The 56,895-nt window shown below is 44.0% G+C and carries 54 protein-coding genes and 1 other RNA gene (1 of these 55 running past the window's edge); 48 read left to right on the plus strand and 7 right to left on the minus strand.

What is annotated here, in order from left to right; all coding sequences use genetic code 11:
- A protein-coding gene (locus tag DFP75_RS02295; protein ID WP_110571880.1) for a serine hydrolase domain-containing protein crosses the window boundary here: on the plus strand, positions 1-770 show its 3' portion. Its footprint begins 220 nt before the window's first position; only the last 770 of its 990 coding nucleotides appear in the window; its start codon lies off the left edge, out of view; the stop codon is at positions 768-770.
- Between the two features lie 69 nt (positions 771-839).
- On the opposite strand, the gene asd is transcribed toward DFP75_RS02295, so the two are convergent.
- Together asd and DFP75_RS02305 are read right to left on the minus strand one after the other, a co-directional pair.
- Entirely contained in the window at positions 840-1,703 is an 864-nt protein-coding gene (asd, locus tag DFP75_RS02300) for an archaetidylserine decarboxylase (protein ID WP_110571881.1), read from the minus strand.
- 36 nt (positions 1,704-1,739) lie between these two features.
- A complete protein-coding gene (locus DFP75_RS02305; RefSeq protein ID WP_110571882.1) occupies positions 1,740-3,221 on the minus strand; it encodes an HDOD domain-containing protein in 1,482 nt (493 codons plus the stop codon).
- A gap of 122 nt (positions 3,222-3,343) precedes the next feature.
- Between DFP75_RS02305 and motA the strand changes: the two genes are divergently transcribed.
- Complete coding sequence (gene motA / locus DFP75_RS02310) at positions 3,344-4,198, plus strand: flagellar motor stator protein MotA (protein ID WP_110571883.1); 855 nt, start codon at positions 3,344-3,346, stop codon at positions 4,196-4,198.
- Positions 4,199-4,231: 33 nt separating this feature from the next.
- Positions 4,232-5,137, plus strand: a complete 906-nt coding sequence (locus DFP75_RS02315; RefSeq protein WP_110571884.1) for a flagellar motor protein MotB — start codon at positions 4,232-4,234, stop codon at positions 5,135-5,137.
- On the opposite strand, the gene rsgA is transcribed toward DFP75_RS02315, so the two are convergent.
- Entirely contained in the window at positions 5,134-6,168 is a 1,035-nt protein-coding gene (rsgA, locus tag DFP75_RS02320) for a small ribosomal subunit biogenesis GTPase RsgA (protein ID WP_110571885.1), read from the minus strand. The two genes, DFP75_RS02315 and rsgA, sit on opposite strands and share 4 nt — an antisense overlap.
- Positions 6,169-6,242: 74 nt before the next feature.
- On the opposite strand from rsgA, the gene orn reads away from it, so the two are divergent.
- Complete coding sequence (gene orn / locus DFP75_RS02325; RefSeq protein WP_110571886.1) at positions 6,243-6,800, plus strand: oligoribonuclease; 558 nt, start codon at positions 6,243-6,245, stop codon at positions 6,798-6,800.
- Positions 6,801-6,857: 57 nt separating this feature from the next.
- On the opposite strand, the gene DFP75_RS02330 is transcribed toward orn, so the two are convergent.
- Positions 6,858-7,607, minus strand: a complete 750-nt coding sequence (locus tag DFP75_RS02330) for a sulfite exporter TauE/SafE family protein (RefSeq protein WP_110571887.1) — start codon at positions 7,605-7,607, stop codon at positions 6,858-6,860.
- Between the two features lie 161 nt (positions 7,608-7,768).
- On the opposite strand from DFP75_RS02330, the gene tsaE reads away from it, so the two are divergent.
- The 33 genes from tsaE (at position 7,769) to mutT (ending at position 44,261) form a co-directional block, all read left to right on the plus strand.
- Positions 7,769-8,239: a tRNA (adenosine(37)-N6)-threonylcarbamoyltransferase complex ATPase subunit type 1 TsaE gene (gene tsaE, locus DFP75_RS02335; RefSeq protein WP_110571888.1), complete on the plus strand. Its 471-nt coding sequence runs from the start codon at positions 7,769-7,771 to the stop codon at positions 8,237-8,239.
- 86 nt (positions 8,240-8,325) lie between these two features.
- On the plus strand, positions 8,326-9,654 hold the full coding sequence (locus tag DFP75_RS02340; RefSeq protein ID WP_110571889.1) for an N-acetylmuramoyl-L-alanine amidase: 1,329 nt from the start codon (positions 8,326-8,328) through the stop codon (positions 9,652-9,654).
- A gap of 59 nt (positions 9,655-9,713) precedes the next feature.
- Entirely contained in the window at positions 9,714-11,645 is a 1,932-nt protein-coding gene (gene mutL, locus DFP75_RS02345) for a DNA mismatch repair endonuclease MutL (protein WP_110571890.1), read from the plus strand.
- 1 nt (position 11,646) lies between these two features.
- Positions 11,647-12,579 (plus strand): tRNA (adenosine(37)-N6)-dimethylallyltransferase MiaA, encoded by a 933-nt coding sequence (miaA, locus tag DFP75_RS02350; RefSeq protein WP_110571891.1) that lies wholly within the window; start codon positions 11,647-11,649, stop codon positions 12,577-12,579.
- 89 nt (positions 12,580-12,668) lie between these two features.
- Positions 12,669-12,914, plus strand: coding sequence for an RNA chaperone Hfq (gene hfq, locus DFP75_RS02355; protein WP_110571892.1), 246 nt, complete (start codon positions 12,669-12,671; stop codon positions 12,912-12,914).
- Between the two features lie 35 nt (positions 12,915-12,949).
- Positions 12,950-14,239, plus strand: a complete 1,290-nt coding sequence (hflX, locus tag DFP75_RS02360) for a ribosome rescue GTPase HflX (RefSeq protein ID WP_110571893.1) — start codon at positions 12,950-12,952, stop codon at positions 14,237-14,239.
- Between the two features lie 39 nt (positions 14,240-14,278).
- Positions 14,279-15,523, plus strand: coding sequence for an FtsH protease activity modulator HflK (hflK, locus tag DFP75_RS02365; protein WP_110571894.1), 1,245 nt, complete (start codon positions 14,279-14,281; stop codon positions 15,521-15,523).
- Positions 15,523-16,404, plus strand: a complete 882-nt coding sequence (gene hflC / locus DFP75_RS02370; RefSeq protein WP_110571895.1) for a protease modulator HflC — start codon at positions 15,523-15,525, stop codon at positions 16,402-16,404. Before hflK ends, hflC begins: the two co-directional genes overlap by 1 nt.
- A 115-nt stretch (positions 16,405-16,519) precedes the next feature.
- Entirely contained in the window at positions 16,520-16,717 is a 198-nt protein-coding gene (locus DFP75_RS02375; RefSeq protein WP_110571896.1) for a DUF2065 family protein, read from the plus strand.
- 12 nt (positions 16,718-16,729) lie between these two features.
- On the plus strand, positions 16,730-17,908 hold the full coding sequence (locus DFP75_RS02380; RefSeq protein WP_110571897.1) for an ATP phosphoribosyltransferase regulatory subunit: 1,179 nt from the start codon (positions 16,730-16,732) through the stop codon (positions 17,906-17,908).
- Positions 17,909-17,946: 38 nt separating this feature from the next.
- Positions 17,947-19,245: an adenylosuccinate synthase gene (locus DFP75_RS02385; protein ID WP_110572817.1), complete on the plus strand. Its 1,299-nt coding sequence runs from the start codon at positions 17,947-17,949 to the stop codon at positions 19,243-19,245.
- A gap of 205 nt (positions 19,246-19,450) precedes the next feature.
- Positions 19,451-20,149: a response regulator transcription factor gene (locus tag DFP75_RS02390; protein ID WP_110571898.1), complete on the plus strand. Its 699-nt coding sequence runs from the start codon at positions 19,451-19,453 to the stop codon at positions 20,147-20,149.
- 6 nt (positions 20,150-20,155) lie between these two features.
- Positions 20,156-21,463, plus strand: coding sequence for a sensor histidine kinase (locus DFP75_RS02395; RefSeq protein WP_110571899.1), 1,308 nt, complete (start codon positions 20,156-20,158; stop codon positions 21,461-21,463).
- Between the two features lie 86 nt (positions 21,464-21,549).
- Positions 21,550-21,898: RNase P RNA component class A (rnpB, locus tag DFP75_RS02400), an RNA gene on the plus strand.
- A 267-nt stretch (positions 21,899-22,165) separates the two neighbouring features.
- On the plus strand, positions 22,166-22,621 hold the full coding sequence (gene mraZ / locus DFP75_RS02410) for a division/cell wall cluster transcriptional repressor MraZ (RefSeq protein ID WP_110571900.1): 456 nt from the start codon (positions 22,166-22,168) through the stop codon (positions 22,619-22,621).
- Positions 22,618-23,556: a 16S rRNA (cytosine(1402)-N(4))-methyltransferase RsmH gene (rsmH, locus tag DFP75_RS02415; protein WP_110571901.1), complete on the plus strand. Its 939-nt coding sequence runs from the start codon at positions 22,618-22,620 to the stop codon at positions 23,554-23,556. The genes mraZ and rsmH overlap by 4 nt, the downstream gene beginning before the upstream one ends.
- Complete coding sequence (gene ftsL, locus DFP75_RS02420) at positions 23,549-23,827, plus strand: cell division protein FtsL (RefSeq protein ID WP_110571902.1); 279 nt, start codon at positions 23,549-23,551, stop codon at positions 23,825-23,827. The genes rsmH and ftsL overlap by 8 nt, the downstream gene beginning before the upstream one ends.
- Positions 23,824-25,587 carry a peptidoglycan D,D-transpeptidase FtsI family protein gene (locus DFP75_RS02425; RefSeq protein WP_110571903.1) on the plus strand — a complete coding sequence of 588 codons (1,764 nt, stop codon included), beginning with the start codon at positions 23,824-23,826 and terminating at the stop codon, positions 25,585-25,587. The genes ftsL and DFP75_RS02425 overlap by 4 nt, the downstream gene beginning before the upstream one ends.
- Positions 25,588-27,054, plus strand: coding sequence for a UDP-N-acetylmuramoyl-L-alanyl-D-glutamate--2,6-diaminopimelate ligase (locus DFP75_RS02430; RefSeq protein ID WP_110571904.1), 1,467 nt, complete (start codon positions 25,588-25,590; stop codon positions 27,052-27,054).
- Positions 27,044-28,390 (plus strand): UDP-N-acetylmuramoyl-tripeptide--D-alanyl-D-alanine ligase, encoded by a 1,347-nt coding sequence (locus tag DFP75_RS02435; RefSeq protein WP_110571905.1) that lies wholly within the window; start codon positions 27,044-27,046, stop codon positions 28,388-28,390. Before DFP75_RS02430 ends, DFP75_RS02435 begins: the two co-directional genes overlap by 11 nt.
- Positions 28,391-28,404: 14 nt before the next feature.
- The gene (mraY, locus tag DFP75_RS02440) at positions 28,405-29,487 is read left to right on the plus strand and encodes a phospho-N-acetylmuramoyl-pentapeptide-transferase (RefSeq protein ID WP_110571906.1); all 1,083 of its coding nucleotides are present in this window, start codon (positions 28,405-28,407) and stop codon (positions 29,485-29,487) included.
- 9 nt (positions 29,488-29,496) lie between these two features.
- The gene (murD, locus tag DFP75_RS02445; RefSeq protein WP_110571907.1) at positions 29,497-30,846 is read left to right on the plus strand and encodes a UDP-N-acetylmuramoyl-L-alanine--D-glutamate ligase; all 1,350 of its coding nucleotides are present in this window, start codon (positions 29,497-29,499) and stop codon (positions 30,844-30,846) included.
- Positions 30,843-32,030 (plus strand): putative lipid II flippase FtsW, encoded by a 1,188-nt coding sequence (ftsW, locus tag DFP75_RS02450; RefSeq protein ID WP_110571908.1) that lies wholly within the window; start codon positions 30,843-30,845, stop codon positions 32,028-32,030. The genes murD and ftsW overlap by 4 nt, the downstream gene beginning before the upstream one ends.
- A complete protein-coding gene (murG, locus tag DFP75_RS02455; RefSeq protein ID WP_110571909.1) occupies positions 32,027-33,100 on the plus strand; it encodes an undecaprenyldiphospho-muramoylpentapeptide beta-N-acetylglucosaminyltransferase in 1,074 nt (357 codons plus the stop codon). The genes ftsW and murG overlap by 4 nt, the downstream gene beginning before the upstream one ends.
- On the plus strand, positions 33,097-34,518 hold the full coding sequence (gene murC, locus DFP75_RS02460; protein ID WP_110571910.1) for a UDP-N-acetylmuramate--L-alanine ligase: 1,422 nt from the start codon (positions 33,097-33,099) through the stop codon (positions 34,516-34,518). The genes murG and murC overlap by 4 nt, the downstream gene beginning before the upstream one ends.
- A 1-nt stretch (position 34,519) precedes the next feature.
- Positions 34,520-35,473 carry a D-alanine--D-alanine ligase gene (locus DFP75_RS02465; RefSeq protein WP_110571911.1) on the plus strand — a complete coding sequence of 318 codons (954 nt, stop codon included), beginning with the start codon at positions 34,520-34,522 and terminating at the stop codon, positions 35,471-35,473.
- A gap of 3 nt (positions 35,474-35,476) precedes the next feature.
- Positions 35,477-36,157 (plus strand): cell division protein FtsQ/DivIB, encoded by a 681-nt coding sequence (locus DFP75_RS02470; protein ID WP_110571912.1) that lies wholly within the window; start codon positions 35,477-35,479, stop codon positions 36,155-36,157.
- Between the two features lie 75 nt (positions 36,158-36,232).
- Positions 36,233-37,504 carry a cell division protein FtsA gene (gene ftsA, locus DFP75_RS02475; RefSeq protein WP_110571913.1) on the plus strand — a complete coding sequence of 424 codons (1,272 nt, stop codon included), beginning with the start codon at positions 36,233-36,235 and terminating at the stop codon, positions 37,502-37,504.
- A gap of 39 nt (positions 37,505-37,543) precedes the next feature.
- Positions 37,544-38,776, plus strand: coding sequence for a cell division protein FtsZ (gene ftsZ / locus DFP75_RS02480; RefSeq protein WP_110571914.1), 1,233 nt, complete (start codon positions 37,544-37,546; stop codon positions 38,774-38,776).
- 105 nt (positions 38,777-38,881) lie between these two features.
- Entirely contained in the window at positions 38,882-39,799 is a 918-nt protein-coding gene (gene lpxC / locus DFP75_RS02485) for a UDP-3-O-acyl-N-acetylglucosamine deacetylase (RefSeq protein ID WP_110571915.1), read from the plus strand.
- A 143-nt stretch (positions 39,800-39,942) separates the two neighbouring features.
- A complete protein-coding gene (gene secA / locus DFP75_RS02490; RefSeq protein ID WP_110571916.1) occupies positions 39,943-42,645 on the plus strand; it encodes a preprotein translocase subunit SecA in 2,703 nt (900 codons plus the stop codon).
- 15 nt (positions 42,646-42,660) lie between these two features.
- The gene (argJ, locus tag DFP75_RS02495; protein WP_110571917.1) at positions 42,661-43,881 is read left to right on the plus strand and encodes a bifunctional glutamate N-acetyltransferase/amino-acid acetyltransferase ArgJ; all 1,221 of its coding nucleotides are present in this window, start codon (positions 42,661-42,663) and stop codon (positions 43,879-43,881) included.
- Positions 43,881-44,261 carry an 8-oxo-dGTP diphosphatase MutT gene (gene mutT, locus DFP75_RS02500; protein ID WP_110571918.1) on the plus strand — a complete coding sequence of 127 codons (381 nt, stop codon included), beginning with the start codon at positions 43,881-43,883 and terminating at the stop codon, positions 44,259-44,261. Before argJ ends, mutT begins: the two co-directional genes overlap by 1 nt.
- Before the next feature lie 56 nt (positions 44,262-44,317).
- On the opposite strand, the gene DFP75_RS02505 is transcribed toward mutT, so the two are convergent.
- Positions 44,318-45,121, minus strand: coding sequence for a response regulator (locus DFP75_RS02505; protein ID WP_110571919.1), 804 nt, complete (start codon positions 45,119-45,121; stop codon positions 44,318-44,320).
- Between the two features lie 141 nt (positions 45,122-45,262).
- Between DFP75_RS02505 and ppiC the strand changes: the two genes are divergently transcribed.
- The 4 genes from ppiC to DFP75_RS02525 all read left to right on the plus strand — a co-directional run bounded on the left by ppiC (position 45,263) and on the right by DFP75_RS02525 (position 48,047).
- Positions 45,263-45,541, plus strand: coding sequence for a peptidylprolyl isomerase PpiC (gene ppiC / locus DFP75_RS02510; RefSeq protein WP_110571920.1), 279 nt, complete (start codon positions 45,263-45,265; stop codon positions 45,539-45,541).
- 11 nt (positions 45,542-45,552) lie between these two features.
- Positions 45,553-45,981 carry a protein tyrosine phosphatase family protein gene (locus tag DFP75_RS02515; protein WP_110571921.1) on the plus strand — a complete coding sequence of 143 codons (429 nt, stop codon included), beginning with the start codon at positions 45,553-45,555 and terminating at the stop codon, positions 45,979-45,981.
- Positions 45,982-46,049: 68 nt separating this feature from the next.
- Positions 46,050-46,661, plus strand: coding sequence for a helix-turn-helix domain-containing protein (locus tag DFP75_RS02520; protein ID WP_110571922.1), 612 nt, complete (start codon positions 46,050-46,052; stop codon positions 46,659-46,661).
- A 39-nt stretch (positions 46,662-46,700) separates the two neighbouring features.
- Positions 46,701-48,047: a class II 3-deoxy-7-phosphoheptulonate synthase gene (locus tag DFP75_RS02525; protein ID WP_110571923.1), complete on the plus strand. Its 1,347-nt coding sequence runs from the start codon at positions 46,701-46,703 to the stop codon at positions 48,045-48,047.
- A gap of 103 nt (positions 48,048-48,150) precedes the next feature.
- Here DFP75_RS02525 and DFP75_RS02530 read toward each other — a convergent pair whose 3' ends face one another.
- Both DFP75_RS02530 and DFP75_RS02535 read right to left on the minus strand, forming a co-directional pair.
- On the minus strand, positions 48,151-48,852 hold the full coding sequence (locus DFP75_RS02530) for a GIY-YIG nuclease family protein (protein ID WP_110571925.1): 702 nt from the start codon (positions 48,850-48,852) through the stop codon (positions 48,151-48,153).
- A gap of 95 nt (positions 48,853-48,947) precedes the next feature.
- Positions 48,948-49,574: an O-methyltransferase gene (locus DFP75_RS02535; protein WP_110571927.1), complete on the minus strand. Its 627-nt coding sequence runs from the start codon at positions 49,572-49,574 to the stop codon at positions 48,948-48,950.
- Between the two features lie 239 nt (positions 49,575-49,813).
- Here DFP75_RS02535 and thrS point away from each other — a divergent pair, with 239 nt between their 5' ends.
- The 7 genes from thrS (at position 49,814) to DFP75_RS02570 (ending at position 56,820) form a co-directional block, all read left to right on the plus strand.
- On the plus strand, positions 49,814-51,751 hold the full coding sequence (gene thrS / locus DFP75_RS02540; RefSeq protein WP_110571929.1) for a threonine--tRNA ligase: 1,938 nt from the start codon (positions 49,814-49,816) through the stop codon (positions 51,749-51,751).
- Positions 51,752-51,759: 8 nt separating this feature from the next.
- Complete coding sequence (gene infC / locus DFP75_RS02545; protein ID WP_110571931.1) at positions 51,760-52,293, plus strand: translation initiation factor IF-3; 534 nt, start codon at positions 51,760-51,762, stop codon at positions 52,291-52,293.
- Between the two features lie 96 nt (positions 52,294-52,389).
- Positions 52,390-52,584, plus strand: coding sequence for a 50S ribosomal protein L35 (gene rpmI, locus DFP75_RS02550; RefSeq protein WP_067343164.1), 195 nt, complete (start codon positions 52,390-52,392; stop codon positions 52,582-52,584).
- 47 nt (positions 52,585-52,631) lie between these two features.
- Positions 52,632-52,988: a 50S ribosomal protein L20 gene (gene rplT, locus DFP75_RS02555; protein WP_024023333.1), complete on the plus strand. Its 357-nt coding sequence runs from the start codon at positions 52,632-52,634 to the stop codon at positions 52,986-52,988.
- Between the two features lie 128 nt (positions 52,989-53,116).
- The gene (gene pheS / locus DFP75_RS02560; protein WP_110571933.1) at positions 53,117-54,112 is read left to right on the plus strand and encodes a phenylalanine--tRNA ligase subunit alpha; all 996 of its coding nucleotides are present in this window, start codon (positions 53,117-53,119) and stop codon (positions 54,110-54,112) included.
- A 22-nt stretch (positions 54,113-54,134) separates the two neighbouring features.
- Positions 54,135-56,519, plus strand: coding sequence for a phenylalanine--tRNA ligase subunit beta (gene pheT, locus DFP75_RS02565; RefSeq protein ID WP_110571935.1), 2,385 nt, complete (start codon positions 54,135-54,137; stop codon positions 56,517-56,519).
- A gap of 4 nt (positions 56,520-56,523) precedes the next feature.
- Complete coding sequence (locus tag DFP75_RS02570) at positions 56,524-56,820, plus strand: integration host factor subunit alpha (protein WP_110571937.1); 297 nt, start codon at positions 56,524-56,526, stop codon at positions 56,818-56,820.
- Positions 56,821-56,895 lie beyond the last annotated feature (75 nt).

Raw genomic sequence — 56,895 nt, forward strand, 5'->3', positions numbered from 1 at the left:
TCGTTGGTATGGCGATTGAGCGTGATGTTATTCAGGGTGTCGATCAAACTATTGTGTCGATTCTTGCTGATCAACTGCCAAAAGATCCAGATCCGCGTTTGAAAGAGATTACAGTGTCGCATTTGCTTTCAATGCAGGCGGGACTAGAGCGTACGTCTGGTCGGTATTATGGGCGTTGGGTGGCGAGCAATAATTGGGTTCAGGCGGTGCTGGCGCGACCTTTTGTGTCCGAGATTGGCGGTGACATGCAGTATTCAACAGGAAATACGCATCTTTTGTCTGCGATCATCATGCGTCAGAGTGGTAAGAATACTTATCAGCTCGCCAATAAGTGGTTTAACGGTTCTGGTGTGTGGATTCAGAGTTGGGAGACTGACCCTCAAGGTGTTCCAATGGGAGGTAATCAAGTTGGTATGACGCCAGCTTCACTTTTGGCGTTTGGTGAGTTGTATCGAAGGGGTGGAGTCACCAAAAAAGGTAAGCGGATTCTTTCTAAAAAATGGATAGAGGAAAGTTGGCAGCCAAGGACGCAGTCGCGCTTTCATCGTGGTCTATATGGGTATGGTTGGTTTATTCAAACCTTTGCGGATGTTCAGGGCTACTATGGTTGGGGTTATGGTGGGCAAATGATTTATGTGCTGCCAGATTTGGACTTAACGATCGCTATTACATCCGATGAGTATTTGCCTTCAGGCAAAACAGGCTATCGTGATTCGCTGCATGAGATGGTTAGTCAGGACATTATCCCTGTTATCCAAGCTGCTAGGTAACTCTTTTTAGTTTTGTCTTTCATGTGTAAAAGTCTACTCAATCCAAGAGTAGACTTTCTGCTTTACGGCTTATTCTTTCTCGTTGACTGTACCGAAATGCATACCCATTTTGGTTGGTGTTTCTGCTTGAAGAGACGCTTCCCAATTGACGGCGTTCTTACCGAATAAAACGATGGCGGTTGATCCTAGTTTGAATCGGCCCATTTCTTCGCCTTTCTTGATCTCTATGTTGCTTAGTTCTTTGTAATCCCATGTCACGACATTCTTGTTGAATGGTGTGACTTGTCCTGCCCATACGGTTTCTATGCTGGCTACAATCATGGCGCCAACAAGTATGACGGCCATTGGACCAGCTTCTGTTTCAAATAGGCATACTGTGCGTTCATTACGAGCAAAAACGTTAGGGATTTGTTCTGCCGTGACTTTGTTGACCGAGAAAAGCTTTCCTGGAATGTGGATCATTTTGGTTAACTTGCCAGTGAGTGGCATGTGAACGCGATGATAGTCTTTTGGAGATAGGTATACAGTGGCAAAGGAGCCGCCAAGAAAATCGTTAGACAAGGAGGCATCACCACCAAGAAGGCTTGTTAGGCTGTAATGATGGCCTTTTGCTTGAAATAGTGTGCCGTGTTCAATCTTGCCTAGTTGGCTAATCGCGCCGTCCGCAGGGCAGGCAATGCTATTCTTTTCTTCGCAAATAGGGCGCAGTTCTGGGCGAATAGCGCGTGTAAAAAAATCGTTGAAGTTGCGGTAGGACAGCGCGTCACTGTTAACGGCTTCCGACATGTCGACTTGGTATTTTTTAACAAATTGGTTGATAAAGGTGTTTTTAACCCATGAGTTTTCGCATTCGGCGATCTTACCAATGACTCTTGATAATGTTTTTTGTGGTGTGATGTGTTGCGCAAAGGCGAAAAGTTGGTCTTTAGTCACGTTTATTATCCTAGTAGGTGAAGTTTGAATAAATGTTTAAATTGGATTGTGGCTTACAAGAGACACAATCTGTTTTAGGCTTGTGAAGTCTTTTTCGTTAAATTCGCCGCGAGTTTCTAGCCAAAATATAACCGTTTCTCGCTCTGCTGTTTGTGTAGAGGCGAGCATGAGGTGGCCGTTAGGGTCTATTATTTGGGCTGCTGTGTGCGGCAGGTCTTTTAATATTCTGTCTAGTTTTTTACCGAAAAGATGTGTTGCTGACTTTTTGGTTGATAGCTTGCTAAATAGGGTAGAAGGTGCGTCCCATTTTATGGTTTTCAGAATGTTGATATTGTAGCCATATTGGAAGATCGGCGACACAGTGCTTTTGGATTGTTTGAATAGTATGACGTGCTGTGCGGTTGGTATGGCTTGTTTAATCGTTTTCAAAGCCATATTAGCTTTTTGCTTTGAGTCATAAATATCGTGTTTGCCCAATGCTTTTTTGAGTGTGGCAGTGGGGGATGCTTTGTTGGTATCACTGATGCTGGTCTTATTGCCAGTATATAAATTTGGGTCTAGTAGTTGCAGTGCTAAAGGTGCTCTTCCGCCATTATTAAACAGTTTTGCTGCTTCTGCGCTGGCAAGGTGTGCGGTTTGGATCACTTCTCCTACATGACGATGCATAACGGTTGCGACAACACGATAGAAAAAAGGCAGGTTTTTAGAATCCCAGCCCCTTAAATCTGCTTCATGGGTTAGCTTGGTTGCGCAGTATGAAAAAATCAGTGGGTTGTTTATTAGTATTGTTAGTCTTTTGTCTTCAGAAAAACCAGGTAGTTCTTCTGGGTGGTGGGCTAAGTGTGCCAGGCTTTGCAGTTCTTTTTTATTCGGTATGAACTTGGTAGAGAAGGACTCAATAACCTTGTTTGGTGTGTTCCAATGGGTGCACAAATGCACAGTCAGTTCGTCTATGCGACAGCCTAAAACGTTCAATTCGGCTTGGCTTTGTTTTTCGCCTTGGCTGATCTTGTGCTTAATTTCCATCATGGTTGGATAGGCGTAAAACCACAGTAGCCATCTTGCTGCATCGCGAAATAAGGTGATCCAAAAAATATCATCCTCGTGGCTGGTGAGTTTCTCAATCGACCAATGTCTCGCTATGGTGGCTGCTTCGTAGCTGGTTTGTATTTCACTAAGAAAGGCTTTGATATGTGGTGGATTGTTTTTTGGATAGAATTTGTAAGGTGCAAAAACGGAAAAAATCTTTCCGATACCACTCATGCCAACCATTGATGCTGCGTGGAAAGGATTTTTTATTTCATTGTTTTTATTAGGTATTATTCGGTTTGCTTCGTTTAATATCGCGAAGGCTAATAATGGGTCAGAGGCGATATTGGCTTGCATGCCATCAAGTGTGTCTTCTGTTCTCGCTATTTGGGTTTTTAGACGAGACAAGCTTACCGCTTTCACGGGAAATTGTTTGCTTTTTAGAAAATGTAGCCATTCATTTAGGCCAGAAGGTGACTTGTCTATCATAGCTGGTTACATTGAGAGCTCATGTTGGTGGTTTTTAAAAAGTTGCTCTTATATTTCGGTTCTTATTAATCATACTGTATATTGAGATAAGAGCATACTTTGTCAGTATTAAGGAAGGTAATATGTTTGCATTAGCTGGTTTGCTAGTGGTCATTGTTAGTGTGGTGTTTGGCTATATTGCTTCCCATGGGAATATGTTGGCCCTATGGCAACCTTTTGAGGTTATTATCATCTGTGGTGCAGCGCTTGGTGCTTTCATGGTTGCCAATCCTTTTATTGTGCAGAAAAAAGTAATTACCATGCTGCCGCAGGTGTTTACTGGAAGCCGTCACAATAAGACTTTTTATCTGCAGTTGTTAGGCTTGATGTATTGCCTTTTTCAAAAAAGCCGACAGCAAGGTTTTTTATCGATTGAAGAAGACATTGAGTCGCCTTTTACGAGTGAGTTGTTTGCTCGATTTCCCGATGTCGTTCGGGATCATGAGGTCGTTGATTTTTTAACGGATAACTATCGGATTTTTACCTTAACAGGATTGCCTGCTTATGAGATAGAGGCAATTATGGATAATGAAATTGAACAAATTCAGGAAGAGTTGGTTGCACCAAGTCATGCCTTGACTCGTGTGGCTGAAGGGTTGCCAGGCTTTGGTATTGTGGCGGCTGTGTTGGGTATTGTTATTACCATGGGGTCGATCGGTGGGCCGCTGGAAGAGATCGGTGCTCATGTTGCCGCTGCGCTAGTAGGGACATTTCTAGGGATATTTTTTGGTTATGGTTTTGTGGGGCCTATGGCTTCTCATTTGGAGAATTTGGGTACCCATGAGTTAAAAGCATACCTATGTATTAAAGCGTGTTTGAATTCGATTGTGTCAGGCTATGCTCCGCCAGTCGCGGTAGAAACTGGCCGCAAGTTGCTTCCACCTGAAATGCGTCCGAGTTTTATTGAGCTATCTGATGGCCTTAAGCAGTATCGCTAGTATGCAAGAGCGCAAGAATAAGAGGTGTGAGCAATGGCTATAGGTACTAATGGCTTAGTTATTCGTCGAGTCAAAAAAATCAAAAAGGGCGGTCATCATGGCGGCGCTTGGAAGATAGCCTTGGCGGATTTTGCTTTGGCAATGATGGCGCTGTTTTTGGTTTTATGGATCATGAGCGTGGCCTCTCCAGAGGAGTTAAAAAGTATTGAAGGTTACTTTCAAGATCCAATGGGGCAGTCAACGGCCGGCTTTAGTGCTAATCCGATTGATCTAGGCGGAAGTCCTGCCAAAAGTGCTGAAAAGAAGCTAGATTTGCAACTGCCTGATCCTGGTAGTGTTGATGTGCCTTCTCGTGATGATCGTTTGGGTAATGGGCCTGATTCTGCGGAGTCAAAGAGCATCAACGATATGTTGCAAGAAGAGGTGGGGAAAATGAATGTCCTGCTTTCTCAGCAGCAAAACATGCGTATCGAAATCACGCCTCTTGGTGTGCGTATTACGTTGTTGGACGACCCTGATAAGCCCATGTTTGAGCGTGGCAGTGCGCGAATGATGCCTGATATAGAAAATACTCTCCTTACCATGTCGCCAATTTTTAATAAGGTCTCTAACCCTATTGTCATCACGGGGCACACGGATTCGTCAAAATTTAATGGTGGGCGTTTGGATAACTGGGATTTGTCAGCGCTAAGGGCGAATGCGGCTCGTCGAATATTAGAAGAAGGCGGCGTGCCTGATAAGCGTATTGCTCAAGTGATAGGTTTGTCTGATTCGGTCCCTTATAACCGTTTTGATACCGAGAGTGCCGAGAATAGACGAATCAGTATTACTTTGTTAACGGATGATGCTTATAAAAAATTGCTGGATCAGAATCGCCGTAATTTCGGTGATGCTGCCCAGCAACCTAGTGTCAAACTTACGCCAGAAGCGGTTTTTTAAAACGCCTGATTTTCACGTATCGAATGTTTAATTCTTAAGAAGCTTTGGAAGCGGTGTTCTGTTATTTCACCTTTTTCCAAGGCTTCAAGAATCGCGCAGCCTGGCTCTTTTTCGTGAGCGCAATCTCGGAATCGGCAGTAGCCGATATGCGGTCGAAATTCGATAAAGCCGTTCAGTAACTCATCTTCTGAAATGTGCCATAAACCAAATTCACGTATTCCTGGTGAGTCAATGAGGTCGCCGCCTTTTGGCATATGGAATAGTCTGGCTGTGGTGGTGGTATGTACGCCTTTTTTACGTTTCTGAGAAAGCTCACCCACGCTGATATCTATATCTGGGAGTAGGGTGCCGATAAGCGACGATTTACCTACGCCTGACTGTCCAACAAAAACGCTGGTTTTGTCTTGTAAGAATCCATACAGCGACTCCATTCCAGCTTGGTTTTTGATGGAGGTTCTGATGATGTTGTAATTCAGGTCTTCGTAGGTTTTAAGTAGATTGTCTAAATCTTCTTTGTTTTTGTCGTCAATTAAATCGCATTTGTTAAGTAGTATGACAGGTGGAATGCCAACGGTTTCTGCAGCAACTAGGTAGCGATCAATTAAATTGGCGTGCGCAACAGGCTCTGCAGCAATCACAACAATAATGTGATCTATGTTTGCTGCGACGGGTTTTATCCTGCCGTGCATATCTGGGCGAGATAAAGACGTGTGTCTTGGTGTGGTTGCGACCACGACACCGCCCTCATTTTGTTTCGGGCGCCAAACGACTTTATCGCCTGTCACAAGTTGGCCTAGATTGGCGCGTAGGTTGCAGCGGGTAGATACGCCAAGAAATGGTTCTTGAGTGCCTTCCACTTCAACTTGTGTTCCGAAATGAGAAATAATGATGCCTTCAGTTTCGGCTCCAAGGTCTGATGACTGAAGAAGTTCCTCGGCGACCTCTCCTCTTTTTTGAGTGCGTTCAACGCGCTCTTTGTGGATTTTTTCGATTCGCCAAGTTTGTTGTTTAGTAAGTTTTCGCTTCGACATTAGATTCGTCTGGTCATAAAGTAAGGCGCATAGAGTATAATGCTTGGCATTGATAATAAAGGATTTGGAAGGTTATGAGCTTAAATGATGAGAATTTAGTGTGGATCGATCTTGAAATGACCGGATTGAACCCAGAAACGGACACAATTATTGAGATTGCAACCGTGGTTACGGATAAGCACCTGAACGTTTTGGCAAAAGGTCCTAGCCTTGCTATACATCAAGAAAAAGCGGTGATGGACGCGATGGATGAGTGGTGTACACAGCATCATGGTGATTCTGGCTTAACAGCAAGAGTGTTGTCGTCGAGCATAAGCATGGCGCAGGCAGAGGAAGAAACCATTCAGTTCTTGGCGCAATATGTGCCAGCAGGTAAATCGCCAATTTGTGGTAATAGTGTTGGGCAAGATCGTCGCTTCTTGTACCGTTACATGCCTAAGTTAGAAGCATTCTTTCATTATCGTTATTTGGATGTCAGTACCATTAAAGAATTGGCAAGACGTTGGAAGCCAGAGGCATTAGAAGGATTTACTAAATCAGGCTCACATTTGGCAATGGATGATATTTTAGAGTCTATTGGCGAATTAAAGCATTATCGTCGAACTATGTTTGGTATGGGCGATAAATCTTAATAGCATATGCTGCTAATCTAACCTGTTCTTGTTATGAGTTGGTGGGTTCTGTGCCCACTAACTCAGTCCTGTCACACCATCCCATATTAGCTTGATTCCTGTTAGGAAAAGAAAGCCGTACATGAATTTGAAAAACACGGCCGTGGAAAGTTTGTAATGCAGCCATGCGCCAAGTTGGACGCCAATAAACGCAACGGGTGTAAAGCAAAGTGATAACAGGATGTTGGTGCTGTTGAGTTGTCCAAGCATGCCGTATGGAATGAGTTTTACATAGTTTATTGCTGTGAAGATGACGGCTGCTGTAGCCACGTATTGTGTTTTGTCTAGGTTTGCTCTTAATAGATAGACGCTCATGGGTGGTCCGCCAGCGTGGGCTATAAAACTGGTGAAACCGCCAAGGGTGCACCAAAGCTTGCCAGTGAACGAATGCAGAGGTGGTCGCTCTGTTGCGCTGTTTTTTCTTGGCCATGAGTTCAGTGTGAAGCCAACAGCAATAATGCCAACCATTATTTTTAACCATTCAGCAGAGAACCATGACGCTGTTAAGCCACCAATAACAACGCCGATGATGGCGGCAGGTATGCATTTGATTAGTTGTTCTGTGTTCCACTTTTTCCAAAACTTCTGCACAGTGAAAATGTCCATGATACAGAGTATGGGGAGCATTATGGCGGCGGCCAGAGTAGGGGAGGTTTGGAGTGAAATAAGCGGTACAGCAAGTATGCCGAAAGCGCCAGAGAAACCACCTTTAGAAATGCCAGTAATAAATACGGCAATGGCGATGAGTGACATAAGCAGCCAATCCATAAGTGTCCTCTGGTTAGATGTTTGTGGTGAGCGGTAAAAATGCATATTGATTATGGGGGATTGCCACTTGTTTCAAAAGGCTTCTGTATTAGAATTGTCAGAAATTAATGAGCCATGTGATTGGTGTTTGCTCTTTTTGAGTAGAGAAGGATTGGTAAGTGATGCAAATAGAGAAAGATGTTTACGGTGAAGAGTCGATGGAAAGTCTAGGCGGGGCTGTTTCCTTGGCTTTAAAAGCGGGCGCGGTTGTGTATCTAGAGGGAGACCTTGGTATGGGTAAAACCACGCTTGTTAGAGGTATGTTGCGTGGCTTAGGTCATTTGGGGCCAGTTAAAAGTCCTACTTATACGATTGTTGAGCCCTATGAGTTATCCGGCCTTGAAGCATTTCATTTTGACCTTTATCGCGTTTCAGATGCGGAAGAGCTTGAATTTATAGGGATTCGTGATTATTTCTCGGATGGCGCTTTGTGTTTAATTGAATGGGCTGAAATGGGGCGTGGTATTTTGCCTGAGGCAGATTTGATTGTTTCATTGAGCTTGATTCGTCAGGGTCGCCATGTGGTGATAGAAGGCGTTACTGAAAAAGGTTTGGCGGCTATAAATACGCTGCAAAATGTCATAACGTCTTGATGTATAGACGTCTTTACTCTAAGTAAGATTGAGATCCATGTAATCAGCAGTTATAGTGTGTCAGATATACTAGCTAGCTGTCTGATATGCATACTAAATTTCGTACTTATTTATTTGTTTTTTTCTCTTTTATTGTCTCCTTAACTGCGGCAAATGCTTTTGCTGCAGAAGTGAGAGACATTCGTGTCGCTCAGCAAGAGGGTGTGACACGTTTAGTTTTTGAGCTTTCTGATGCTTCGGAGCATCGTATATTTCCTCTTTCCAACCCAGAGCGAATAGTGCTCGATGTGAGTAACGTCGACTTAAATACCTCTGTGGTTAATGGCTTGTCGGCTTTGTCTTCTGATGTTTTGATGCGAGTTCGTTACGCTAAGCGAGACAATGGTGTTCGCTTCGTGTTGGATTTGGCTCAAAAGGCAAAAGCGAAGAGTACTGTGTTGGCGGCAAATGGTACTTATGGCCCGAGAATATTGGTTGAGCTTGAGTATGGCGTCAGCAAACCGGTGACGGTTGTAAAAAGCTTAGCGAATTTATCCAAAGAAAAGCGTGATATCGTTATTGCGATCGATCCTGGACACGGTGGAAAGGATCCGGGTGCTTTGGGGCAGTACAATGTTCGTGAAAAAGACATAGTGTTGTCGATTAGTAAGGAACTGGCTCGACGAATAAATGCGGTTGATGGCTTTAAGGCTGTGTTGACGCGATCAACTGATACCTATCTTCAATTGCGTGACCGTTCTCGTGTGGCGCGTGAAGCCAATGCTGATTTGATGATTTCCGTGCATGCGGATGCTTTTACAAAATCGAGTGCTCGCGGGGCTTCGGTGTGGGCTCTGTCATTGAGTGGTAAAAGTTCTGAAATGGGTCGCTGGCTGGCGCAACAAGAAAACTCCGCCGATTTGGTGGGTGGCATTTCTTTGGATGACAAAGATCAGTTGCTTGCTGAAGTCTTGCTTGATATGTCAATGAACTCGACGATTCAGATGAGTCTGAATATTGGTGAAAGTGTTCTCGGTGAGATGAAAAATGTGGCTGTCTTACATAAAGGCAGCGTGCAGCAAGCAGGCTTTGTGGTGCTGAAATCACCAGATATTCCGTCTATTTTGATTGAAACTGGCTTTGTATCAAACAAGACGGAAGCCAAGAATTTATCGAGCAGAACATATCGCGTAAAGTTGGCTGATTCTATTTCTAAAGGTGTCATCGAATACTTTACCAAGAATGCACCAGATGGAACCTTAGTGGCTTGGAAGCAAAAGAAACATTCTGATTATGTGTATACCGTTAGTAAAGGTGATACTTTGTCTGAAATTGCTAGACGCAATCAGGTGTCTTTACCTACTTTAAGGCAAGCAAATAATCTAAGTAACGATGTTATTTGGATTGGTCAAAAGCTTGTTATACCTGCCGGCTAGAATCTAATTGTCTTATGCTCTTGTGTTGAACTAAAGAGCTCAGAAATCAAAGGTCGTTCATGAAAAGAATTAATCTTTTATCTCCGCGTTTAGCTAACCAAATCGCAGCGGGAGAGGTGGTTGAGCGACCAGCCTCCGTTGTGAAAGAGTTGCTTGAAAACAGTCTTGATGCTGGGGCCACTCAGCTTGATATCGATGTCGAGCAAGGTGGCGTTAGGCGCATAAAGATCCGTGATAACGGCACTGGAATCATGAAAGATGATTTGTCTTTAGCGTTAAGCCGACACGCAACAAGTAAAATAATTACTTTAGATGATTTGGAAGCTGTCTGTACGTTGGGGTTTCGTGGTGAAGCGCTAGCCAGTATTAGCTCTGTGTCAAGAATGCACCTTACCTCTCAGGCCGAAAATGAAGAAGAAGCGTGGCGTGTAGAGGCAGAAGGCAAAGATATGGCGACGGCAATTCGTCCCGCTTCTCACCCTCAAGGTACGACGATCGATGTGCGGGATTTGTTCTTTAATACGCCAGCTCGTCGTAAATTCCTGCGTACTGAAAAAACCGAATTTGCCCACCTAGAAGAGGTGGTGAAGCGTTTGGCGCTGAGTCGCTATGAAACAGGTTTTCGCTTAAGTCATAATGGTAAGCAGGTATATGATCTTCGCCCAGTGACAGATCAGCTCCACGCTGAGCATAGATTGGCCACTTTGCTGGGTAAGAAATTTATAGAGAATTCGTTGACGCTTGATGTGGAAGCGGCTGGCTTGCGTTTGTGGGGCTGGATTGGTTTGCCCACATTTTCTCGTTCCCAAGCGGATTTGCAATACTTCTTTGTAAATGGTCGGGTGGTTAAAGATAAATTGGTCGCCCACGCCGTTCGTCAGGCTTATCGTGATGTTTTATATAATGGCCGTCATCCAACGTTTGTTTTATATCTTGAGTTAGACCCTTCTACAGTAGACGTAAACGTACATCCAACAAAGCATGAAGTGCGGTTTCGGGATGGGCGTTTGGTGCATGATTTCTTGTTTAGTCGAATTCATAAGGCTATCGCTGATGTGCGTCCTGAATCGGATGGGGCGCCAACGGGTATGCAGGATTCAGCCGCCAGTGAACCGTCTTCATACGGCTCAAATATTACAGAGCAGTCCGCTTTGCAGCTATCGAATCGTCCTGCGGCGTCTGGCATGGAGTGGATGCAATCTCGTTCACCTTCTGGTTCTTTGGGTTCTTCAGAGGTGCGTGGTCAGCTTGATGGTATGCGTCGGCTGTCTGGTTATGCTCAGGAATATGCGTCTGCGACGGAGGAGGTTGATCCTGAGACGGGTGAGGTGAGAGAAGTTGCTCCTTCAAGCTCTCTAGGGCAATCTGGCGACCCTTTTGCGAGATCAGATGCTGATTATCAAGCTGTGCCGCCTTTAGGTTTTGCGGTGGCTCAGTTGCATGGGGTTTATATTCTTTCCGAGAGTGAGCAAGGGTTGATTTTAGTCGACATGCACGCAGCACATGAGCGAATAGTATATGAGCGCATGAAGACGGCTTTTTATCAAAAAAACATATCGTCTCAGCCGCTATTGGTGCCGATCAATGTGTCTGTATCGCAAAGTGAAGCCGATTTGGTAGAAGAAAGTGGCAATGTGTTTGAGTCGTTCGGCTTTCGAGTAGAAAGAACGGGATTAGAAAGTGTCATGGTTCGAGAAGTTCCTATTATACTGATTCGAGGGGACGTTGAAGGATTGGTGCGCGATGTTATAAGTGATTTATCGATCAATGGGGTGTCTGACTTGATGGAGTCTAGGGCGAATGAGCTGATGGCTTCCATGGCTTGTCATGGTGCGGTGCGTGCTAATCGTAAGTTGACTATTGCTGAAATGAACAGTCTTCTCCGAGATATGGAGGTGACTGAGCGAAGTGGACAGTGTAACCATGGCCGACCAACTTGGGCGCATTTGACAATGTCTGACTTGGATAAACTTTTCTTGAGAGGGCGTTAATATGACGAAGCCACATGTTGTTTGTTTGATGGGGCCGACGGCTTCTGGAAAAACAGGGCTGGCCGTTGAGTTGGCTGAGCACCACGATTTTGAAATTATTAGTGTGGACTCCGCTCTGGTTTATAAGGGGATGGATATCGGCACGGCCAAACCGGATGCAGCGTTGCTTGCAAGGGCTCCTCATAGGCTAATTGATATTATTGATCCGCTTGAATCTTATTCTGCGGCCGATTTTGTTTTGGATGCGGTTGAGCAGTCACAAGAGATTATTGCGAAAGGTAAAACACCGCTTTTGGTAGGCGGCACTATGATGTATTTCAATGCGCTGCAAAAAGGTTTGGCTGAAATGCCGCAAGCCGACGCTGAGTTGCGCGCTTTGATTGAGGCTGAGGCTTTAGAGAAAGGCTGGGGGGCTTTGCATGAAGAGTTGCAGAGGTTTGACCCAGAAGCCGCTTCTCGTATTCACCCTAATGACCCTCAAAGATTGCAGCGTGCTATTGAAGTGTATCGTTTGACGGGTAAGACTATGACTCAGTTTTGGGAGCAGCAAGAAACTGTGTCTTTGCCATTTGATATGATTAATATGGCCGTGATGCCGAAAGAGCGAAGTGTCTTGCATGAGCGAATAGAGCAGCGCTTTTATGAGATGATGGACCAAGGTTTTTTGGCTGAAGTAGAAGGTTTGTACCGCCGCGGTGACTTGTCTATTGATATGCCATCTATGCGCTGTGTCGGATATCGACAGCTATGGCAATATTTAGACGGTGCTGATTTGCTAGATGATGCTATCTTTAAAGGAGTGGTTGCGTCTCGTCAGTTGGCAAAAAGGCAGCTTACTTGGTTAAGGGGCTGGGAGGATCTGATGATTTTCGATAGTTTGTCGAAAGATCTTGTGCCGGAAGCCTTGAATTACATAGAAAGCAGGATTATATAGGGGAAATCGGTAAAAATTTGGTGTAGTATCTACAGTATTGTTTTATCAATATTTAATTTAATATTTTTTGCTTGTTTAAGGAGATCACAATGTCAAAAGGGCAATCATTACAAGACCCTTATCTAAATATTCTACGTAAAGAAAGAGTGCCAGTATCTATCTTTCTTGTAAATGGAATTAAACTTCAAGGTCAAATCGAATCATTCGATCAGTTTGTGATTCTATTGAAAAATACTGTTAGCCAAATGGTTTACAAACATGCCATTTCTACAGTTGTACCTTCCCGTACAATTCGCGTTCCGTCTCCTGATCAGCCGGAAGATGAAGCTGAATAGTTTGTCTGTAACAAGGCGAACAGAGGAATACTAGATTGTTTTTTGAACGTCCAGATAGTGGTGAAATAGCTGTATTGGTTCATATAGATTTTCATGAGCAAAATGAGTCTTATGGGCCGGAAGAGTTTGTGGAGCTTGCTATTTCTGCTGGCGCCGATCCTGTTGCTGTTGTATCAGGGTCGCGTCAGCGTCCTGATGCCCGGTACTTTATTGGCACCGGTAAACTAGCAGAAATAAAAGACATTGTTGATCGAGAAGAAGCTCAAGTGGTTCTTTTCGATCATGCTTTGTCTCCTTCCCAAGAGCGTAACTTAGAAAGTGTATTGCAGTGTCGTGTGCTTGATCGCACAGGACTGATACTTGATATATTTGCGCAGCGTGCACGTACCCATGAGGGTAAATTGCAGGTTGAGCTAGCGCAGTTGCAGCACATGTCTACTCGTCTTATTCGTGGTTGGACGCACTTAGAGCGCCAGAAGGGCGGTATAGGTATGCGTGGTCCAGGTGAAACTCAGCTTGAGACTGACCGTCGATTATTAAGAGAGCGCATTAAAGCGATTCAAAAGAGATTGGCGAAAGTGGGGTCTCAGCGAGATCAAAACCGCCGATCCCGTGATCGATCTTCAGTGCCAACGGTCTCGCTGGTTGGTTATACCAACGCAGGTAAGTCAACCTTGTTTAATCGGGCGACGGGGTCAGAGGTTTATGCGGCTGATCAGTTGTTTGCCACATTGGATCCGACACTGCGTCGTTTAGATATTGAGCAGGTTGGTTCGATTGTCTTGGCTGATACGGTTGGTTTCATCCGTCAGTTGCCGCACCGATTAATTAAAGCGTTTCAGGCGACATTGAAAGAGTCTTCAGAGGCTGATTTGCTTTTGCATGTTGTTGATGCTGCCGATATTTCTCGCGAAGAGAATATGAAGCATGTGGATTCTGTGCTAGAAGAGATTGGTGCTAATGAAGTGCCAACGCTTAAGGTGTTTAATAAAATAGATGCTTTGCCTACCGCAGAACCTCGAATAGATCGTGATTCGGACGGGAACCCTTTAAGAGTTTGGTTGTCTGCTCGTGATGGTCAAGGTATTGATTTGCTTAAGCAGGCAATTGCAGAGCTTTTAGCGGAAGACGTTTTTAATGAAACTCTTTACTTGTCGAACAAGTATGGTCGATTAAGAGCTATGCTGTTTGAGCATGGGGCAGTGAAATCGGAGCGCTTTGATGAGATGGGCCGATTTGTCCTTGATGTTAAGTTGCCTAAAAAAGATTATTTGCAAATTTTGGCTCGCGCTGGCATGTCTGAGGATCAGATTGAAGCTGTGTAAGCTGTCAGGATTATCATTAAAATAAAGTGGAGATGTAGTATGGCCTGGAATGAACCGGGTAATAACGACAATGACCCATGGAATCCAGATAAAAACCGTAATAATGGTGCTGGACGCCCAGATGGAGATCGTGAAAAGGAAACCAACAATGACCCATGGGGCCGCAAGCCTAGTGGGAATGAACAAGGTCCTCCAGATTTGGATGAGGCTTTCCAGAAATTGATGGGGATGCTAGGCGTTAAAAAGTCCCGTAAATCTGGTGGTTCTAATGGTGGTGGCTCTAATTTTTCGGGCAAAATCGGTGGTGGTTTAATCGCTATTGCGCTGATTGCTCTGCTTGCTCTTTGGGCAGCTACGGGCATTTACCAAGTGGATCAGCAAGAACGAGGCGTAGTGCTTCGTCTAGGTAAATATCACTCTACAGTTATGCCAGGTCTGCATTGGAATCCTCCGATGATTGATACTGTTAGTAAGGTTAATGTGACGAAAGTTCGTTCCCATGACCATAAAGCACTTATGTTGACGGTGGATGATGCCATTGTTGAGGTTGGTGTTTCTGTTCAGTATTCGGTTCAAGATCCAAAGAACTTTTTGCTGAATGTTCGTAATCCTGAAGAGTCTTTGGCTCAGGCAACAGAAAGTGCTTTGCGCCATGTTGTGGGTAGCTCTGAAATGGATCAAATCTTAACGGAAGGTCGTGAGTTGTTAGCGTCAGAGGTTAAGGCTCGTATCCAAGACTACAGCAATGCTTATGGTACTGGTGTTTTGATTTCGAAAGTTAACGTTGAAAATACGCAAGCACCAACTCAGGTGCAGGAAGCGTTTGATGACGTTATTAAGGCGAAAGAAGATGAGCTAAGAGTCCGTAATGAAGCGGAGTCTTACGCAAATGGTATTATTCCTGAAGCACGTGGTCGTGCGCAGCGTATCAGAGAGGAAGCTGAAGCTTACCGTTCTGAGATTGTTGCTCGAGCAAGTGGTCAGGCTGATCGTTTTGATAGACTGTATCGAGAATATACGAAAGCGCCAGACGTTACTCGTCGCCGTTTGTATATTGAGACAATGGAATCCGTCTATAAAGATGTGAATAAGGTTGTTGTGGATACTGAAGGTGGAAATAACATGATGTATTTGCCTTTGGATCAGTTAATGAAGCAGCGTGCAGAGTCGTCTAAGGGGTCTGGGTCTTTGAATTCTAGCAATGTTGGAATGTTGACTGACCAAGTTCTTGAAGAGATTCGTAAACGTCAAAGTGCAACAATTCGTAGAGAGGGCAGAAACTAATGAGAGGCTTTTCTTTTTCCGTTTTATTTGTTGCTCTTCTCGGTGTGCTAGTTGCTTCACAAACACTTTTTGTGGTGAGTGAAACAGAGCGTGCGGTTGTTCTTAAGTTTGGTGAAATTGTTCAGGATGATGTTCAGCCTGGCCTTCACTTTAAGCTTCCGATTATGAACGAAGTCAAAAAGTTTGATGCTCGAATTTTGACAATGGACTCTCGTCCTCAGCGTTACTTAACGCTAGAGAAGAAGGCTGTTGTTGTGGATTCTTACGTCAAATGGAAGATAGACTCTGTAGCTAAGTATTACCAAGCAACGTCTGGTGATGAGTTTGTGGCGAACCGCGTTTTGTCTTCTCGTGTTGATACGGGACTTCGAAATAAATTCGGTGAGCGTACTATGCACGAAGTTGTTTCTGGTGAACGTGACCAGTTGATGACAGGTTTGCGTGATGAGCTAAATCAGGTTGCTCAAAATGAATTGGGTATCTCAATTGTTGATATCCGAGTTAAGCGAATTGATTTACCGCCAGATGTTAGTGAGTCTGTTTATCAGCGAATGAGAACTGAGCGTGAGCGTGAAGCTCGTGATCACAGATCGAAAGGTTTGGAGTTGGCTGAAGGTATTCGAGCAGATGCAGATCGTCAACAAGTCGTTTTAGAAGCAGAAGCACAGCGTGATGCTGAAATGATTCGTGGTGATGGTGATGCTAAAGCAGCCGCTATTTACTCTAAAGTTTATAAGCAGGATCCTGAGTTTTACGAGTTTTATCGTAGCCTTCAGGCCTATCGTGAAAGCTTTAGTGGTAGCAATGATTTGTTCGTGCTTGAGCCTGATAGTGAATTCTTCAAATATTTGAATAGCTCTACTAGCAGTGGTTCTAAATAGAGTAGATATTCATCAATAATCGTGCATGAGACCTATTTGTTAAAATGGGAAACATGGTACTATTACACAAACCGGGCCAAGCCCGGTTTTTTAATGGTCAAAATAAAGAGAATCTATGCAGGAATTGTTGCAGTCGCTGCTGGTTGGCGTCAGCCTTTTATTGATCGCTGAGGGCTTTTTGCCGTTTTTAGTTCCGAATGTTTGGCGGGAGATAATGGTGAAAGCTATCGCGAGCTCAGATTTAAATTTACGTATTCTGGGCGCGGTTAGTATGTTTCTTGGATTAATGCTTCTTTTGCTGACTCGAAGCTAAGAGGACAATTTAATGACATTAGCAGATCGCTGGTTACTTCCTGAGGGCGTTGATGAAGCGTTGCCTGAACAGGCGGCTAAGATCGAGCACCTTAGAAGAACTCTGCTTAATCTCCATGAGAGCTGGGGATATCACTTAGTAATACCTCCTCTATTAGAGTATCTGGATTCCCTTCTAACGGGAGCAGGCTCAGACCTAGAAATTGAAACCTTTAAAGTAATTGATCAGTTGTCAGGTCGACTTTTAGGTATTCGTGCCGATTTTACATCCCAAGTTGCTCGTATTGATGCTCATTGTCTTAAAGATGATGGGGTGCAACGTTTGAGTTATTGCGGCAGTGTTTTAAGAACCATGCCGGCTGGCCTAGATGGCACACGTAGCCCTATACAATTAGGGGCAGAAATTTATGGTCATGGCGGCGTAGAAAGTGATGTTGAGGTTTTATCCTTGATGTTGCAAACCTTATCTACAGCCGGTTTGTCTAATCTTGTTCTTGATCTTGGGCATGTTGATGTGGTGAGTGGCGTTCTTGCTGCTTGCGATCTTAATGCAGATCAAGAAAGTAAGTTGATTGAATTATATAAGGCAAAAGATTTGCCTGAACTTGACCGCTACGTGGAAAGTCTTGATGGCTTGAGTGCAGACCAGCAGCAGTGGTTAGTTGGTTTGCCGCGTTTGTGTGGTGGCAAAGAGGTATTGAAACGTGCGATGGATTTGTTGGGGAATGTGAATGAATCTATTCGTGAGGCCATTGTTTTGCTTCAAAAAGTGAGTGATTCAATTTGTCAGCGTTTTCCTAATGTAGGTCTTCATTTCGATCTAAGCGATTTGGTTTCCTATAGCTACCATACTGGTGTTGTTTTTGCGGCTTATGTTCCTGGTCATGGTAATGCCATTGCTCGAGGCGGACGCTATAACAATATTGGACAAGTGTTTGGTCGTTCACGCCCAGCTACGGGTTTTAGTACGGATGTGAAAGCCTTGGTTGCTTTAACTGATGTTGTGGTGAATAAGCCAAAAACGGTTCTGTCGCCAATTTGCTCAAGCGATGCGCTTTGGCAGAAAGCAAACTCCTTACGAAGTGAAGGGTATCGAGTGATAGAGGTCTTGGATGATGTCTACGCTGGAGATGCGGACTTTAAGTTGGAATTTGTTGATGAGACTTGGCAGTTGATGCCGATTCAGAGCTAGAATTTTCTTTAAGAACTATCTAAATGAGACCTGAAATTATGGGTAAAAATGTTGTTATTCTAGGCACTCAATGGGGTGATGAAGGTAAGGGTAAGGTTGTAGACCTTCTTACTGAGGACGTTGCAGCTGTTGTGCGTTTTCAAGGTGGTCATAATGCTGGCCATACATTGGTTATCGATGGCAAAAAGACCGTTTTGCACTTGATCCCTTCTGGTATTTTGCGTGAAGGTGTTCAGTGTATTATTGGTAACGGTGTTGTGTTGTCTCCTGCTGCCTTAAAAACAGAAGTTCTTGAGCTTCTTGAGCAAGGTGTGCCAGCGGTTGATCGTTTGAAAATCAGTGCGGCTTGTCCATTAATTCTTCCTTATCATATTGCTATTGACCAAGCTCGTGAGCTTGCAAAAGGCGAGAAGAAAATTGGTACAACAGGTCGTGGTATCGGGCCAGCTTATGAAGATAAGGTTGCTCGTCGTGCGATCCGTGTTGGAGACTTGTTAGACTCTGAACGTTTTGCTGCTAAGCTGAAAGAAGTGCTTGAGTATTACAACTTCGTACTGACTGAATACCATAAAGTAGATCCAATCTCATTTGATGAGGTTTATGCTGCGGGCTTGGAAATGGCTGATTTCTTGCGTCCAATGGTGGCAGACACTATTACTTTGTTGCATGACTTGCGTAAAGCAGGTGCGAACATCATGTTCGAAGGTGCGCAAGGTTCATTGTTGGATGTTGACCACGGTACTTATCCTTATGTAACGTCTTCAAATACAACAGCTGGCGGTGCTCCAGCCGGTACGGGTTTTGGTCCGTTATACTTGGATTACGTGCTTGGTATTACCAAGGCTTATACTACGCGTGTAGGTTCAGGTCCTTTCCCTACAGAATTGTTCGATGAAGACGGTGAGCGTTTGGGTCGTCGTGGTCATGAGTTTGGTGCTACAACAGGTCGTTCTCGTCGTTGTGGTTGGTTTGATGCTGTTGCCTTGCGTCACGCTGTTCAGATTAACTCGGTTTCAGGTATGTGTTTGACGAAACTGGATGTTCTTGATGGTTCAGAAGTGATTAAGGTTTGTGTGTCTTACGCTGATGCTGATGGTAACCCAGTGGCTGGGTCTTTAGTCGACAGTGAAGGTTATGAAAACGCTAAGCCAGTATATGTTGAGTTGCCAGGCTGGACAGAATCAACAGTTGGTGCGCCAAATTTCGATGCTTTGCCTAAGAATGCGCAAGATTATATTCGCTTCCTTGAAAAGCAAGTTGGTGTTCCAGTAGATATTATTTCGACTGGCCCAGATCGTAACGAAACAATTGTTCTTCGCGATCCTTTTAAGCAATAGTTTGATTTGTTTAATGGGGTGATTAAAAAGCTGCTTTTTTAGCGGCTTTTTTTGTATTTTTAACTCGCTAAGTTCATCTTATTAGCATTCTTTGTAAATAGAGTGAAAAGAGGGGGCGGTGTTTGTTGGGGGCTGATGTAATATTTACAATTGAAATTAGGGCAGCGTATTTGCTGTTTGAATAGTAAAATGAAGAGGAATATTTATGGTTAAGTTATTGCTTGCTGATGATGATGCTCGTTTATCGGATTTGATTAAAGAGTACTTTGATGGTGAGGGTTATGATGTCACTCATGCTTGGAATGGCAGAGAGGCGTTGGAGCTTATGGCTGTGAATATGCCGGATATTGTTATTCTTGATGTTATGATGCCTGAGTTAGATGGGTTTGAAACGTTAAAGCAAATCCGTAATAAGAGTGCGGTGCCGGTTATTATGTTGACTGCCAAGGGTGATGATATTGATCGTATTCTTGGTTTGGAAATGGGTGCGGATGATTATTTGTCTAAGCCGTTTAACCCGCGTGAGTTGCTAGCACGTATCAAGGCTATTATGCGTCGTGCAAGCCAAGAACGTGAAGATGATCCTACTGCTGACATTGAGCTTTCTGGTGTGTTGCTACGTCGTAAGGATCGTACGGTTTATTTGAATGGTGAGTTGGTTGAGTTGACGACGTCTGAATATACACTGCTTGAGTGTATGTTAATGGCGCCAGGTCAGGTGTTGACTAAGCAGGAGCTTTCAGAAAAAGCTTTAGGTCGTAAATTAACTATGTATGATCGCAGTTTAGATATGCATATTAGTAATTTGCGTAAAAAAATTGGTAATTTAGAAAATGGTGATCCTCGGATTAAAACAGTACGAGGTGTTGGTTATATATTTGTATCGAATGAGCAAGGTGCTTAGTTTTTCATGAAAAATACTTTTCTGCGCGTGTTTTTGGTTGTACTGCTGTCAAACATTGTTGTTGTCAGTATTGGTCTAGGGATGGTCCAATTTATTCAAAAACGCAATCAGGTATCAGCTGACTTGCTCGGAGATGTGGGTGTTCAGTTGGTGGCTGGGTATGAAAAGTTCGGTATAGACTCCTTGCAAGAGGAAACCGAAAAAGCTGAGAAGCGGCTGTCTGGTACGATTTATTTATATCAGGAAAATGGTCGTCCTCTATTAAAGCCATTGCCTCGTAACTTTAGGGAGCAAAACACGCCTGATGCAACAGGTCGTCCTTCGGCGGACTTTTTGCACAGCCAGTTTATTCAGGTGATAGGTGGGAATAATGTCCAGTATTTGCTGATATTTAAACCAAACCCTGAAATTAACTCGCTTGCACCAGAGGCTGTGGTTGGATTTTCATTGTTAGGCTTGTTGGTTTCGAGTGGTGTGTTGGCTTATTGGTTATTAGGTCCTTTGCTTAAGTTGCAGCGAGTTGCTCGCTCATTTGGTCAAGGGGATATGACGGCAAGGGTCGAGAATAAGTTGGCTCGACGGAGTGATGCTGTTGGTAAGTTGGCGCGTGAGTTTAATGAAATGGCGGTGCGAATTGAGACGCTCTTATCCTCTAAAGAGCGCTTGATGCGTGATGTGTCTCATGAACTTAGAACGCCATTGGCTCGAATTGAAGTGGCTTTGACCATCGCTGAGGATAAATATGGTTTAGAAGCTCAAAAAGGCTATTTATCTAGGATTCGCACGGAACTGCATGAGCTGGATGAATTGATTGGTCAGGTTCTTACGTTGAGTCGACTTGAGGCGGCTTCTTTGATCAAAGAAGAAATGAATCTACGTCAGTGGCTCGATGACATTGTGGCTGATGTTAGTTTTGAGAGTCAGCTTAAAGGAATTACTGTTACGCGATTGGGGCGAGCGCCTAAAACCATATTGGGTGATCCGCTTCAGTTACGACATGCTATTGAAAACGTGCTTCGTAATGCCTGCTTTTATGCAGGGTGTGGTGGTGTGATCGAGGTCGAAACGAGTGAAAAGGCTGGGATGGCTTACATATATGTACGCGATAACGGCCCCGGTGTATCTGATGATAAATTAGAGAAGATTTTCCATGCCTTTTATCGATCCTCTGAAGCGCGAGAGGCTAATAGCGGTGGCTTTGGTGTTGGGCTTACTATATCTCAGCGAATAATTCGGGCTCATAAAGGGCAGATAACGGCAAAAAACCGAGAAGAAGGTGGCTTGGAGGTGTGTTTTCAGTTGCCTGTTGCTTAATCTGTAATATTTTAAAATCGAATAAAATTTTCTGTTGGCAAGAAAGCGCTTGTTATTACCTGCGTAGATAAGTAATATGCGCGTCGCAAGTTGGCTAGGCAGTCGCCGCTCAATTTATTGGGGGGAGGAAAGTCCGGGCTTCGCAGGGTAAAGTGCCAGGTAACGCCTGGGGGGCGTGAGCCTACGGAAAGTGCAGCAGAAAATATACCGCCTAAGCAGTTTACTGCCGGTAAGGTTGAAATGGTGCGGTAAGAGCGCACCGCGCGACTGGCAACAGTTCGTGGCAAGGTAAACCCCACTTGAAGCAAGACCAAATAGGAACTCTTTGGCGTGACCCGCGCTGAGTTCGGGTAGGTTGCTAAAGACGTGCAGTGATGTACGTATTAGATGAATGACTGTCCACGACAGAACCCGGCTTATCGGCCAACTTGCACATTTCCCTTCTTTTTTATTCCTTTGTCGCTTGAGCGATATTCTTTGTACACCTTTGCTTTTTTCGTAGATCTGCTTTCAAAAGAAGTTGTTGTTTTCCCTTTTATTTTTTTCGTGATTGTTCTTAAGCCTAGACTTTTGTGGCCGCCTTTTTTGGCGGCTTTTTTGTGTCTGTCGTTTTTCTATTTTAATTATTATCGATATTTTTTTACTATTTTTCCAAAAAAGTGTTAAATTGTGGGATAAAGTGTCGATAAGTGGGATATGACAATGTTTCGTGGGATTCATCAGGTAAGCGTTGATGTGAAGGGGCGAATGTCGCTCCCTGCACGCTTGCGCGATGATCTCGCCCAATATGACGATGATGGTGTCGTCGTTACCATTGATCCCGTGTCGAGATGCTTGTTGCTTTACCCCTTGTCAGAGTGGGAACAGATCCAGCAAAAGTTAGATAAGTTGCCAACTTTCCAGCCACAAGCGCGCCGTTTACAGCGTCTTTTAGTTGGTCATGCGACTGATTTAGAAGTGGATAAAGCTGGGCGAATTTTGCTTCCTGCGCCACTGCGTGAATTTGCTCGACTGGATAAAAAGCTGACGATTCTTGGTCAAGGCAAAAAATTAGAAATTTGGAGCCAAGAAGAGTGGGAAGCACAACGAGAAGATTATTTGTCCCAAGATGCTCTTGGAGACTTACAAACTGAAACCATGATGGATATTTCTTTATGACAAAGACGATGGCAGAACACATAAGCGTCATGCTTAATGAGTCCGTCGATATGCTCGTAACTGACACGAATGGCCTGTATGTAGACGGGACGTTTGGCCGTGGGGGGCATACTCGTTTGGTTTTAGACCGATTAGACAAAGGCCGATTGCTGGGATTTGACAAAGATCCTGTGGCAATAGGTTATGGCAAAGCATTAGAGCAAGAAGATTCACGCTTCTCTATTGTTCAAGACAGTTTCGCGAACATGGCTGAGCATATTTCAAGTGTGTTTGGTGTTGATAGAGTGGATGGCGTGATGATGGATTTGGGGGTTTCTTCTCCTCAAATTGACGATGCTGAACGTGGCTTTAGTTTTATGAATGATGGCCCGCTTGATATGCGCATGAATCCAGATAAAGGCTTAAGTGCTGCTGAATGGATTGCTTCTGCTGGTGAAAAAGAAATGGCCGATGTGATGTATCAATATGGCGAAGAGCGATTCTCCCGTCGTATTGCGAAGGCGATTTGTGAGTACCGTGCACATACTCCAATCCTGACAACGCTTCAGCTTTCTAAAATTGTTGCTGAGGCTAACCCTGCTTGGGAAAAAGGCAAAAATCCAGCGACTAGAGCATTTCAGGGTATCCGAATTCATATCAATAATGAGTTAGGCGACTTGGAAGTAGGCTTAGATGCGGCGGCAGAAGCATTGAAAGTGGGTGGGCGCTTGGCGGTTATCAGTTTTCATTCTCTTGAAGATCGAATTGTTAAGCGCTTTATGAAGTTGAAATCAAAAGGGCCTGAGCTGCCAAGACATTTGCCTATTCGTAACGCACACCTCGACATTAAATTTAAGACGGTTGGTAAAGCGATTAAGCCTTCTCAATCAGAGGTGAGTGAAAATGTGCGCTCGCGTAGCGCTGTGTTACGAGTGTTGGAGCGAGTCAGTGATTAAGTCGCGCTTTTCGCCGCTGGTGTTTGCTGTCGGTGTCGTGTTGCTGGCTATCGTTTCAATTGCTGTTGTTATTCAAGTTTACGACTTTAGAAAAGACTTTTCTTACCTTCAAACGTTGAAGCAAGACGAAGTGGATTATGAAGTGAAATGGGGGCAGTTGCTTCTTGAGCAAAGTGCTCTGACTCAGCCTAGCCGCTTAGAGCAAGCGGCTATTAAAGATTTAAATATGCATGCTCCTTCTCAGGATGAATTGATAATAGTGAAACCATGAAAATTGATAATAGTGTTCACATACCAGGAAAATGGCGCTTTAGGTTTGTATATGCTATCGCCTTGTTGTTGTTCCTCATTGCTGGGGGGCGACTGTTTCATTTGACGGTTGTTGATAAAGCTTTCCTACAAAACCAGGGTGAAATGCGTGCAGTGCGCACTGAGTCTATTCCTGCAACGAGAGGCATGATTTTAGATCGTCGAGGTGAGCCTTTGGCGGTAAGTACACCAACATGGACTATTATTGCAAACCCAAAAGCACTGTGGAAAATGCCTCGCGATCCTTCTATGAATATTGGCCCTGAACAAGAAATTAAGCGCCTTGCTGAGGTTATGGGTGTAGGGCGAGCGTGGTTGCAAGAACGGTTTGAAGCCAATAAGACGCGTTCTTTTATGTATCTTAGACGCCAAATTCCTCCCCATGAAGCTGATGCTATTATGGCGGCGCATGTTGTCGGTGTGAGTAAGACGAAAGAATATAAGCGATTTTACCCAGCGGGCGAGGTTGCAGCCCATGTTGTTGGTTTTACTAACATCGATGACAAAGGCCAAGAAGGCATAGAGCTTGCTTACGATAAAGCGCTGGAAGGTCAGCCTGGCCGACGCAGTTATGTGAAGGATCTATCGGGCAATATTATTCGTGGTGTCGGTGTGGATGAAACGGAGCACCCTGGTGAAAATATTGAGCTTAGTATTGACCTGAGATTGCAATATTTGGCTTATCGAGAGCTTAAAGCTGCGGTTCAAGAGCACCGAGCTACATCCGCTTCTGCTGTGATTTTGGATGTGAAAACCGGTGAGATTTTGGCTATGGTCAATCAGCCATCTTATAACCCGAATGACCGCTCTAAACTAGAATATGAAGAGTTGCGTAACCGTGCAGTGATCGATTTATTTGAGCCTGGCTCAACCATGAAGCCTTTTACTATTTCGGCTGCTTTAATGTCTGGCCAGTACACAACTGAAACGACCATTGATACTTCTCCAGGTTATTTGCGCTTTGGTCGATTTACGATTCGTGATGCTGCCAATTATGGTGTGATTGATTTTGAAAAACTATTAATCAAATCAAGTAACGTTGGGGCATCAAAGATTGCTTTGTCACTACCGCAAGACGCGGTTTGGAATATGGACTATGAATTAGGCATAGGTTCACCAGTTGGCATTGGCTTTCCGGGTGAGGCTTCTGGGGTTCTTCCTTCTCATCCTAAATGGCATCCGTCAGAGATTGCGACGTTATCGTATGGATACGGTTTATCTGTTTCCACATTGCAGTTGGCTCAGGCTTATATGACATTGGCTAATGATGGTTATCGTGTGCCTGTGACTATTTTTAAACAGGATGTTCCGGCTGATGGTAAGCAGGTTATTCCTCAAAAAGTAGCGCGTGATGTTGTGAAAATGATGGAGTCTGTTGTTCAAAAAGGCTCTGGTAAAGCGGCAAAAATTCCCGGTTATCGTGTTGCAGGAAAGACAGGTACGGTTCATAAAGTAGGCTCGAAAGGGTATGAATACGACCAGTATATCGCTTTGTTTGCAGGTGTTGCTCCGGCCTCTAACCCTAGATTGGCAATGGTCGTTATGGTTAATGATCCTAAAGGTCGCGAGTATTATGGCGGTGAAGTGGCTGCTCCTGTTTTTTCACGCGTGATGGAAGGGGCGTTAACAACATTGAATATTTACCCAGACCTGCCCGAAGGACTTAGAGAGGTGCGTTTGGAACCCAAGAAAGTGCCATATCAAGTTGTGCAGGGTGGTTAAATGGGGCAATTAAGACATGATCAATTACTTAAATTGGCGGGTTACTCTGTAGAGGGTAATCCGCATTCTGCTTTTTATAGCCGGTTAGAAACCGATAGTCGTAAAGTGGATGAGGATTGCGTTTTTTTTGCCTTGCCGGGTGTTACATCTAATGGTTGGGACTATTTGGATAATGTTGCTGCCTTAGGTTGCAAGGTGGCCGTTGTGCCTTCTGACCTGAACTTACAGCACGATAACATAGAACTCATTTCTGTCGCTGATCCTGCGGCGTTGTTAGTGTCTTGTTTGCATGGCTTTTTTGGTAGTATGCCCGGGCATATGGTGGCTGTAACTGGCACAAACGGTAAATCTTCCATTTGCTTTTATATTGCTCAACTGGCGAATTTTGTGGGCTTCAACAGCGGTTTGGTTGGAACCTTTGGCGTTGGGGCTTTAGGGGATTTGGCCGAAGCAAAACAAACTACGCCAGATCTTTTGTCTTTGCATCTTACTTTAATGAATATGGCTGAAAAGGGCGTAAACTTTGTTGCCTTTGAAGCGTCTTCTCATGCTTTGGATCAAGGGCGTATAGAAGGGGTTCCTTTTCAGACGGCGGTATTTTCAAACCTTTCTCGTGATCATCTGGATTACCATGGTGATATGAATGCCTACGCGTTGGCTAAGCGGCGCTTATTTTCTGTAGAGACGGTGTCTCATTCTGTCTTTTGCCTTGATGATTCTTATTCTGGTTTTATGGCTGAGGGTGCGACTACGTCGGCCCGTCATACCTATAGCGAGCATAACCCCGAAGCGGATTTTTATGTTAAGCAATTAACCCTTGAGCCGACAGGGAGTCGTTTTTTGCTTTGTCATCCTGAAGGGGAGTCGTCGGTATTTTTGCCTTTATTGGGGCGTTTTAATATACAAAATGCTTTGGCTGCACTGGCGAGTCTTTGGTATGACGTCGAAGATAAGCAGGCGTTGATATCAGGTCTGTCTTCGTTACGCGGCGCGCCCGGACGTATGGATAAGGTGCAATGTCCAAATGCACCTATTGTAGTGGTTGATTACGCACATACGCCGGATGCTTTAGAAGTTGCGCTGCAAGCATTGAGAGAACATGCCAGTGGGCGCTTGATTTGCGTGTTTGGCTGTGGAGGCGATAGGGATCGTGGTAAACGACCTTTGATGATGGCGGCCGCTATGCAAAATGCAGATTATGTTTGGTTGACGTCGGATAATCCGCGTACAGAATCAATAGACCAGATTTTTGCAGATGTGTTGTCACAGACAAATGAGGGTGAGGCATTTAGTTTTGAGCCCGATCGTAGAGTGGCAATTCAGCAGGCTATTTTGTCTGCAGGGCCGAACGATGTTGTGTTGATCGCTGGAAAGGGTCATGAGTCTTATCAAGATATAAAGGGTGTTAAGCATCATTTTGACGATAAAGAAGAGGCTCTGAAGGGGGTGAAAAGCTATGTTAATTAATCTTACTCTTTCAGATATTGCACAAGCTTGTAATGGCGAGCTTGTTGGTGATGATTGTGAAATAAACGCAGTTGTTACGGATACAAGAAAAATCACAAGTGGCTGTATTTTTGTCGCTATTAAAGGTGAACGTTTTGATGGTCATGATTATGTCACTCAAGCGATAGATGGTGGCGCGCTTGCTGTTGTCTCTGAGCGCGATGTAGATGTGCAAAATTACGTTAAAGTGAGCAATACAACATTAGCTTATGGCGCAATAGCCCGCTTGGTTAGAGATGCCTTTAAAGGTGAAGTTGTCTGTATTACCGGTAGTAATGGTAAAACAACCGTAAAAGATTGGTTAGCTCAGTCTCTTAGCAATAAAAATGTGTTAAAAACACGCGCCAATTTGAACAATCAAATTGGTGTGCCGCAAACATTGCTTGAACTGGAAGAGAATCATCAAGTTGCAGTCATTGAAGCGGGTACCAGTTTTACGGGTGAAATTCCGTTATTAGCAAAAATAGCGCATCCGGATATAGTGATATTGACGAATGCCAGCGGAAGTCATTTTGAAGGGCTAGGCGATCTTGGAAGTATAGCCAAGGAAAAGGGCGCATTAATATCTGGCTCTTCATCTGCTGCTAGTGTCATTTTGAACGCCGATGATGAGTATTTTGATTATTGGTGTGGCTTGGCTGGTGATCGTAACGTCTATTCGTTTGGCTTTACTGCAGCGGCGAGTCTCTATGCCTCTGAAATAGTTTTAGGTGCAGAGTCTAGTTCAGCACTGTTTCATTATGATGGGGAAGCTTTACCCGTCACTATCGCAGGTGCTGGAAAGCATCAAATTGCCAATGGCATGGCGGTTGTTTTAGCTATGTTGATTCTAGGTATTGATTTTAAACAAGCGACTGATAAATTAGCCGCACCTGTGCTGGTATCAGGGCGATTAGAGCGCCTTAAGGCAAAAAATGGCGCTCTTATAATTAATGATTGCTACAATGCCAGCCCAAAGTCAGTTGAGGCTGCAATAGATGTGTTATCGATGCAGTCTGTAGAAGAGACCTGGTTAATTTTAGGGGCTTTAGGTGAATTGGGTGAGCAGCGAGATGCGATTCATTATGGCTTGGGTGAATATGCGAGAGATAAAGGAATATCTTATTTGATTTGTGTCGGCCCGGTAGCGAAAGTTGCTGGAGTGGCATTTAGGGATAAAGGGGGAAACGCAATATTTTGTGAAACCCATAATGAGGCGGCGACGGTTGTTAGACCTCTAGATAAAAAACACGCCATTTTAGTAAAGGGATCTCGGTCCGCTAAAATGGAAAATGTCATTGAAGCATTAATCAATTAGGATATTCCTTAACAATGTTACTTCTGCTCACGGCGTATTTAAGTAAATACCATACCTTTTTTACCGTATTCAATTATTTGTCTTTGCGTGCCATTTTGGGTGTGCTTACCGCGTTGGCTATTTCTCTTTTGATAGGGAATAAAGTCATTGTTTTTTTGCAGCGTTTGCAAATTGGTCAGTCTGTTCGTAATGATGGCCCTCAGACACATTTGTCTAAAGCTGGCACCCCGACCATGGGCGGAGCGCTGATCATATTTTCTATCTCTGTGAGTACATTGCTCTGGGGCGATTTGCGTAACCAATATGTTTGGGTTGTTTTGTTGGTTATGCTGGCATTTGGTGTTGTTGGTTGGGTCGATGATTATCGCAAAGTGGTTGAGAAGAACTCGCGTGGCCTTCCTAGTCGTTGGAAGTATTTTTGGCAAAGTGTGTTTGGTCTAGCGGCTGCCTTTTATTTGTATTACACAGCGAGCACTCCGGCTGAAACGGCGCTGATTGTGCCTCTCTTTAAAGATGTTGCCATCCCTTTAGGTGCGTTTTTTATTGTGCTGACGTATTTCGTAATTGTCGGTACGAGTAATGCTGTGAACTTGACGGATGGTTTAGATGGGTTGGCGATTCTGCCGACGGTTTTAGTCGGTGGAGCACTTGGTGTGTTTGCCTACCTGACCGGTAATATACGATTTGCAGATTATTTGCTTATCCCATATGTGCATGGTTCTGGGGAGTTGCTGGTGTTTTGTGCCGCCCTTGCCGGGGCTGGTTTGGGCTTTTTGTGGTTTAACACTTACCCTGCGCAAATTTTCATGGGCGATGTTGGCTCTTTGGCTTTGGGGGCAGCATTAGGAACCATTGCTGTGATTGTTCGCCAAGAATTGGTGTTGTTCATCATGGGCGGTGTTTTTGTTATGGAAACAGTGTCTGTCATTTTGCAGGTTGCCTCTTATAAGCTGACCAAACGAAGAATATTTAGGATGGCACCAATCCATCATCACTTCGAATTAAAGGGCTGGGCTGAGCCTAAAGTGATTGTTCGTTTTTGGATTATCACTGTTTGTCTTGTTTTAGTAGGTTTTGCAACCTTAAAAGTACGCTAGGAGTTTTGCATGTCGTTGATCGGGTCAGATCGGATAAGAGCCGTTGTCGGCTTGGGAGCGACAGGCTTGTCTTGTGTGCGCTTTTTGGCTAGCAAGGGAATTGAATTTTACGTGGTGGATTCTCGTGAAAATCCACCTGGCTTGGAAGAGGCAAAAAAACTTTGCTCTGAAGAGCGGATCTTTACTGGTGATTTAGAGGTGCTTGAAACCCTTGGGGTGACAGAGCTGTTTGTAAGTCCCGGTATCGCGTTACGCACACCTGTTTTGGCTCGCCTTGCTGAGCGTGGTGTGGCTATGCGTGGTGATATCGATTTGTTCTGCGATTATGTTGATGCGCCTTTTGTTGCTATTACAGGATCGAACGCCAAAAGTACGGTAACGACTTTGGTCGCATTACTGCTTCAGGCGTGTGGTAAAAATGCTAAGGCAGGCGGTAATCTAGGCTTGCCAGCTTTGGATTTGCTGGCTCCTAATACTGATTTCTATGTGCTTGAGTTGTCTAGCTTTCAGCTAGAAACGACACATGCTCTTCAGGCTGATTTGGCCTGTCTCCTGAATGTTTCCGAAGATCATATGGATCGTTATAAAGATCTTTATGAGTATCAGCGGGCTAAGCAAAAAGTCTATCGCGGTTGTAAAGCGGCCGTATGTAATAAACAGGATATCTTGACGGCTCCGCTGTTGGCTGAGGGCGTCCCTGTCCGTGCTTTTACGACTAAAAGCCCCGATCTAAAAGAGTACGGCATGCTTAAGGATGGGGATGGTGCTTGGCTTTGTCGTGGTGTTGAAAGGCTGTATCACACTTCTCAAATCGCCCTAAAGGGCTCTCATAATCATGCCAATGTCTTGGCTGCTCTGGCGATGATTGAGTTGTTGGGTGTGGATGTCATGTCTGAACCTATTGCTAAAGTATTAAGCGAATTTGGTGGTTTGCCACATCGTTGTGAGACGGTTCGTACGCACAATGGGGTTACTTACATCAATGACTCAAAAGGCACAAATGTGGGGGCAACCTTAGCGGCGCTTCAAGGGCTTGGCTCGTCTGCGACTAAAAATATTGTACTGATTGCCGGCGGCGAAGGAAAAGGGGCCGATTTTCGAGCACTTGCTAAACCTGTAAAAGATTTTGTACGCACCACGTATTTGTTTGGGAAAGACGCAGAACGAATCGCTGAAGTGTTGCCCGCAGATGCTGAAGTAAAGCACTTTGATACCTTGGATCAAATTGTGGCCAGTATCGGGCAGGATGGCAAAGAGGGAGATATTGTTTTGTTCTCGCCTGCTTGCGCCAGTCTAGATATGTATAAAAATTATGAAGTACGCGGTGAGCATTTTGCTCGGTTGGTTAATGCATTATGAAATGGTTGAAGGTATTTGACCGAGTTTCTATTCGTGAATTTGCTCAGGTCGATGCGGTTTTCGTAGCTTCTGTTGTGGCTATTCTAGCGCTTGGAATGGTGATGGTTTCAAGTGCTTCCATTTCTATATCTGAAAATATTCACGGTCACCCTTACTTTTTTATGGTGCGACAGGCTCTGTATCTGATTATTGGTTTGATTTCAGGTTGGATTTTATTGTCATTGCCGACAAGCCAGTTGCATAAATGGGGCATTTTGATGATGGGCTTGTCGCTCATCTTACTTATTCTTGTGTTGATGCCGGGGATTGGTAAGAGTGTTAATGGCAGTCGTCGCTGGATTAACCTTGTCGTGTTTAACCTTCAGGCGTCTGAAGTCGCTAAAGTCTGTATGGTGGTTTACGTCTCTGGTTATCTGGTGCGTAGAGCGGATCGAGTGCGAGAAGGTTGGGTGGGGTTCGTTCTTCCTCTTTGTCTTTGTAGTATTTTTCTATTGTTTCTCTTGTTTGAGCCAGATTTCGGTGCGTCCGTTGTTCTACTTGGTACGGTGATGGTGCTGCTCTTTTTGGGCGGCGCGCCTTTGTATCAGTTTTTATTGCTGATGATCGGTGCGGTTTTGATGCTAGGCGTCGTTGCAATTTCAGAAAGCTATCGATTGAAACGTTTGATGAACTTTATCGACCCTTGGGCGGATCCGTTTAATGAAGGCTATCAGTTGAGTCAGGCCTTAATTGCTTATGGTCGCGGGGAATGGTTTGGTTTGGGGCTTGGTAATAGTGTGCAAAAGCTATCTTATCTGCCGGAGGCGCATACGGATTTTGTGTTTTCCATTTGGGTTGAAGAAACCGGTATGTTTGGTGGTTTGTTGCTGATCTTTCTGTTTGCAGTGATGGTGGCGCGGGCTTTTAAAATTGGTCGTCGTGCTATGACTTTATCTCGCCCGTTTGCTGGCTATATGTGCTTCGGCTTTTCCATTCTTATTTTGGCTCAGGTAATCATTAATATTGGCGTGAATACAGGCTTTTTACCGACTAAAGGACTTACGTTGCCTCTTATTAGTTATGGTGGCAGTAGCCTGATTATTACTTTGAGCAGTTTGTTTGTTGTTGCGCGTGTGGATATTGAAAATCGACGTGTTGAAAACGATTCGGGAGAATCTTCTAAATTGAAAGAGAGTGCAGCATGAGTGGTGTAAATAAGGTCATTATTATGGCTGGCGGAACGGGTGGCCATATTTATCCAGCATTGGCTTGTGCTCATAGTTTTAGGGACAAAGGTTTAGATGTTCAGTGGTTAGGTTCGAAAGGAGGCATGGAAGAGTCTCTTGTGCCTAAGCAGGATATTGTTTTGCACTCTTTATCTATTAAAGGCGTGAGAGGTAAAGGATTACTTGGTTTGTTGGCAGCGCCGTTTAGAGTGTTGCATGCGATAGGCCAAGCTGTGGCCGTTTTGCAAAAGGTTAAGCCTGATGTTGTGTTGGGCATGGGCGGGTTTGTGGCAGGCCCTGGCGGTGTGGCAGCTCGACTTCTGGGAATTCCTTTGGTTATTCATGAGCAAAATGCCATTGCTGGGACAACAAATAAATTACTGTCCAAAGTGGCAAGTTTAAGGTTACAGGCTTTTGATGGTGCTTTGCCAAAGGCTATTAGTGTTGGCAATCCAATTAGGAACACTATTTTAGATCAGCGGGTTCGTGAATCTAGAAGTGGTGTTGCGCGACCGCTGCGATTACTTGTTGTAGGCGGTAGTTTGGGAGCTAAGGCAATTAACGATGTGGTCCCGCAAGTTTTGGCGCAATGGCCTTTTTCTCAGCGGTTAGATGTTTGGCATCAAACCGGAGTTCGTAATTTTGATGCGGTCTCAGACATGTATCGTGAGGCTGGAGTGGATGCACGGGTTGAGCCTTACTTGGATAACATGGATCAAGCGTATTATTGGGCGGATATCGTATTGTGTCGGGCAGGTGCTATGACGGTAAGTGAGCTGGCCATTGCTGGGCTGCCGTCTATTTTGGTTCCATATCCTTACGCAATTGACGATCATCAAACGGCCAATGCACTGTATTTAGAAAAAAATGGAGGCGCTTATTTATTGCCTCAACCACAGTTAACTTGTGAAAAAATCATTTCATTGCTTTCTGAGTTTGTAGAGAGTGAAGAGACATTATTGAAAATGGGTGAGCAGGCCAAATTGGTTGCTCATCCAAATGCAACACAAGATGTTGTTGCACACTGTTTAAGGTTAATTAAATCATGATGAATAACAAAACTCAGTACGATATTCCGACAATGCGTCGTATCCAAAATATTCACTTTATCGGTATTGGTGGTGTTGGGATGTGTGGTATTGCCGAGGTGTTACATAACCAAGGCTATCAGGTATCAGGGTCAGATCTTAAGGCGTCCTCGACAACAGAGCGACTTGAAGAGTTAGGGATCAAAATTTATCTCGGCCATTTAGAAGAAAACGTGTATGACGCCCATGTTATTGTGGTGTCTACTGCGGTAAATGAGCAAAACCCAGAAATTATTTGGGGGAAAGAGCATCGTATTCCTATTGTTCGTAGAGCGGAGATGTTGGCGGAGCTTATGCGTTATCGCCATGGCATTGCGGTTGCTGGTACCCATGGCAAAACAACCACAACAAGTTTGATGGCGTCTATTTTGGCGTCAACTGGTGAGGCACCAACCTTTGTAATCGGTGGTCGTTTAACCAGTGCTGGCGCGAATGCGCAATTGGGTAGCAGTGCGTATCTTGTTGCTGAGGCGGATGAGAGCGATGCTTCTTTCCTGCATTTGCAGCCACAGACAGTCATAGTGACCAACATTGATGAAGATCATATGGATACTTACGATGGTGACTTTGAGAAAGTGAAGCATACATTCGTAGAGTTTGTGCATAACCTGCCATTTTATGGTTTGGCAGTGTTGTGTGTTGATGATGAAAATGTTCGCGAAATTCTGCCATTACTGAGTCGTCCTGTTTTGACTTACGGGATAGATCAAGTGGCTGATTTCTATGCGACCGACATTGTCCAAACTGGTCGCTACTGCGAGTTTTTAGCCCACCGTCCTGAGGGTGAGCCGCTGAAGATTCGTTTGCCAATGCCTGGGCGTCACAATGTATTAAATGCGCTTTCAACGATTGCAGTAGCAACAGATTTAGGTGTTGATGCCAGTGCTATTCAGGCTGGTTTGATGGGGTTTGAAGGGGTTGGTCGTCGCTTCCAAGAACAAAAACCGTTAGAGCTTCCGAACGGGTCTAATGTGATGTTTATTGATGATTATGGTCACCACCCGAGTGAAGTTTTGGCAACGATAAAGGCAATTCGTGCAGGTTGGCCAGAAAAACGATTGGTGATGGTGTATCAGCCGCATCGTTACACTAGGACTCGCGACCTTTACGAAGATTTTGTTCGGGTTTTGTCTCAGGTGGATGTGTTGCTGCTGCTTGATGTTTATTCAGCTGGAGAAGTCCCGATTAACGGTGCTGACAGTCGTTCTTTGTGTGGCAGTATTCGTCAGCGTGGTAATGTTGATCCTATTCATGTTGGCGGTGAGGCGGATTTGCGTTCCATTTTAAGTAATGTCCTGCGTGAGGGAGATTTGTTTATTACGCAAGGTGCTGGTGACATTGGCATGGTATCGAAAAACTTATCAGTGAGCGGAATTTAAGATGTTAAAAACACTAAAAGAAGCAGTGATTGCTGTTATTTATGGTGGCCGCTCGGCTGAACGTGAAGTGTCGATGCAAAGCGGTCCTTTGGTCGCGGAAGGCCTTAGGTCAAAAGGTTTCCAGGTTGTAGAAGTGGATCTTTATGGCGCTGATGGGCTGTTGGATCCTATTGTGCAATTGCAGTCTGTATCATTCGATGTGGCGTTCATCGCTTTGCATGGTGGTGAAGGTGAGGATGGTCGAGTTCAAGCTTTGCTTGAAATGCTTGGTAAGCCTTATACGGGAAGCTCGCCTTTGGCTTGTGGGTTGGCAATGGATAAAGTGCTAACTAAGCGCTTTTGGCATGGTATTGGTATTCCGACGCCAGCTTATTTGTCTTTTGTTGGGCATGCTGATGCAGATGTCATTGAAGAACAGATGTCTTATCCAGTGATAGTAAAGCCTTCAAGAGAGGGGTCTACTATTGGAATTAACAAAGCCACTAACAGAGCGGAGCTTGATGAAGCGCTTCTTAAGGCGCTTGAGTATGACTCTGATGTTCTGGTTGAGGAGTTTGTTGATGGGCCTGAATTCACGATAACGATTATCGATGACGTGGCTTATCCTCCAATAGGGCTTAAGCCTGCCCCTGATCATAAGTTGTATGACTATGAGGCAAAATACATTGCGGATGATACCGAGTATCTACTACCTTGTGGCCTGAATGAAGATGATGAAAATGAGCTGCAAATGCTGGCGTTGGATGCTTATCGCTCATTGGGTTGTTCTGGTTGGGGGCGTGTTGATGTAATGCGCGATCAAGCTGGGGTCTTTTGGGTGTTGGAAGTGAATACCGCGCCGGGTATGACATCTCATAGTTTGGTTCCTATGGCGGCTAATTATGTTGGAATTGACTATGCTTCATTAGTAGAGAAGATTGCGCAAAGTGCTTGGGATAAAGTTGGGCGTAACTAGCGTATGAGAATAGCGGCACTCATTGGGGCGATTTTATTAATATTGGTGGCGACATTTCAGGGAAATGAATCCTCTGAAACTTGGTTTGCTATCGAGAATATTGAGATCAAAGGGGATCTGAAATATGCAAAGAAAGCAGAGTTGCAGTCCGATTTTTCTTCTTTGCTCAATCAGAGCCTTTTAAGTGTTTCTTTGTCGGACGCCTTAGCGACAGTTTTGTCATCAGAGTGGGTGGCAAGTGCAGAGATTCGTAAAGTTTGGCCAAATACGTTGCAGGTGCTTGTTCATGAGCATACGCCTCTAGCATACTGGGGGGATAGGCAAGTTCTTTCCACCTCTGCTGCCGTTATTACTCCAAAGACGGTGCCTGATTTGCCGCTTACTCGGCTTTATGGTCCAGAAGGTTCAAGCGATATTGTGCTCGAGCAGTTTGGTTTAGTAAGCCAAGTGCTTGCTTCCTCTTCATTGCGGATATTTTCTCTCACCTTGGAGCCAAGGGGGGCTTGGAATATTGTTTTTACCAATGGAGTAGCCGTCAAGCTAGGAAGAACCGAGATATTAGAACGGTTACAGCGCTTTATAGCGGTGTATAAAAGTGATTTATCGGGTAGAATAGATCAAATAACGTCTGTCGATGCTCGCTATCCTCATGGGGTAGCAGTGGGTTGGGCAAAAAATAAATAATGTTGGCCTGTTTGTTGCTTTTTTGTACAGCATGAAGAGGGTCTCCATAAAAACACGTAATGCCGGGAAGGTAAAATGATAGTCGGTTTGGATGTAGGCACATCGAAAGTTATCTGTTTGGTTGGCGAAGTTCTAGCTGATGGTAGTTTGGAAATTGTCGGTATTGGCTCTCATAGTTCAAAGGGTATGAAGCGTGGTGTTGTCATCAATATTGAGTCAACAGTGCAGTCTATCCAAAGAGCTGTTGAGGAAGCTGAATTGATGGCAGGTTGTAATATACATTCTGTTTATGTCAGTGTTGCTGGGAGCCATATACGCAGCTTGAATTCTCATGGCATTGTGGCGGTGAAAAATGGCGAAGTGCAAAAAGAAGATATTGATCGAGTCATTGATGCCGCGCAAGCTGTGCCAATATCTTCAGATCAGCGAGTGATACATATTCTGCCTCAGGAATACCACATAGATTCGCAGGAAGGCATCAAAGATCCTTTGGGAATGTCTGGTGTTCGTTTAGAGGCCAATGTCCACTTAATCTCAGGCGCCGTGAACGCTGTGATGAATGTGGAGAAATGTATTAAGCGTTGTGGGTTGGGAGTGGATGGTGTCATTCTCTCACAGCTGGCTTCCAGTGAATCTTCACTAAGTGAAGATGAAAAAGATTTAGGTGTTTGTTTAATAGATATCGGTGCAGGAACGTCTGATATCGCAGTTTGGATTGATGGCGCGTTGCACCATACTGCAGTGGTTCCGGTGGCGGGTGATCAGGTCACGAATGATATTTCGATGGCTCTGCGTACTCCGACTCAACACGCAGAAGAAATTAAAGTGAAGTATGCTTGTGCAATGTCTTCTATGGCTTCTGCTGAGCAGGTTCTTCAAGTGCCAAGTGTTGGGGATCGTCAACCAAGATCTATTACACGCCATGCCTTAACTGAAGTTGTAGAGGCTCGGTATGAAGAAATTTACAATTTAGTTTTAGATGAGTTAAGGCGCAGTGGATATGCTGAGCGTATCCCTGCAGGTATTGTAATTACTGGGGGTACGTCCCTAATGGAAGGGGCAGCTGAACTGGCGGAGAAGGTTTTCCAGATGCCTGTTCGACTATCTTTACCAGATAGTACTAAAGGAATGTCGGACATTGTCGATAACCCTATATATTCAACAAGTGTTGGATTATTGGCTTATGGCAGTAAAGAGGCTGAAGTAACGGAAATCTCGAAACGAATGATGTCTAAGACGCAAACTAAACGAGAAACGTCAGTTCTGGCACCTAAAGAAATCGGGTCATCCTTCAGTGCAGCGAAGGCGTGGCAGAAACTTAAACACTGGTTTCAAAGTTATATTTAGTCAGAAGTGATTACGAATTTATTGAGGAGCGATAAGCCCATGAATGTCTTTGATTTAGCCGAAGATAATCTATCAGATAATGCTGTTATTAAAGTTGTTGGTGTTGGCGGTGGCGGTGGTAATGCCGTGCGTCACATGCTTGAGAACCGATTGGAAGGTGTGGAATTTATCTGTGCTAACACGGATTCCAAGGCTCTGATAGGTTTCGAGACAGGTGTTTCTTTGCAACTGGGCTCAACGATCACAAAAGGATTGGGTGCAGGTGCAAACCCTGAGGTGGGGCGCGACTCCGCTTTAGAAGACCAAGAAAAGATTACCCAGTTGTTAACTGGCGCTGATATGGTTTTTATCACCGCTGGTATGGGCGGTGGTACAGGAACAGGTGCTGCTCCCGTTATTGCTAAGGTGGCTCGTGAGCTTGGTATATTGACGGTTGCTGTTGTTACTAAGCCTTTTCCGTTTGAAGGCCGTCGTCGAGCACGCGTTGCAGAAGATGGTGTTAAAGAATTGCGTGAAAATGTCGATTCATTAATAACAGTACCGAATGAACGCTTGTTACCAGTATTGGGAAAAAATATTTCCCTGCTGAAGGCATTTGGTGAAGCAAACAATGTTTTGTTTAATGCGGTTCAGGGTATAACAGATTTGATCATGCGACCTGGTTTGATCAACGTCGACTTTGCAGACGTAAGAACGGTTATGTCTGAGATGGGTATGGCGATGATGGGGACGGGGTCTGCATCAGGTGAGGATAGAGCGAGAGTGGCTGCTGAGGCCGCAATTCACAATCCATTGCTTGAAGACATCAATCTTAGAGGTGCACGTGGTGTGCTGGTAAACATTACAGCCAACGAAGAAGTTGGGTTGTCCGAGTTTACTGAGGTTGGTGGAATTATTGAAGAATATGCATCGGAAGATGCTACTGTCGTAATTGGTTGTGCTATCGATCCTAGTGTAGGTGATGAGATGCGAGTTACGGTGGTTGCTACTGGTTTAGAGGGTCGTACCGCAGTTGAAATGAAGTCTGCTGTTGGTGAATCTGCTGTCTCTCAACCGGTTATGACAAAGGTGGAGCAACAAGTTGTAGAAAACACTGAAGCGCAAGTTTCAGTGGCTCCTCCTGAGTCTAAGCCTTCGCTTAATACCAAGGTGGAAGTTGTAGAGAAAAACTTGGATGAAAAGAAAGAATCAACGGATTCATCTTCTATTTCAAGTGGCGATAAATTGTCATATTTGGACATTCCAGCGTTTTTGCGTCGACAAGCTGATTAGTTTCAGCAAAAACGATGCAATATCAAAAGGTTGGATTGTATATAAAATGTGTTATTGATATTATTTGTAAAGAATAGTATCCAGTCATAAAAATGTAGGAATCAAATGGTACGCCAACACACACTAAAGAACATTATTCGAGCTACTGGAGTGGGTTTACACTCTGGCGAGAAGGTGTATTTGACATTAAAACCTGCTCCTGTGAATACGGGTATCGTATTTGTTCGTACAGACTTGGATCCAGTTGTAGAGATTCATGGCGATGCGAAGGCAGTAGGGTCAACAAATTTTGCTACGGCTTTATGTCAGGGTGATGTGAAGGTTAGTACTGTAGAGCATTTGTTGTCAGCCATGGCTGGTCTAGGTGTTGATAACGCCTATGTAGAAGTAAGCGCTAGCGAAATTCCTCTTATGGATGGAAGTGCAAGCCCTTTTGTTTTCCTTCTGCAGTCTGCTGGTTTGGAAGCTCAAAACGCACCGAAGAAATTCATTCGAGTTAAGAAGCCTATTCGAGTTGATGAGGGCGATAAATATGCCTCTCTTGAGCCTCATTCAGGTTTCCGACTGTCGTTTACAATTGACTTTCAGCATCCTGCCATTGGTGAAGATGTGCAAAGCACGTCGTTTGATTTTTCAACGACTACTTTTGTGAAAGAAATTAGCCGCGCACGTACTTTTGGTTTTATGAAGGATCTAGAATACTTCAAAAATAATAACCTTGCTCGTGGCGCAAACATGGAAAATGCCATTGTTCTTGATGACTATCGCGTCCTGAACGATGAAGGTTTGCGTTACCGTGATGAGCTAGTGCGTCATAAGGTATTGGATGCGATTGGTGATCTTTATCTTTTGGGTCACAGTCTTATCGGTGAATACAAAGCTTATAAATCAGGCCATGCTTTGAATAATAAACTTTTGTTAGCTTTGCTTGAGCATCAAGACGCTTGGGAATATGTTGTTTTCGAAGATGAAGCGCAAACAACGCCTATTTCTTATGTGGAGCCAGCTTTTGTTGGCGCTTAATAAGTGATTAATTCTTAACCGAATACAAAAAAACCAGACAATATGTCTGGTTTTTTTGTATTTAGGTCCTTGATATTTCATGTTTTGTCTCACATTACCGTGGTAGACTGTGTTTATTACTAATTGGCTACGTTGAGTTCAAGATGTTAGGAACCGTAATTAAAAAAATTGTCGGCACAAAGAATGACCGAGAAGTAAAACGATATAAAAAAATCGTTACGCAAATTAATCAATTCGAAGAATCTCTCAAAAAATTATCAGACGATGATTTGTCAGGAAAAACCAGCGAGTTTCGTGAACGTTTAAATAAAGGCGAATCACTTGATTCTATTTTGCCTGAGGCGTTTGCTGTTGTCAGAGAAGGCAGTAGTCGTGTGATGGGGATGCGCCACTTTGATGTGCAGCTCATTGGTGGAATGGTTTTGAACGAAGGTCGAATTGCAGAGATGCGAACAGGTGAAGGTAAAACGCTTGTTGCAACGCTTGCAGTGTATTTGAACGCATTGACGTCTAAAGGCGTTCACGTTGTTACGGTGAATGATTACCTTGCTAAACGTGATGCGAATTGGATGCGTCCACTTTATGAATTTTTAGACATGAGTGTCGGTGTTGTTTTTTCTGGTCAAGATCGTGATGAGAAGAAGTCGGCTTACTTATGTGATATCACCTACGGAACGAACAACGAATTTGGCTTTGACTATCTTCGTGACAATATGGTGTTCCGCCTAGAAGATCGTGTTCAGCGTGATTTGAACTTTTCTGTAGTGGATGAAGTCGACTCCATCCTAATAGATGAGGCGAGAACGCCTCTTATTATTTCTGGTGCTGTAGAAGACAGTTCTGAGCAGTATCGTAAGATTAACCAGTTGGCGCCATTACTGACCAAGCAAGAAAGTTCTGACGATGCTGAGGGTGATGCGGCTACTGGGCATTATATTTTTGATGAGTCGCAGCGCAGTATCGAGTTAACCGAAGAAGGTCACTCGTTTGTTGAGGCGTGGCTGGTAGAGCAAGGATTGTTGGGTGAAGGTGAAAGCCTTTATGCGGCAGGAAATCTTTCTTTATTGCACCATGTTCATGCGTGTATGAAGGCCCATGTTATCTTTAAGAAAAACATTGATTATGTGATTCAAGGAGATCAAATCGTCATCGTTGACGAGCATACGGGTCGTACCATGCCAGGTCGTCGTTGGTCTGAGGGTATCCACCAAGCAGTAGAAGCAAAAGAGGGTGTGACGATTCAGGCGGAAAGTCAGACATTGGCGTCGACGACTTTCCAAAATTACTTCCGTCTATATGACAAATTATCTGGAATGACGGGTACAGCCGATACGGAAGCTTTTGAGTTTCAGCAAATTTATGGTCTATCCGTCATTGTTATTCCGACCAATCGTCAGGTTCAGCGTAAAGACTATAACGACCTTATTTACATGACGACGGAAGACAAGTTTGAAGCGATTGTCTTGGATATTGAAGAAATTATTCAGCAAGGGCGTCCTGTATTAGTGGGTACGGCTTCTATTGAATATTCTGAGTTGCTGTCAAATTATCTTGAGAAGAAAAACGTAAAACACAATGTTCTAAATGCTAAACAGCATGAGCGTGAAGCTCAGATCATTGCAGATGCGGGTCGTCCTGGTGCTGTTACCATTGCTACCAATATGGCGGGTCGTGGTACAGATATTGTATTGGGTGGTAATTTGCAGGTTGAGATTGATCAGCTGGGCGAAGGAGCTAGTCAAGAAAGTATCGATGCGTTGAAGGCGGATTGGAAGTCTCGAAATGAGTCTGTATTGGCTGCCGGTGGTTTGCATATCATTGGTACTGAGCGTCATGAGTCTCGTCGTATTGATAACCAGTTGCGTGGACGTGCAGGGCGTCAAGGCGACGTTGGTTCTTCACGCTTCTACTTGTCATTAGAAGACAATTTAATGCGTATTTTCATGTCTGATCGCATCAAGAAAATGATGATGGCGTTGGGTATGGAGAAGGGTGAAGCCATAGAGCATAAGATGGTTTCGAATGCGATTGAAAAGGCCCAGCGTAAAGTTGAAGGTCGTAACTTTGATATTCGTAAGCAATTGCTTGAGTATGATGATGTTGCGAATGATCAGCGTCAGGTAATTTATCGTCAGCGCTTTGATATGATGGTATCAGAAGATCTTTCTGAGGCTATTTCAGCTATGCGAGAAGAGGTAGTTGCTGGGGTTATTGATGAGTTTATTCCGCCGCAAAGTATCTTCGACATGTGGGATCTTGCAGGATTAGAGGATAAGATTCGTAATGAGTTTGGCCTAGAGCTTCCTATTGCAAAATGGGTAGAAGAAGACAAAAAACTGTACGAAGAACCTCTGCGTCAGAAAATTCTGGATGCTTTTGTTGAAGATTACCAAGCAAAAGAGCAAGTTGCTGGCGCAAGTTCGTTTAGAGCTTTCGAGAAGCAAGTGCTTCTTCAGGTTCTTGATACTCTTTGGAAAGAGCACCTTCAGACGATGGATATGCTTAGACAAGGTATTCATTTGCGTGGTTATGCACAAAAGAATCCAAAGCAGGAATACAAACGTGAATCGTTTGAGCTGTTCCAAGGCTTGCTAGAGCAGATTAAGTTTGAAGTGATTCAAATTATTGCTCGTGTGAGAGTTCAGTCTGCAGAAGAAGCCGAAAAAATAGAAGCGGCTCGCAAGGCACAAGAAGAAAAAACAACAATGAGTATGGTTCATGATTCATTGAATGCTTTAGACGATGGCTCTAGCGAGTCGCAAGAATATCCTAAAGTAGGTCGAAATGAGCCTTGCCCATGTGGGTCTGGTAAGAAATATAAGCAGTGTCACGGTAGTCTTGTTTAACTGGAGAAAGTTTAAATGGCTGTAGGGTTGCATGATTTTCCTCTTATTCCGGAAATAAAAGGGGTAAGAATTGGTGTTGCAGAAGCAGGTATCAAAAAGCCTAATAAAAAAGATGTTGTCATTTTTGAGTTATGCGAAGGTGCTTCTGTTGCGGGTGTTTTTACTCAAAACGCATTTTGTGCAGCACCCGTGCGTATTTGTCAAAAACATCTAGGCTTATCCAACAGTCGTTATTTGTTGATTAATACAGGTAACGCTAATGCTGGTACTGGTAAATCAGGTTTGGAAACGGCACTGAAAACGTGTGAGTCGTTGGCTCATGAAACAGGTGTGAGCGTTGAATCTATATTGCCTTTCTCTACCGGTGTTATTGGAGAGCCTTTGCCTGTAGCGAAGATCATTGCAGCAATACCATCAGCACTTGCAAATCTGTCTGGTGATAACTGGCGTTCTGCTGGTATTGGTATTATGACAACGGATACTTTACCAAAGGGCTCTGTGCGTACCTTCGAACATGAAGGTCGTTCTTATTCTATTGCTGGTATCTCCAAAGGCGCCGGTATGATTCGTCCTAATATGGCGACTATGCTGGGTTACGTGTGTAGTGATATTGCGATGGAGCAAGATGTTCTTCAGTCGATTCTGAAGGATGTTGTTAACAAGAGCTTTAACCGTATTACCGTTGATAGTGATACCTCTACAAATGATTCTTGTGTTGCGGTTGCAACAGGAATGGCAGGCAATGCAAAAGTCTCTTCGGTCGATGAGCCACTGGCAAAAGCTTTTATTGTTGCGTTTACTGAGGTTATGCAGGAGCTTGCTCATGCGATTGTGCGCGATGGTGAAGGGGCAACTAAGTTTGTCACTGTGGAAGTTATAGGCGCTTCTGTTGAGTCTGATGCAACGAAAGTTGCCTTCGAGATTGCTCATTCACCTTTGGTGAAAACGGCTTTGTTTGCTTCAGATCCTAACTGGGGTCGTATTTTGGCGGTTGTTGGTCGTGCGGGCGTTGAAGGTTTAAATGTTGATCATGTTCAGTTGCATATCAACGGGTTTGAAGTAGCTCGTGATGGTGGTCGTTCTCCAGATTATTTGGAGGAACATGGGAAAGAAGCAATGGCACCAGAAGAAATACATATAGTGCTCGACTTAGGAATGGGATCTGAATCTGATACTGTTTGGACGACGGATTTTTCTCATGAGTATGTCACTATTAATGCTGAGTACCGTACCTAATGTTGGTTAGAGTTGCTGCCGGTATTATTGTTCGCGATGATTTGGTTTTTATTGCTCTTCGCAAGTCAAGCCAGCATCAGGGTGGTTTATGGGAGTTTCCTGGGGGTAAGTGTGAACCTATGGAATCTCCAGAGACTGCATTGCAGCGTGAGTTAAAAGAAGAGTGTGGCATCGCTGTCACTGAGTACTCTTTTTTTAAGACCATTGCCCATGATTATGGCGATAAACAAGTTGAGCTTTGTTTTTATAAAGTAACAAAGTTTGATGGTGAGCCAGTGGGGAGTGAGGGTCAGCAAACCGCTTGGGTGCCAGTTTCTGATCTGCCTTCTTATGACTTCCCTGAGGCGAACAAAGAAATTGTTGCTGATCTGATTAAGTAGTTAGTGCAGCGAACAAAAAAAGAGCTTCATATATTGAAGCCCTTTTTTTTGTTTTTTTAGTCAAGTATTTTGGCTAAGAGTTTTCTTACTGTGCTTGGTTCAAAAGGTTTGCCGCAGATAGCATCTACCCCTTCTTGGGCGATATTTGATAGCTGGCTATTTTCAGTGTCCGCGTTAGAGCTAACCATCAATATTGGAATATGGGCTAAGGACGGGTCTAACCTGACCGCTTCAGTAAGCTCTAAACCATCCATTTCAGGCATATTGTAGTCGGTTACAATAAGGTCAAATTCCATTTCGTTCAGTAGAAGAATTGCTTCTTTGCCATTTTCTGCAAATTGGATGTCTTCTATTCCCATTGTGTTTAGTGTTTTGCTTATGTGCTTTCGAGCCATCAGGCTGTCGTCTGTAATAAGTACTCTTAGTGTTCGTGGATCAAACAACTCTAAATCAATTTCTTCTTCAACAATGAGATCTAGAGTAGCGTGAATCGCCCTTACTAAATTCTTTTGGCTAAAAGGTTTGGGTAATATGGCAAGAACGCCAGACTGCCTTAAGTGCTCTAAATTCTCACGGTTTCTTTCGCTAGAAATGAGCATGAAGCACTGGTTTTCTGTGTCTGGATTAGCGCGTATTTTGTCGATAAGTTCATTTGCGGTTCCGTCAGGAAGGTACATTGACGAAATGACTAGGTCGGGCGGAAACGAAGCGAGTAAGTCCATTGCTTCTTGAATACTGTTTGCGTATTCAATTTGCTTTATGCCGGCATCTTCTAGAGCTTTAGTGATGATTTTCTTTTGGGTATCTGACGGTTCTACTAAGAGAAAAGATAGGTCATTTATCGCTGCATAAGTGCTCATAGTTTAAAGTTGCCTATTTTGTTTGTGATGTTATGACTTTTACTAGGACTATTTTGTGTTTATGGTTGCTTACTGCTTAATATGAATATATTAAATAGGTTAACATGTTTTATCTAGTCTATTTGAATTGTGGGAGTGGTAATGTCGACAGCAAGTGCGTGTCATATCTTGGTAAAAACCAAAGCGGAAGCGGACTCATTAAAGGCTAAGTTAGATAAAGGCGCTGATTTTCATAAATTGGCCAAGCAATTCTCAACTTGTCCTTCTGGTAAAAAAGGTGGAGACCTTGGGGAGTTTCGCAAAGGGGATATGGTGCCAGCGTTTGATAAGGCTGTGTTTGGTGGTCCGCTGTATAAAATTCAGGGGCCCGTTAAAACACAGTTTGGTTTTCATTTGATTAAAGTGTTGTATCGTTCTTAAGGTGGGTGAAAATGAATAATGTGATTCAGCTCGACAGTCTGTATTATGTTGCGCCTCAGATCTTGCTAGAAGATATAGAGGTGTTGAAGAATCTAGGTTTTGAAAGGGTGATTAATAATCGTCCTGATTTTGAGTCTGAAGATCAGCCGACAGATAATGCTTTGCGCGCAAAGGCTGAAGCATTAGGTCTAGAATATGTTAGTAACCCAATTGACTTATCTAAGCTGTCGAAAGAGCATGTTGAGGTTCAGTCTGACGCGCTAGGTGTCAGTAAAAAAACCTTGGCTTTTTGCCGTACAGGAACTCGATCTTCCGTTTTGTGGCTGCTGTCTGAAAATGCTAAGGGTAAGTCTTCTGATGAGCTTAGTGCTTATGTGGCAGGGAAAGGTTTTGATCTTTCTCGGTGTGCGGCAGCAATGGCGCCTTTGTTGAATAAATAACTGTCAGTATGTGTCTGAGGCATAGCAGGCAATTTTCTTTCTTTGTGAATATGTAGTATTGGTAATTTATGGTTAGTCGACCGTCGTTAGAAACAGCCACAGCCTCTGATCCTGATCGCTTTGTCGAGCCGTTAGAGCTGGGGAAGCGTGTTAAGGAAATTCGTCTTGCGAGAGGGTGGACGCTGGAAGAGGTGGGCAAAAAGACTGGAATCGCTCGCTCTACATTGTCGAAAATTGAAAATGATCAGGTTTCGCCTAGTTTTGCTATTGTGCAAAAGCTCATAAATGGTTTGGAAATGGACTTGCCTCAGTTGTTTGTTGAGGCCAGTGAGCATTCTATTGCTGGGCGAAGGGATGTTACGCGAAAGGGCCGAGGAGAGCCGCATCCGACAGCAACGTATGAGCATGAATTGCTCAATTACTCAATTAGCCGCAAAAAAATGGTGCCTTTCAAGACTACTGTCAGAGCGAGATCTTTCGCAGAGTTTAAAGAGTGGGTTCGTCATGATGGCGAGGAGTTTCTTTTGGTTTTGCGAGGTAAAATTAATTTTTTCTCTGAGCTCTATGAACCAATTGAATTAAAAGAAGGTGATAGTGTGTATTATGATGCCTCAATGGGACACGCTGTTGTTTCTTTGTCGGCAAAAGATGCTGAAATACTTTGGGTTGTGGCCCGTTAATATATTAAAAAATTATTTAAGAGAAGGTTGTATTGCGTTATGGAGCAGTGGGGATTGACAAGTTGGAGAGGTAAAACGGCACTGCAACAGCCGGTTTATCCTAATGCTGAGCATCTGGCTCAGGTGGAAAGTACATTAGGCAAAATGCCTCCTCTTGTTTTTGCAGGTGAAGCGCGTCAGCTTAAAAAGGCATTGGCTCAGGTGGCAAATCGACAGTCGTTTTTATTGCAAGGCGGTGATTGCGCAGAAAGTTTTGCTGAGTTTCATGCTAATAATATTCGCGATACATTTAAAGTCATGCTGCAAATGGCAGTGGTTTTGACTTATGCGGGTAAGTGTCCTGTTGTGAAGGTCGGCCGCATGGCTGGTCAGTTTGCTAAGCCAAGGTCAGCTGGAACAGAGGTTGTTAATGGCGTTGAGCTGCCTAGTTATCGTGGCGATATTATTAATGGCATTGATTTTACCGAGCAGGCTCGTGTGCCGGATCCTGAGCGTTTAGTGCAGGTGTATAATCAAAGCGCTTCGACAATGAATTTACTTCGCGCCTTCTCACAGGGTGGTTTTGCGGATTTGCATCAAGTTCATCAGTGGAATTTGGACTTTTTGAATGCAAGTCCTGCAGGCGGTCGCTATCAAGGTGTTGCTGATAAAATCGATGATGCTTTGCAATTCATGGAAGCGTGTGGGGTTGGTGCAGGCTTATCTCAGCTTAAAGAGACTGATTTTTATACGTCCCACGAAGCCTTGCTATTGCCTTATGAACAAGCATTAACTCGTAAAGACAGCCTGACAGGTGAGTGGTATGACTGTTCTGCTCACATGTTGTGGATTGGTGATAGGACGCGTCAACTGGACGGTGCGCATGTTGAGTTTTTGCGTGGTGTTCAAAACCCAATTGGGGTGAAGGCTGGTCCTTCTATGGATCCTGAAGATCTGTTGAAGCTGTGTGATGTTTTAAACCCAAATAATGAAGCGGGTCGTTTGAATATTATTGTTCGAATGGGTGCGGATAAAGTTGAAGAGGGTATGCCTAAACTGATTCAGGCTATTCAACGTGAGGGTAAGAATGTCGTTTGGAGTAGTGATCCAATGCATGGCAACACTGTTAAGGCTTCCACTGGTTACAAAACACGTCGGGTAGATGATGTGTTAAAAGAAGTTCAGCAGTTCTTCCAGGTTCATAATGCTGAAGGTAGCTACGCCGGTGGTGTTCACTTTGAAATGACGGGTCAGAATGTTACTGAATGTGTGGGCGGTGCTTTTGAAGTGACTGAGGCGGATTTGGCTGATCGTTATCACACTCATTGTGATCCGAGGTTGAATGCTGATCAGTCGTTAGAGTTGGCATTTATGATTTCGGACACTCTTAAGAAATCGAGATCCTAATTTACCCACCTTAGTTGGTCGATTGATTGTCAATAAAAAAAGCTCAGTTAGGTTTCTAACTGAGCTTTTTTGTTATTCGCTTTGGCTAAAAAGGGTAAAGCGATTAGCCTTTTCGGCGGCGAAAAGCGGATGTGGTTGCTTTTGAAGTCACATCGATTTTTGCCATGATAAGCGCCATCTCTTCAGCTTCTGCTTGCTGTTGTGCTTTTAGTTTTTCTTCACGTTCTTTTTTGGATGCTCTTTCAGCTTCATTCAGCATTTTCTGGATGCTGGCTTTGCTTTTTGTGCGAGCCGGAGCTTTTTTCTTTTCAGGCTCTTTTGGTATCGCTGCACCGCTTAATCTTTCTTCGCCAATAAGTTCTCCAAAGAAGGATTTGGCTGTTGGTGCCGGCTCAATTGTTTTTTTTGGCAATTCAACGGTTTTTGTCGCGGCTGCTTTTCTTGTTTTTTTTGGCTGCTCTGCGGTTGATACGCCGTTAGCATCAAAAAGTGCTTTTTTACCAAAGTTTAAGTTGGTTGATTTCTCGGCTGTTTGGGCAATTTTGTAACCGCGCAAACTTTCACCGTTATAGATTGAGATATAGTCGCTTTCTAGCTCATAAAGCTCTTGTTTGTCGCTGGTTTCAAATAGCTCTTCGACAATAAATGCTTCAACGCCATTCTCCCTAATGTCATTGTATAAGGGAAAGTCTAGGCCTTCATTTGTTGCTTCAACGTATTGTTCGAAACGTTGGAAGCCACTATTGAAAGAAGTTCCAATATAATGCTTGCCAGTGATGTTATTTGTGATTTTAAAAACGACCAAAATCGCTGCCTCTTACGTAATATCTTTTTAATAGCACATAAACCCCATTCACCTGAGGGAACCCAAAGGTGAATGGGGTTTATAAAGAAATAGGGTTAGTGTTTTACGACGATATTTAGACCGTCGCGAACATTCAGATGAACATTCTCAACTCGTTTGTCTTGCGCAATTAAGCGGTTGACTTGGTTGACAGCTATGTCGCTGTTTTCTTTTGGGTCTAGTACTCGTCCTTGCCATAGGGAGTTATCGATAATGATAAGTCCACCTGATTTTACAAGCGGTACTACCGCTTCATAATAATTAAGGTAGTTGCGTTTATCTGCATCGATAAAGACAAGGTCAAATTGCCCATCAAGGGATTTGATTGTGTCCAGAGCTGGGCCGAAAATGGCTTTGATTTTCTTGCCGTGCTCGCTACGATCAAAAAAGGATTGAGCAAATTCAATTGCTCTAGGGTTGGTTTCACAGCAAATTAGTTCGCCATCAGAAGGCATGCCCTCTGCGATTGATAAAGCTGAATAGCCAGTAAACATGCCTATTTCAAGGGCGCGCTTAGGTTGAGCTATTTTGGTCAACAGCTTCAGGGTGCGGCCAATGGTTTTTCCAGACAACTTATTTGGGTAGCCCATATCAGAGTAAGTTTTTTCTACTAACTCAATTAAAAGCTCAGGTTCTGATTGAGTCGTCTCAATGCAGTAGTCGTCAAGAGTATTAAGATCCATAGTGCCTTTTAAAACGCGAAGTATGTGTGAAACGGATGCCAATTTTACTCTGCGTGAAGATAATGTCTATGGCTTAAATGTAGAAAAAAAGCTTGATTTTTGCGGATGTCCTGTACATGCCGATAAAAAAGCCGATTTAAATTAGATTCGCATGAATAATCGAAAAATGGTAATTTATGCGCTGAAATTTACATGTGCTCTTTGGTATGGAGCACCACTGACTCCGATAGGGGAATAAAATGCCTGTAATTACTTTGCCTGATGGCAGCCAACGCTCTTTTTCAAACCCAGTAACTGTTATGCAAGTCGCCGAGGATATTGGTCCTGGTTTGGCTAAAGCCACGGTGGCTGGTCGCATAGATGGTCAACTTGTTGATGCATGCGAGCTTATTTCTGACGACGCTAAATTAAGCATCATTACAGGGAAAGACCCTGAAGGTGTGGAAATTATTCGTCACTCTTTTGCCCACCTTGTTGGTCATGCTGTTAAGCAGTTGTATCCGACAGCGCAAATGGCGATCGGACCTGTTATAGATGAAGGCTTTTATTACGACATCGCCTATGAGCGTCCTTTTACGCCTGATGATCTTGCCGCTATTGAAAAGCGCATCGCAGAGTTGGTTAAGACGGACTACGATGTTGTTAAAAAAATGACACCGATAGCAGAGGCTCGTCAGCAATTTGTTGACCGTGGTGAAAGCTATAAAGTGGCATTGATTGATGATATGGATGAGTCAACGAAAGAAGTTGGTTTGTATCATCATGAAGAGTATATGGATATGTGTCGTGGTCCTCATGTACCGAATACTCGAGTCTTGCGTCATTTCAAATTGATGAAGTTGGCTGGTGCGTACTGGCGTGGTGATTCTAATAACGAAATGTTGCAGCGTATTTATGGTACGGCTTGGAACGACAAAAAAGAATTGAAAGCTTATTTAACGCGAATCGAAGAAGCTGAAAAACGCGATCATCGTAAGTTAGGTAAGAAGTTGGATCTTTTCCATGTGCAGGAAGAAGCGCCTGGCATGGTGTTCTGGCACCCTAAAGGCTGGAGATTGTATCAAGCTGTTGAGCAATATATGCGTCAGAAGCAGATTGATAACAATTATCAAGAGGTCAAAACACCCCAGATCGTTGACCGTGTGCTTTGGGAAAAATCAGGGCACTGGGGCAAATATCATGAGAATATGTTTACTACACATTCTGAAAATCGTGATTACGCCGTTAAACCGATGAACTGCCCATGTCACATACAGGTTTATAATCAGGGCCTTAAAAGCTACCGTGATTTGCCGTTCCGTATGGCTGAGTTTGGTTCTTGTCACCGTAATGAGCCATCTGGTGCATTGCATGGCATTATGCGTGTACGTAACTTTGTTCAGGATGACGGTCATATCTTTGTGACCGAAGGGCAAATTCAGTCGGAAGTGTCTGAATTTATCGATCTGCTTCACGAAGTGTATGCAGATTTTGGCTTCGATAACATTGTTTATCGTTTGTCTACTCGCCCTGAGCAGCGAGTGGGATCTGATGAAGTGTGGGATAAAGCTGAAAAAGCTTTATCTGATGCGTTAGATTCTGCTGGGCTTGATTGGGAAGAGTTACCAGGAGAAGGGGCTTTTTATGGTCCTAAAATTGAGTTTTCTCTGAAAGATGCCATCGGCCGAGTTTGGCAGTGTGGTACAATTCAGGTAGATTTCTCGATGCCAACTCGATTGGGTGCGCAATATGTATCGGAAGATGGCTCGCGCCAAACACCGGTTATGTTGCATCGTGCGATCGTTGGGTCACTTGAACGTTTCATTGGTATTTTGATCGAAGAGACAGAAGGTGCCTTTCCGGTCTGGCTTGCGCCTGAACAAGTTGTTATCATGAACATTACAGATCGCCAAGCAGACTATTGCTCTGATTTGGAAAAAAGATTGAATTCAAATGGCTTTAGAGCAAAACTTGACTTGAGAAACGAGAAGATCGGGTTTAAAATCCGCGAGCATACTCTTCAACGAGTGCCGTACATGATCGTTGTCGGTGATAAAGAAGTTGAGCAACAGCAGGTTGCTGTTCGAACTCGTACCGGTGATGACCTTGGAGTGATGAGTATTTCTGATTTTGAAGAATTGCTTCAAAAAGAAGTTGCTCGCCGTAGCCGTAAACAAGAAATGGAGATAGTACTATAAAAGGTAATATGAATCGTGGGCGTGCCGCTAGTAAGCAGCGTCCTCTAATCAACGAAAACATTCGAGCTACCGAAGTGCGTTTGATCGCAGCTGATGGTGAACAAGTTGGCGTTGTCTCTTTAGATGAGGCGCTAAAAGCGGCACAAGAGGCTGCTTTAGACTTAGTGCAAATTGCTGATTCAGATCCGATTGTTTGCAAAATAATGGACTACGGTAAGCATATTTTTGAAGCAAAGAAAGCGAAAGCTGCTCAAAAGAAAAATGCTAAGCAAATCCAGGTAAAAGAAATGAAATTCCGTCCAGGGACGGAGGAAGGGGATTATCAGGTAAAACTCCGCAACCTGATACGTTTCCTTGAAGGCGGGGATAAGGCCAAAGTATCACTACGATACCGCGGTCGTGAAATGGCCCATCAGGAGCTTGGTATGCAACTTATGAATCGAGTCGCTCAAGACTTAGAGGAATATGGTGCAGTAGAGCAAGCTGCGAAAATGGAAGGTCGTCAATTGACTATGGTGCTAGGCCCCAAAAAGAAGAAGTAGTTTTAAATAGACGCACGTAATAATTGCCTAGCTTTTATTACGTGATGTGTATTGAAAAATTACACTAACATTAACGAATGCGAGAGTGGTTTTATCATGTCCAAAATTAAGTCACACAGTGGCGCATCTAAGCGCTTCAAACGTACCGCGAATGGTTTTAAGCATAAGCAGTCTCATACTAGTCACATTTTGACTAAGAAATCGACTAAACGTAAGCGTCATCTTCGTTCTATGAACCAGATTGCGCAAAGCGACAAAGCGTTAATTGTACGCATGTTGCCATACATCTAAGTCTAGATTTTTTTAGTTCATTAATTTATTAGTATAAGGTTTATATTATGCCTCGCGTAAAACGTGGTGTTCAGGCTCGTCGCCGTCACAAGAAGATTTTAAAGCAAGCTAAAGGTTACTACGGTGCACGTAGTCGTGTATTTCGTGTAGCGAAACAAGCTGTTATCAAAGCTGGTCAATACCAATACCGTGACCGTCGTCAGCGTAAGCGTCAATTCCGCGCATTGTGGATTGCTCGTATTAACGCTGCTGCACGTATCAATGGTCTATCTTACAGCCGTTTCATTGCTGGCTTGAAAAAAGCTGCAATTGAAATCGACCGTAAGGTTTTGGCTGACCTAGCTGTGTACGAGAAAGAAGTTTTTGCTGCTATCGTTGAAAAAGCGAAAGCAAGCTTGGCTTAATTTCTGACGTAGCCTTAGGGTGATCCGATCTTGATAGATTCAATCTTAATAGAAGGGTCACTCAATGCAGTCTTTGATAGGGGAAGAGCCAATGGTTCTTCCCCTATTTTATTTTTTGGAGTGTATAAATGGAGAACCTAAAGCAGATTCTTGCTGATGCGCTAAGCGCAGTAGCTGCATCTGAGAGTGAGTCCGCGTTGGATGATGTACGAGTGCATTATTTAGGCAAGAAGGGCGCACTGACTGCTTTGTTGAAGCAGCTTGGTAACGTTTCGGCAGAAGAGCGACCAAAATTTGGTCAAATGGTTAACGAAGCAAAAGACCAAGTTCAGGAAAAAATTACTGAGCGCAAGGCTTCTCTTGCTAAAGCGGCGCTTGATGCGAAGCTTGCAACAGAAACAATTGATATCTCCTTATCCGGTAAGGGTCAGGAAGTGGGTGGTTTGCATCCAGTGACTCGTACTATGGAGCGTATTGAAACCTTTTTTCGTGGGATTGGCTTTGATGTGGCTGCGGGCCCTGAAATCGAAGACGATTACCACAACTTTGAAGCTCTGAACATTCCTGCGCACCATCCTGCGCGAGCAATGCAAGACACTTTTTACTTCAATCCGACAACCGTACTAAGAACGCATACATCTCCTGTTCAAGTGCGCACAATGGAAACGACTCAGCCGCCGATTCGAATTATTTGTCCTGGCCGTGTTTATCGTTGTGATTCAGACCAAACGCACACGCCAATGTTTCATCAGGTTGAAGGTTTGTTGATTGACGAAAATATTTCGTTTGCGGATCTGAAGGGTATTTTGCAGCAGTTTTTGAATGTCTTCTTTGAAGATGATTTAAAAGTTCGTTTCCGTCCTAGTTACTTTCCATTTACTGAGCCTTCAATAGAAGTGGACATCATGCGTACCAACAGCAAGGGCGAAGAGTCTTGGCTAGAAGTGTTAGGTTGCGGCATGGTTCATCCGAAAGTGCTTGAAATGTCCGGAATTGATTCTGAGAAATACACAGGTTTTGCTTTTGGTATGGGCGTTGAGCGTTTTGCCATGCTGCGTTACAAAGTAGATGACTTGCGTATGTTCTTCGAGAACGATTTGCGCTTCCTTAAGCAGTTCAAGTAATCAGTTGACCTAGGATGTTTTTATGAAAATTAGTGAGAATTGGCTAAGAGAGTGGGTCAATCCAGACATCAGTAGCGATGATTTGGTTGCTCAGATAACATTAGCTGGCCTTGAAGTAGACGAAGTTTTGCCTGTTTCCTCTGCATTTTCTGGTGTGGTGGTGGGTGAAATTATCGCAGCTGAGCCTCATCCGAATGCAGACAAACTGCAAGTTTGTCAGGTGTCAGACGGTGCAGAGACATTTCAGGTGGTTTGCGGTGCGCCGAATGCGCGTCCAGGTATTAAGATTCCATTTGCTAAAATTGGCGCGGTATTAGGTGCGGATTTTAAAATTAAAAAAGCGAAGCTTCGCCAAGTAGAATCTTTTGGTATGTTATGTTCAGCCTCTGAATTGGGCTTGAGCGACGATCATGATGGCATTATGGAATTACCAGCTATTGCAAAAACTGGCGAAGATTTCCGTGCTTTCTTAAATCTTGATGATCAGATCATCGATGTAGATCTAACACCTAACCGAAGCGACTGTTTAAGCATTGCTGGCTTGGCTCGCGAAGTCGGCGTTTTGAATAAAGCGGATGTGACACCTGTTAAGGTCGCTCCTGCTGACGTTACGATCGATGATGCCTTCCCGGTACGAGTGGAAGCAGTTGATGCTTGCCCGCGTTATTTAGGTCGTGTTGTGCGTGGTGTTAATGTTGCGGCTCAGACGCCTTTATGGATGGTTGAAAAGCTTCGTCGCAGCGGCATTCGTTCAATCGACCCAATTGTTGATATCACTAACTATGTGATGTTGGAGTTGGGGCAGCCAATGCATGCATTCGATCTTGCGAACCTATCTGGTTCGATTGTTGTTCGAATGGCGAAGAAAGATGAAAAAATTGTCTTGCTTGATGGTCAGGAAGTGGCTCTACGTGATGATACTTTGGTCATTGCTGATGAAACCGCACCGCTAGCTATTGCTGGGGTAATGGGTGGCGAAGGGTCAGGAGTGAACGAAGCAACGAAAGATATTTTCCTTGAAAGTGCTTTTTTTGCTCCATTGGCTTTAGCAGGTAAGGCTCGCTCTTATGGGTTGCACACAGATTCTTCACACCGCTTTGAGCGTGGTGTTGATGCCACGCTTCAAGAACAAGCAATAGAGCGTGCGACGGCATTGGTACTTGAAATTGCTGGCGGCCAAGTAGGGCCAATTACTCATTCTGTGAATGAAGCTACTTTGCCTGAAGCGGCCGTTGTTACTTTACGCCGCAAGAAACTTGATCAGTATTTGGCGATGTCCATCGATAAAGACTTGGTAACGGATATTTTAACTCGCCTTGGTCTAGAGATGATTGAAGTGACTGATGAGGCTTGGTCTACAAAAGCGCCATCACATCGTTTTGATATTGCTATTGAAGCGGATTTGATCGAAGAGGTTGCTCGTATCTATGGGTATGACAATTTACCTTCATCAATGCCTCAAGCTGCGGTGAATTTCACCCCTTTATCAGAGACGAAAACACAAATTCAAGTGTTGCGTTCTATTTTGGTGTCGCAGGGTTATCAAGAAGCGGTGACTTATAGCTTTATTGATCCTGTATTAAGTAAGCAATTTTTACCTAATATCGAACCTGTGCCGCTGGCGAACCCTATTTCAGCAGACATGGGTGTTATGCGTCCAAGCTTGGTGCCCGGTTTGGTGAAAGCTTACCTTTATAACCAAAATCGTCAGCAATCTCGCGTGCGTTTATTTGAAACGGGTCGTCGCTTTATTGGTACTGTTGATGCGCTAGCTGATTTGGATCAGCAGCAGCAGGTTGCAGGCTTAATTGCGGGTGCTCGTCATGCTGAGGCTTGGTATCACGGCAGCGAAAAGGTTGATTTTTATGACCTTAAAGCACATGTTGAAGCGATGTTTGCTCTAAACGATGGTGGTAAGCCAACGTATGAGCGTTCTAAGTGTGAATTTTTGCACCCGGGGCGTTCTGCCGATATCTTTTTAGACGGGCAGTTCGTTGGCTTGATGGGGGAGTTGCATCCTCAGTTGGCTAAGGAATTGGGTGCTAATCAGCCTATTTATGTGTTTGATATTGCACTTGCGGCTGTGTTGAATGCTAAGTTGCCGGAATATGAAGCGGTTTCTCGTTTTCCTGAGGTGCGTCGTGACCTAGCGTTGCTTGTTGATCGTTCTGTGCCTGTGAGTGAGTTGGAGAGGGTTATTTCTGCAACAGCAGGAGAGGCGCTTAAGAATGTCTTGGTTTTTGATGTTTATCAGGGCCAAGGTATTGATGAGACGAAAAAAAGTGTCGCTTTGGGCTTGACGTGGCAGCATCCTTCACACACTCTTAGTGATGAAGAAGTGAACAATTCTGTCGAAAAAACAGTTGCGGCATTATCTGAGCAATTGGGAGCCGTTGTAAGGGGGTAGATTTATGGGATCGTTGACGAAAGCGGACCTTGCTGAAAACTTAGTAGATTCAATTGGTCTAAGTAAAAAAGATGCGAAAGACCTTGTTGAGGGGTTTTTTGAGGTTGTTCGTAGTTCATTAATAGAACGACAGCAAGTTAAGCTGTCGGGCTTTGGTAATTTTGAAGTGCGAGAAAAGAGTCAGCGACCTGGTCGAAACCCTAAAACGGGCGAAGAGATCCCGATAACCGCTCGAACTGTTGTTACTTTCCGGCCTGGGCAAAAGCTTAAGTCAAAAGTAGAAGACTATATGCAAGAGTAATTCTTGCAGCCTCTAAAAGGCCACCCCATAGGGTGGCCTTTTTTGTATGTCACGATTCAATAGCTTATATAGTAG

The sequence above is a fragment of the Marinomonas alcarazii genome (genome assembly GCF_003208215.1).
Classification (GTDB): Bacteria; Pseudomonadota; Gammaproteobacteria; order Pseudomonadales; family Marinomonadaceae; genus Marinomonas; species Marinomonas alcarazii.

What these genes read in the sequence shown, in the direction of transcription:
- rsmH (WP_110571901.1), top strand. Translation starts at nt 22,618, where the DNA reads ATGACAAAGACGATGGCAGAACACATAAGCGTCATGCTTAATGAGTCC.
- thrS (WP_110571929.1), top strand. Translation starts at nt 49,814, where the DNA reads ATGCCTGTAATTACTTTGCCTGATGGCAGCCAACGCTCTTTTTCAAAC.
- ftsA (WP_110571913.1), top strand. Translation starts at nt 36,233, where the DNA reads ATGATAGTCGGTTTGGATGTAGGCACATCGAAAGTTATCTGTTTGGTT.
- murC (WP_110571910.1), top strand. Translation starts at nt 33,097, where the DNA reads ATGATGAATAACAAAACTCAGTACGATATTCCGACAATGCGTCGTATC.
- mraY (WP_110571906.1), top strand. Translation starts at nt 28,405, where the DNA reads ATGTTACTTCTGCTCACGGCGTATTTAAGTAAATACCATACCTTTTTT.
- rpmI (WP_067343164.1), top strand. Translation starts at nt 52,390, where the DNA reads ATGTCCAAAATTAAGTCACACAGTGGCGCATCTAAGCGCTTCAAACGT.
- hflK (WP_110571894.1), top strand. Translation starts at nt 14,279, where the DNA reads ATGGCCTGGAATGAACCGGGTAATAACGACAATGACCCATGGAATCCA.
- mraZ (WP_110571900.1), top strand. Translation starts at nt 22,166, where the DNA reads ATGTTTCGTGGGATTCATCAGGTAAGCGTTGATGTGAAGGGGCGAATG.
- ftsZ (WP_110571914.1), top strand. Translation starts at nt 37,544, where the DNA reads ATGAATGTCTTTGATTTAGCCGAAGATAATCTATCAGATAATGCTGTT.
- rplT (WP_024023333.1), top strand. Translation starts at nt 52,632, where the DNA reads ATGCCTCGCGTAAAACGTGGTGTTCAGGCTCGTCGCCGTCACAAGAAG.
- rsgA (WP_110571885.1), bottom strand. Translation starts at nt 6,168, where the DNA reads ATGTCGAAGCGAAAACTTACTAAACAACAAACTTGGCGAATCGAAAAA.
- DFP75_RS02570 (WP_110571937.1), top strand. Translation starts at nt 56,524, where the DNA reads ATGGGATCGTTGACGAAAGCGGACCTTGCTGAAAACTTAGTAGATTCA.
- ppiC (WP_110571920.1), top strand. Translation starts at nt 45,263, where the DNA reads ATGTCGACAGCAAGTGCGTGTCATATCTTGGTAAAAACCAAAGCGGAA.
- murD (WP_110571907.1), top strand. Translation starts at nt 29,497, where the DNA reads ATGTCGTTGATCGGGTCAGATCGGATAAGAGCCGTTGTCGGCTTGGGA.
- DFP75_RS02505 (WP_110571919.1), bottom strand. Translation starts at nt 45,121, where the DNA reads ATGAGCACTTATGCAGCGATAAATGACCTATCTTTTCTCTTAGTAGAA.
- DFP75_RS02380 (WP_110571897.1), top strand. Translation starts at nt 16,730, where the DNA reads ATGACATTAGCAGATCGCTGGTTACTTCCTGAGGGCGTTGATGAAGCG.
- DFP75_RS02395 (WP_110571899.1), top strand. Translation starts at nt 20,156, where the DNA reads ATGAAAAATACTTTTCTGCGCGTGTTTTTGGTTGTACTGCTGTCAAAC.
- DFP75_RS02330 (WP_110571887.1), bottom strand. Translation starts at nt 7,607, where the DNA reads ATGGATTGGCTGCTTATGTCACTCATCGCCATTGCCGTATTTATTACT.
- DFP75_RS02340 (WP_110571889.1), top strand. Translation starts at nt 8,326, where the DNA reads ATGCATACTAAATTTCGTACTTATTTATTTGTTTTTTTCTCTTTTATT.
- murG (WP_110571909.1), top strand. Translation starts at nt 32,027, where the DNA reads ATGAGTGGTGTAAATAAGGTCATTATTATGGCTGGCGGAACGGGTGGC.
- DFP75_RS02385 (WP_110572817.1), top strand. Translation starts at nt 17,947, where the DNA reads ATGGGTAAAAATGTTGTTATTCTAGGCACTCAATGGGGTGATGAAGGT.
- tsaE (WP_110571888.1), top strand. Translation starts at nt 7,769, where the DNA reads ATGCAAATAGAGAAAGATGTTTACGGTGAAGAGTCGATGGAAAGTCTA.
- mutT (WP_110571918.1), top strand. Translation starts at nt 43,881, where the DNA reads ATGTTGGTTAGAGTTGCTGCCGGTATTATTGTTCGCGATGATTTGGTT.
- DFP75_RS02430 (WP_110571904.1), top strand. Translation starts at nt 25,588, where the DNA reads ATGGGGCAATTAAGACATGATCAATTACTTAAATTGGCGGGTTACTCT.
- DFP75_RS02525 (WP_110571923.1), top strand. Translation starts at nt 46,701, where the DNA reads ATGGAGCAGTGGGGATTGACAAGTTGGAGAGGTAAAACGGCACTGCAA.
- ftsW (WP_110571908.1), top strand. Translation starts at nt 30,843, where the DNA reads ATGAAATGGTTGAAGGTATTTGACCGAGTTTCTATTCGTGAATTTGCT.
- DFP75_RS02425 (WP_110571903.1), top strand. Translation starts at nt 23,824, where the DNA reads ATGAAAATTGATAATAGTGTTCACATACCAGGAAAATGGCGCTTTAGG.
- pheT (WP_110571935.1), top strand. Translation starts at nt 54,135, where the DNA reads ATGAAAATTAGTGAGAATTGGCTAAGAGAGTGGGTCAATCCAGACATC.
- mutL (WP_110571890.1), top strand. Translation starts at nt 9,714, where the DNA reads ATGAAAAGAATTAATCTTTTATCTCCGCGTTTAGCTAACCAAATCGCA.
- DFP75_RS02465 (WP_110571911.1), top strand. Translation starts at nt 34,520, where the DNA reads ATGTTAAAAACACTAAAAGAAGCAGTGATTGCTGTTATTTATGGTGGC.
- infC (WP_110571931.1), top strand. Translation starts at nt 51,760, where the DNA reads ATGAATCGTGGGCGTGCCGCTAGTAAGCAGCGTCCTCTAATCAACGAA.
- DFP75_RS02305 (WP_110571882.1), bottom strand. Translation starts at nt 3,221, where the DNA reads ATGATAGACAAGTCACCTTCTGGCCTAAATGAATGGCTACATTTTCTA.
- DFP75_RS02375 (WP_110571896.1), top strand. Translation starts at nt 16,520, where the DNA reads ATGCAGGAATTGTTGCAGTCGCTGCTGGTTGGCGTCAGCCTTTTATTG.
- pheS (WP_110571933.1), top strand. Translation starts at nt 53,117, where the DNA reads ATGGAGAACCTAAAGCAGATTCTTGCTGATGCGCTAAGCGCAGTAGCT.
- argJ (WP_110571917.1), top strand. Translation starts at nt 42,661, where the DNA reads ATGGCTGTAGGGTTGCATGATTTTCCTCTTATTCCGGAAATAAAAGGG.
- miaA (WP_110571891.1), top strand. Translation starts at nt 11,647, where the DNA reads ATGACGAAGCCACATGTTGTTTGTTTGATGGGGCCGACGGCTTCTGGA.
- secA (WP_110571916.1), top strand. Translation starts at nt 39,943, where the DNA reads ATGTTAGGAACCGTAATTAAAAAAATTGTCGGCACAAAGAATGACCGA.
- DFP75_RS02315 (WP_110571884.1), top strand. Translation starts at nt 4,232, where the DNA reads ATGGCTATAGGTACTAATGGCTTAGTTATTCGTCGAGTCAAAAAAATC.
- DFP75_RS02520 (WP_110571922.1), top strand. Translation starts at nt 46,050, where the DNA reads ATGGTTAGTCGACCGTCGTTAGAAACAGCCACAGCCTCTGATCCTGAT.
- DFP75_RS02435 (WP_110571905.1), top strand. Translation starts at nt 27,044, where the DNA reads ATGTTAATTAATCTTACTCTTTCAGATATTGCACAAGCTTGTAATGGC.
- DFP75_RS02515 (WP_110571921.1), top strand. Translation starts at nt 45,553, where the DNA reads ATGAATAATGTGATTCAGCTCGACAGTCTGTATTATGTTGCGCCTCAG.
- DFP75_RS02390 (WP_110571898.1), top strand. Translation starts at nt 19,451, where the DNA reads ATGGTTAAGTTATTGCTTGCTGATGATGATGCTCGTTTATCGGATTTG.
- hflC (WP_110571895.1), top strand. Translation starts at nt 15,523, where the DNA reads ATGAGAGGCTTTTCTTTTTCCGTTTTATTTGTTGCTCTTCTCGGTGTG.
- motA (WP_110571883.1), top strand. Translation starts at nt 3,344, where the DNA reads ATGTTTGCATTAGCTGGTTTGCTAGTGGTCATTGTTAGTGTGGTGTTT.
- orn (WP_110571886.1), top strand. Translation starts at nt 6,243, where the DNA reads ATGAGCTTAAATGATGAGAATTTAGTGTGGATCGATCTTGAAATGACC.
- lpxC (WP_110571915.1), top strand. Translation starts at nt 38,882, where the DNA reads ATGGTACGCCAACACACACTAAAGAACATTATTCGAGCTACTGGAGTG.
- DFP75_RS02470 (WP_110571912.1), top strand. Translation starts at nt 35,477, where the DNA reads ATGAGAATAGCGGCACTCATTGGGGCGATTTTATTAATATTGGTGGCG.
- hfq (WP_110571892.1), top strand. Translation starts at nt 12,669, where the DNA reads ATGTCAAAAGGGCAATCATTACAAGACCCTTATCTAAATATTCTACGT.
- DFP75_RS02535 (WP_110571927.1), bottom strand. Translation starts at nt 49,574, where the DNA reads ATGGATCTTAATACTCTTGACGACTACTGCATTGAGACGACTCAATCA.